Annotated in this window: 46 protein-coding genes (1 of these 46 cut by a window edge); 26 read left to right on the plus strand and 20 right to left on the minus strand. The window is 68.8% G+C overall.

Annotated features, from left to right (window positions below; translation table 11 throughout):
- Together VLF18_RS11930 and VLF18_RS11935 are read right to left on the minus strand one after the other, a co-directional pair.
- The coding region (locus tag VLF18_RS11930) for a LacI family DNA-binding transcriptional regulator (protein ID WP_325279846.1) at window positions 1-731 on the minus strand (731 nt) is incomplete at its 3' end.
- Between the two features lie 193 nt (window positions 732-924).
- Window positions 925-2235 (minus strand): sugar MFS transporter, encoded by a 1311-nt coding sequence (locus VLF18_RS11935; RefSeq protein WP_325279847.1) that lies wholly within the window; start codon window positions 2233-2235, stop codon window positions 925-927.
- Between the two features lie 436 nt (window positions 2236-2671).
- Between VLF18_RS11935 and glk the strand changes: the two genes are divergently transcribed.
- The 5 genes from glk (at window position 2672) to VLF18_RS11960 (ending at window position 10907) form a co-directional block, all read left to right on the plus strand.
- Window positions 2672-3700, plus strand: coding sequence for a glucokinase (gene glk / locus VLF18_RS11940; RefSeq protein ID WP_325279848.1), 1029 nt, complete (start codon window positions 2672-2674; stop codon window positions 3698-3700).
- A gap of 164 nt (window positions 3701-3864) precedes the next feature.
- Window positions 3865-6510, plus strand: coding sequence for a TonB-dependent receptor (locus tag VLF18_RS11945; protein WP_325279849.1), 2646 nt, complete (start codon window positions 3865-3867; stop codon window positions 6508-6510).
- Between the two features lie 226 nt (window positions 6511-6736).
- Entirely contained in the window at window positions 6737-9109 is a 2373-nt protein-coding gene (locus tag VLF18_RS11950) for a beta-N-acetylhexosaminidase (RefSeq protein ID WP_325279850.1), read from the plus strand.
- A 290-nt stretch (window positions 9110-9399) separates the two neighbouring features.
- Window positions 9400-9915, plus strand: a complete 516-nt coding sequence (locus VLF18_RS11955) for a hypothetical protein (RefSeq protein ID WP_325279851.1) — start codon at window positions 9400-9402, stop codon at window positions 9913-9915.
- The gene (locus tag VLF18_RS11960; RefSeq protein ID WP_325279852.1) at window positions 9915-10907 is read left to right on the plus strand and encodes a GlxA family transcriptional regulator; all 993 of its coding nucleotides are present in this window, start codon (window positions 9915-9917) and stop codon (window positions 10905-10907) included. Before VLF18_RS11955 ends, VLF18_RS11960 begins: the two co-directional genes overlap by 1 nt.
- Window positions 10908-10910: 3 nt before the next feature.
- On the opposite strand, the gene VLF18_RS11965 is transcribed toward VLF18_RS11960, so the two are convergent.
- The 4 genes from VLF18_RS11965 to VLF18_RS11980 all read right to left on the minus strand — a co-directional run bounded on the left by VLF18_RS11965 (window position 10911) and on the right by VLF18_RS11980 (window position 16996).
- Window positions 10911-11780: a nitrilase-related carbon-nitrogen hydrolase gene (locus tag VLF18_RS11965; RefSeq protein WP_325279853.1), complete on the minus strand. Its 870-nt coding sequence runs from the start codon at window positions 11778-11780 to the stop codon at window positions 10911-10913.
- Between the two features lie 181 nt (window positions 11781-11961).
- Complete coding sequence (locus tag VLF18_RS11970) at window positions 11962-12813, minus strand: aldo/keto reductase (RefSeq protein WP_325279854.1); 852 nt, start codon at window positions 12811-12813, stop codon at window positions 11962-11964.
- Between the two features lie 4 nt (window positions 12814-12817).
- Window positions 12818-13894 (minus strand): hypothetical protein, encoded by a 1077-nt coding sequence (locus tag VLF18_RS11975; protein ID WP_325279855.1) that lies wholly within the window; start codon window positions 13892-13894, stop codon window positions 12818-12820.
- 99 nt (window positions 13895-13993) lie between these two features.
- Window positions 13994-16996: a choice-of-anchor D domain-containing protein gene (locus tag VLF18_RS11980; RefSeq protein WP_325279856.1), complete on the minus strand. Its 3003-nt coding sequence runs from the start codon at window positions 16994-16996 to the stop codon at window positions 13994-13996.
- Between the two features lie 212 nt (window positions 16997-17208).
- Here VLF18_RS11980 and VLF18_RS11985 point away from each other — a divergent pair, with 212 nt between their 5' ends.
- The gene (locus VLF18_RS11985) at window positions 17209-17754 is read left to right on the plus strand and encodes an ECF-type sigma factor (RefSeq protein WP_325279857.1); all 546 of its coding nucleotides are present in this window, start codon (window positions 17209-17211) and stop codon (window positions 17752-17754) included.
- 37 nt (window positions 17755-17791) lie between these two features.
- On the plus strand, window positions 17792-19975 hold the full coding sequence (locus VLF18_RS11990) for a serine/threonine-protein kinase (protein ID WP_325279858.1): 2184 nt from the start codon (window positions 17792-17794) through the stop codon (window positions 19973-19975).
- Window position 19976: 1 nt separating this feature from the next.
- Here the strand turns inward: VLF18_RS11990 and VLF18_RS11995 are convergent, their stop codons facing one another.
- The 4 genes from VLF18_RS11995 to VLF18_RS12010 all read right to left on the minus strand — a co-directional run bounded on the left by VLF18_RS11995 (window position 19977) and on the right by VLF18_RS12010 (window position 24427).
- Complete coding sequence (locus tag VLF18_RS11995) at window positions 19977-21005, minus strand: aldo/keto reductase (protein ID WP_325279859.1); 1029 nt, start codon at window positions 21003-21005, stop codon at window positions 19977-19979.
- Between the two features lie 106 nt (window positions 21006-21111).
- Window positions 21112-22407 carry a hypothetical protein gene (locus tag VLF18_RS12000; protein WP_325279860.1) on the minus strand — a complete coding sequence of 432 codons (1296 nt, stop codon included), beginning with the start codon at window positions 22405-22407 and terminating at the stop codon, window positions 21112-21114.
- Window positions 22404-22922, minus strand: a complete 519-nt coding sequence (locus tag VLF18_RS12005; RefSeq protein ID WP_325279861.1) for an RNA polymerase sigma factor — start codon at window positions 22920-22922, stop codon at window positions 22404-22406. The genes VLF18_RS12000 and VLF18_RS12005 overlap by 4 nt, the downstream gene beginning before the upstream one ends.
- A gap of 251 nt (window positions 22923-23173) precedes the next feature.
- Complete coding sequence (locus tag VLF18_RS12010; RefSeq protein ID WP_325279862.1) at window positions 23174-24427, minus strand: M23 family metallopeptidase; 1254 nt, start codon at window positions 24425-24427, stop codon at window positions 23174-23176.
- 175 nt (window positions 24428-24602) lie between these two features.
- Between VLF18_RS12010 and VLF18_RS12015 the strand changes: the two genes are divergently transcribed.
- Complete coding sequence (locus VLF18_RS12015; RefSeq protein WP_325279863.1) at window positions 24603-26117, plus strand: PQQ-binding-like beta-propeller repeat protein; 1515 nt, start codon at window positions 24603-24605, stop codon at window positions 26115-26117.
- A gap of 254 nt (window positions 26118-26371) precedes the next feature.
- Window positions 26372-27250, plus strand: coding sequence for a DMT family transporter (locus VLF18_RS12020; protein ID WP_325279864.1), 879 nt, complete (start codon window positions 26372-26374; stop codon window positions 27248-27250).
- Between the two features lie 187 nt (window positions 27251-27437).
- On the opposite strand, the gene VLF18_RS12025 is transcribed toward VLF18_RS12020, so the two are convergent.
- Both VLF18_RS12025 and VLF18_RS12030 read right to left on the minus strand, forming a co-directional pair.
- Window positions 27438-28961: a hypothetical protein gene (locus VLF18_RS12025; RefSeq protein WP_325279865.1), complete on the minus strand. Its 1524-nt coding sequence runs from the start codon at window positions 28959-28961 to the stop codon at window positions 27438-27440.
- A 470-nt stretch (window positions 28962-29431) separates the two neighbouring features.
- A complete protein-coding gene (locus VLF18_RS12030; protein WP_325279866.1) occupies window positions 29432-31051 on the minus strand; it encodes a hypothetical protein in 1620 nt (539 codons plus the stop codon).
- A 238-nt stretch (window positions 31052-31289) separates the two neighbouring features.
- On the opposite strand from VLF18_RS12030, the gene VLF18_RS12035 reads away from it, so the two are divergent.
- Window positions 31290-34013, plus strand: a complete 2724-nt coding sequence (locus VLF18_RS12035; RefSeq protein ID WP_325279867.1) for a protein kinase domain-containing protein — start codon at window positions 31290-31292, stop codon at window positions 34011-34013.
- Between the two features lie 11 nt (window positions 34014-34024).
- On the opposite strand, the gene VLF18_RS12040 is transcribed toward VLF18_RS12035, so the two are convergent.
- Both VLF18_RS12040 and VLF18_RS12045 read right to left on the minus strand, forming a co-directional pair.
- Window positions 34025-34798: an MmcQ/YjbR family DNA-binding protein gene (locus VLF18_RS12040; protein WP_325279868.1), complete on the minus strand. Its 774-nt coding sequence runs from the start codon at window positions 34796-34798 to the stop codon at window positions 34025-34027.
- A gap of 80 nt (window positions 34799-34878) precedes the next feature.
- Window positions 34879-35202 carry a DUF6249 domain-containing protein gene (locus tag VLF18_RS12045; protein ID WP_325279869.1) on the minus strand — a complete coding sequence of 108 codons (324 nt, stop codon included), beginning with the start codon at window positions 35200-35202 and terminating at the stop codon, window positions 34879-34881.
- 231 nt (window positions 35203-35433) lie between these two features.
- Here VLF18_RS12045 and VLF18_RS12050 point away from each other — a divergent pair, with 231 nt between their 5' ends.
- From VLF18_RS12050 to VLF18_RS12065, 4 genes are all read left to right on the plus strand, one after another.
- On the plus strand, window positions 35434-36000 hold the full coding sequence (locus VLF18_RS12050) for a sigma-70 family RNA polymerase sigma factor (protein WP_325279870.1): 567 nt from the start codon (window positions 35434-35436) through the stop codon (window positions 35998-36000).
- Window positions 35997-36416 carry a hypothetical protein gene (locus VLF18_RS12055; RefSeq protein ID WP_325279871.1) on the plus strand — a complete coding sequence of 140 codons (420 nt, stop codon included), beginning with the start codon at window positions 35997-35999 and terminating at the stop codon, window positions 36414-36416. The genes VLF18_RS12050 and VLF18_RS12055 overlap by 4 nt, the downstream gene beginning before the upstream one ends.
- Window positions 36417-36567: 151 nt before the next feature.
- Entirely contained in the window at window positions 36568-39444 is a 2877-nt protein-coding gene (locus VLF18_RS12060) for a PKD domain-containing protein (protein ID WP_325279872.1), read from the plus strand.
- A 128-nt stretch (window positions 39445-39572) separates the two neighbouring features.
- Entirely contained in the window at window positions 39573-39956 is a 384-nt protein-coding gene (locus VLF18_RS12065; protein ID WP_325279873.1) for a VOC family protein, read from the plus strand.
- Between the two features lie 81 nt (window positions 39957-40037).
- Here the strand turns inward: VLF18_RS12065 and VLF18_RS12070 are convergent, their stop codons facing one another.
- Window positions 40038-41642, minus strand: coding sequence for an electron transfer flavoprotein-ubiquinone oxidoreductase (locus tag VLF18_RS12070; RefSeq protein WP_325279874.1), 1605 nt, complete (start codon window positions 41640-41642; stop codon window positions 40038-40040).
- Between the two features lie 280 nt (window positions 41643-41922).
- On the opposite strand from VLF18_RS12070, the gene VLF18_RS12075 reads away from it, so the two are divergent.
- Window positions 41923-42423, plus strand: a complete 501-nt coding sequence (locus VLF18_RS12075) for a hypothetical protein (protein WP_325279875.1) — start codon at window positions 41923-41925, stop codon at window positions 42421-42423.
- Between the two features lie 26 nt (window positions 42424-42449).
- Here VLF18_RS12075 and VLF18_RS12080 read toward each other — a convergent pair whose 3' ends face one another.
- On the minus strand, window positions 42450-43247 hold the full coding sequence (locus VLF18_RS12080) for a GntR family transcriptional regulator (protein ID WP_325279876.1): 798 nt from the start codon (window positions 43245-43247) through the stop codon (window positions 42450-42452).
- A gap of 135 nt (window positions 43248-43382) precedes the next feature.
- Here VLF18_RS12080 and VLF18_RS12085 point away from each other — a divergent pair, with 135 nt between their 5' ends.
- The 3 genes from VLF18_RS12085 (at window position 43383) to VLF18_RS12095 (ending at window position 46693) form a co-directional block, all read left to right on the plus strand.
- On the plus strand, window positions 43383-44792 hold the full coding sequence (locus tag VLF18_RS12085; protein WP_325279877.1) for an amidase: 1410 nt from the start codon (window positions 43383-43385) through the stop codon (window positions 44790-44792).
- 87 nt (window positions 44793-44879) lie between these two features.
- Entirely contained in the window at window positions 44880-46079 is a 1200-nt protein-coding gene (locus tag VLF18_RS12090) for a CaiB/BaiF CoA-transferase family protein (protein WP_325279878.1), read from the plus strand.
- Window positions 46076-46693, plus strand: coding sequence for an alpha-ketoglutarate-dependent dioxygenase AlkB family protein (locus VLF18_RS12095; protein WP_414717216.1), 618 nt, complete (start codon window positions 46076-46078; stop codon window positions 46691-46693). Before VLF18_RS12090 ends, VLF18_RS12095 begins: the two co-directional genes overlap by 4 nt.
- A 5-nt stretch (window positions 46694-46698) precedes the next feature.
- On the opposite strand, the gene VLF18_RS12100 is transcribed toward VLF18_RS12095, so the two are convergent.
- On the minus strand, window positions 46699-47577 hold the full coding sequence (locus VLF18_RS12100; protein ID WP_325279879.1) for a DMT family transporter: 879 nt from the start codon (window positions 47575-47577) through the stop codon (window positions 46699-46701).
- A gap of 57 nt (window positions 47578-47634) precedes the next feature.
- On the opposite strand from VLF18_RS12100, the gene VLF18_RS12105 reads away from it, so the two are divergent.
- Window positions 47635-48873, plus strand: coding sequence for a threonine/serine ThrE exporter family protein (locus tag VLF18_RS12105; RefSeq protein WP_325279880.1), 1239 nt, complete (start codon window positions 47635-47637; stop codon window positions 48871-48873).
- Between the two features lie 6 nt (window positions 48874-48879).
- On the opposite strand, the gene VLF18_RS12110 is transcribed toward VLF18_RS12105, so the two are convergent.
- Window positions 48880-49194 (minus strand): H-NS histone family protein, encoded by a 315-nt coding sequence (locus tag VLF18_RS12110; RefSeq protein ID WP_325279881.1) that lies wholly within the window; start codon window positions 49192-49194, stop codon window positions 48880-48882.
- A 262-nt stretch (window positions 49195-49456) separates the two neighbouring features.
- On the opposite strand from VLF18_RS12110, the gene VLF18_RS12115 reads away from it, so the two are divergent.
- Both VLF18_RS12115 and VLF18_RS12120 read left to right on the plus strand, forming a co-directional pair.
- On the plus strand, window positions 49457-50320 hold the full coding sequence (locus tag VLF18_RS12115) for a hypothetical protein (protein ID WP_325279882.1): 864 nt from the start codon (window positions 49457-49459) through the stop codon (window positions 50318-50320).
- 109 nt (window positions 50321-50429) lie between these two features.
- Complete coding sequence (locus VLF18_RS12120; protein ID WP_325279883.1) at window positions 50430-52130, plus strand: proline--tRNA ligase; 1701 nt, start codon at window positions 50430-50432, stop codon at window positions 52128-52130.
- Window positions 52131-52172: 42 nt separating this feature from the next.
- On the opposite strand, the gene VLF18_RS12125 is transcribed toward VLF18_RS12120, so the two are convergent.
- Together VLF18_RS12125 and VLF18_RS12130 are read right to left on the minus strand one after the other, a co-directional pair.
- Window positions 52173-52499: a DUF4124 domain-containing protein gene (locus VLF18_RS12125; RefSeq protein WP_325279884.1), complete on the minus strand. Its 327-nt coding sequence runs from the start codon at window positions 52497-52499 to the stop codon at window positions 52173-52175.
- Between the two features lie 7 nt (window positions 52500-52506).
- Window positions 52507-52938, minus strand: a complete 432-nt coding sequence (locus VLF18_RS12130; protein ID WP_325279885.1) for a DUF4124 domain-containing protein — start codon at window positions 52936-52938, stop codon at window positions 52507-52509.
- 244 nt (window positions 52939-53182) lie between these two features.
- On the opposite strand from VLF18_RS12130, the gene pssA reads away from it, so the two are divergent.
- The 5 genes in view from pssA to VLF18_RS12155 are tightly spaced (each overlapping or abutting the next) and all read left to right on the plus strand, a layout consistent with a single transcriptional unit that may run on beyond the window.
- Window positions 53183-53986 (plus strand): CDP-diacylglycerol--serine O-phosphatidyltransferase, encoded by an 804-nt coding sequence (gene pssA, locus VLF18_RS12135; protein WP_325279886.1) that lies wholly within the window; start codon window positions 53183-53185, stop codon window positions 53984-53986.
- The gene (locus VLF18_RS12140) at window positions 53983-55674 is read left to right on the plus strand and encodes an ATP-binding SpoIIE family protein phosphatase (protein ID WP_325279887.1); all 1692 of its coding nucleotides are present in this window, start codon (window positions 53983-53985) and stop codon (window positions 55672-55674) included. Before pssA ends, VLF18_RS12140 begins: the two co-directional genes overlap by 4 nt.
- Window positions 55671-56000, plus strand: coding sequence for an STAS domain-containing protein (locus VLF18_RS12145; protein ID WP_325279888.1), 330 nt, complete (start codon window positions 55671-55673; stop codon window positions 55998-56000). The genes VLF18_RS12140 and VLF18_RS12145 overlap by 4 nt, the downstream gene beginning before the upstream one ends.
- Window positions 55997-56797, plus strand: a complete 801-nt coding sequence (locus tag VLF18_RS12150) for an ABC transporter permease (RefSeq protein ID WP_325279889.1) — start codon at window positions 55997-55999, stop codon at window positions 56795-56797. Before VLF18_RS12145 ends, VLF18_RS12150 begins: the two co-directional genes overlap by 4 nt.
- Window positions 56794-57196 carry the 5' end (the start) of an ABC transporter ATP-binding protein gene (locus VLF18_RS12155; protein WP_325279890.1) on the plus strand. Its footprint extends 404 nt past the window's final position, so the window shows 403 of its 807 coding nt (coding positions 1-403); its start codon is at window positions 56794-56796; its stop codon lies beyond the right edge, outside the window. Before VLF18_RS12150 ends, VLF18_RS12155 begins: the two co-directional genes overlap by 4 nt.

A 57196-nucleotide genomic window follows, 5' to 3' on the forward strand; every position in this document is an offset into this window, starting at 1 on the left:
GGGCGGTCCTTCAGCGCGAGCAGCTTGCGCGCGCCGCGGAAACCGTCGTCGAAGCTGTAGTCGCCGTGCAGAATCAGTTTCTTGTCGAGCGCGATACCGTAGTCCTTCAGCGCGCTTTCGTAGCCGCGGTAGCGCTCGGGACTCGAGCGGTGCGCCTCGCCGCCCCAGAGAAAGCCGATGCGCTGGTGGCCGAGCTGGATCAGGTGCTTGGTGATGTCGTAGGCCGCGTCGCGGTCGTCGACGTAGACGCAGGGGTAGCCGTCTTCCGGATCGGCCGCGGCCGAGATGATGCGCACGACGTGGATCTTGTGCGCCTTCAGATGCCGGATCAGTTCGAGCCGCTCGGACATCGGCGGTGCGAGCACGAGGCCGGCCAGGCGCGCGTGGCGCGCGAGATGGACGAGTTCGTCGGCGAGGTTCGGCGAACTCGAATCGCAGGGATGGATCTGCAGCCCGTAGCCCGATTCGCGGCAGACCGACAGCACGCCGCTCTGCACGGCGATGACGTAGTACGGGTTCGGGTTGTCGTAGACGAGGCCGAGCGCGTAGGAGCGCGCACTGCGCAGGCTGCGTGCCGACAGGTCGGGCTGGTAGCCGAGCTCGGCGATGACGCGCAGCACCTTGTTGCGCGTGCCTTCGCGCACGGTGGCTTCGTTGTTGATGACGCGGGATACGGTTTTGAGCGAAACCTGGGAACGTTCGGCGACGTCTTTGATCGTCGGACTGCGCATCGGCGGGCCTTGCAGGGTACGGCGTGGGTCTCATCCAGGCGGCCGTTTCAGGCGCGCACCGGCCCGATTGTGACGAGAAACGGCCTCGGATGCGAGACGGTTTCGGCGACGCGTTCGCCGCGCGCGTCGAATGCGCGCCCGGCGCAACCGGCCCGCCCCGCGGCGGGCCGTGCATCGCCGATGCGGCCCTCGCTCAACCGCGCGCCGCCGCGAGCGCGGGCGCGCCGCTGCGCCCGACCGAGTAACCCTTGAGCGAATAGAAAAGAATATACAAATAGCACGGCGCCGCGATCGCGAGGAACACGAGCTGGAAGTCGTAGACGTCCTTGTAGACCGCGAAGAAGCGCGGAATCAGCGCGCCGCCGGCGATGCCCATGATGAGCAGCGCCGAGCCCTTCTCGGTGAAGCGGCCGAGGCCGGCGATCGCGAGCGGAAAGATCGCCGGCCACATCAGCGCGTTCGCGAGGCCGAGTGCCGCGACGAAGCCGACCGAGACATAGCCCTTGGTCAGGTAGGCCGCGACGCTGAAGATCACGCCGAGCACGGCCGAGATCGCGAGGCTGCGCTGCTGCGACACGTATTTCGGAATCGTCGCGAGACCGATCAGATAGCCCAGCAGCATCGCGGCGAGCGTGAATGCCGTGAAATACGTGGTTTCCTCGCTCGGGATGCCGAAGCTCTTGCCGTAGGTGCCGATCGCGTCGGCGGCGAGCACTTCCACGCCGACGTAGACGAAGATGCAGAGCACGCCGAGCAGCAGGTGCGGGAACTGCAGCACGCTGCGGCGCGATTCGCGGGCGCCGGCATCGGACGCATTCGCCTTGGCCGCTTCGAGCTCGGGCAGCGGCGAGCGCACGATCCAGACCGCGAGCAGCGCGAGCACGGCGGCCATGACCATGTACGGCCAGTAGATCTTCGCCGCGAACTCGTTGAGCAGCGCGGCCTTGATCTCGGGCGTCGCCGCGGCGGCGACCTGCGCCTCAAAGTGGCCGACGTCCTTCATGACGAGCATGCCCATGACGATCGGGCTGAGGATGCCGGCGACCTTGTTGCAGATGCCCATGATGCTGATGCGCGCCGCGGCGCTCTCGATCGGGCCGAGAATGCTGATGTACGGATTCGACGCGGTCTGCAGTATCGACAGGCCCGAGCCGATCACGAACAGGCCCGCGAGGCAGGCGGGATAATTGCGCATTGTGGCAAATTGACCAAATATCACCGTGCCGACGGCCATCACGCCGAGGCCCAGCGCCATGCCCTTCTTCATGCCGGTGCGCTCGAGAATCATCGAGGACGGCAGGGCCAGGAAGAAGTAGGCCATGTAGAACGCGAACGTGACGAGGAAGGCCTTCGCGTCGGTGTCGAGGTCGAACGCGAGCTTCACGAAGCCGATCAGCGGACCGTTGATCCAGGTGACGAAGCCGAAAATGAAGAACAGCGTGCCGATGATCGCGATGGAGCTGCGGTACTGCGCCGCGCTCCCCGTATAGGTCGTGCTGGACATGCCTGAATTCCCCGTCTGCCTGGATGGCGAGGACGCGACCCCGGTCGCGCCGGTTGCGATGCCGCGCCTGCAGTTGGCGCAGGACGCGGGACTAGTAACGTTGTCATATCTTGCCCCGTGTCGGCGGCAATTGCACCTCCTCCGGATGTTGCGGTGCAGCGCCCGGCGCGGTACAGGCATTGTTTGCGCCGCTGCTCGGAAGGTTGAGCGAAAAAATCGAAATATCAGCTAGATATTCGAGTATCCGCAGACCACTTCGCGACCGCGCTCATGGGCCGGGCCGCGCGTGGATGCAGTCCGGACAAGTCCCGGCGCCAGGCCTATTGACAACGTTGTCAGACAGGTTTCAGACTCGGCCCCCGTTACGCCGGTGTGACGGTTTTTTCGAAAGCACCGTGCCGGCGAAAACCACCGGGGCATCTGTCGGGAGCGCAGCGTGGCAGCAGCGAGTCAGCGAATCGCCGAAGTCGGAAGCACGCAGGCCGCGCCGTTCGTCGCGGCCGACGTCGGCGGTACGCATGCGCGCGTCGGCCTCGTGCGGCAGATCGCGGCGGGCTCGGCCGCCGTCACGGTCGAGCGCTATGACAAATATGTCTGCGCCGACTTTCCGAACCTCGGCGTGCTGCTGCGCCAGTTCCTCGAATCGATCGGCGACGTACCCGTGCGCCGCGTCGCGATCGCCTGCGCCGGCGTCGCGGTCGGCGATGCGCTGGTCAACGCGAATCTGCCCTGGGCCGTGTCGCTGGCCGAGATCCGCCATGAGATCGGCGTCGACGACGTCGCGCTCGTCAATGATTTCGAAGCGGTCGCCTGCGCGACGCACTACCTGCGCGCGAGCGAATCGGTGCTGCTGCCCGGCGACGCCGACGCGGCGGCCGGCGGGCCGACCCTGATCGTCGGACCCGGCACCGGCCTCGGTGCCGCCGTGCGCATTCCGGGCCGGCATCATCCGATCGTGCTTGCGACCGAGGCCGGGCAGGCCGCGCTCGCGCCGGGCAACGAACTCGAAGTCGAGATCCTGCGCCTGCTGATGCGCCAGTCCGGCCACGTCAGCAACGAAAGCGCGCTGTCGGGTCCCGGGCTCGTGCAGCTCTACACCGCGCTGTGCACGATACGTCGCGTGCAGCCGACGCTGCGCGTGCCCGCGGCGATCACCGAGGCGGCGCTGAGCGCGCACGACGCGCTCGCGACCGAGGCGCTGAACCTGTTCTGCGCGTGGCTCGGCAGCGTCGTCGGCGATCTCGCGCTGAGCTGCGGCGCGCGCGGCGGCGTGCATCTTGCCGGCGGCATCCTGCCGCACATCCGCCAGTTCCTGCTGCATTCGAATTTCAGTGCGCGCTTTCTCGCCAAGGGCGTCATGCGCCCGGTGCTCGAGCGCATTCCGGTCAGCCTCATCGACCACGGCCAGCTCGGCGTGATCGGCGCGGCCTGCTGGCTGCTCGATGCGCGCGAAGAAAGCGGTTGAAGATGAAAAGCAAGTTCGGCGCTCCGCGCGGGGCGTCACCTTATGGACGTTGGCGAGACAGGACGCGTAGGCACAAACGTACTCACCGAGGCCCGTAAGGCGAGGTTGCGCGCGCAGCCGGCACCAGGCGGCAAACAACACACGGTAGGGAAGGGGAACACCTCATGATCATTCGCAGAAATCTGCTCGCCCTGAGCATCGTCACCGCACTGAGCTTCTACGGCGTCGCGCACGCGGAAACCGCGGCCGATCCGAAGGACACGCAGGAACTCGAGGAAGTCGTCGTCAAGGGCATCCGCCAGAGTCTCAAGGCGTCGCTCGACACCAAGCGCGAATCCGAAGCCGTCGTCGAGTCGATCACGGCCGAAGACATCGGCAAGTTCCCCAACACCAACGTCGCCGAAGCGATGGCGCAGATTCCCGGCGTCACGATCGACCGCCGCTTCGGCCAGGGCGAGCGCGTCAGCATCGACGGCACCGATCCGTCGCTGAACCTGTCCTTCATCGACGGTCATCCGGTCGCCCAGTCGATCTGGCTCTACGGCGAGCAGCCCAACCGCGGCTTCGACTTCACGCTGATCGCGCCGGAAATCCTCGGCCGCCTCGAAGTGTACAAGTCGCCCGAAGCGCGCCTGCCCGAAGGCTCGATCGGCGGCACCATCCTCATGCACACGCGCAAGCCGCTCGATCTCGAAACGAACACGCTCAGCGGTTCGGTCGGCTACAGCTACAGCGACCAGGCGTCCAAGGGCAAGCCGAACGCGTCGATCCTCTACAGCGTCAAGAACGACGCCGAGACCTTCGGTCTCGCGGTCGCCGCGCAGCACTACGAGGAACAGGTCGACCGCCAGGGCATCGAGATCTTCGGCTACGTGCCGGCCTCGACGTTCGCGAACGCGACCGGCGTTTCCGCCGACACGATGGTGCCCAACTCGGTCAATGCCGCGTGGTTCCAGCAGACGCGCAAGCGCAACAGCGCCGTCGTCAACCTCGAAATGAAGCCGAACGACAACTTCGAGGCGACGCTCAGTGGCATGTATATCCGTGAAAACTTCAACAACTACAACCAGTCGATGTACAGCTTCACGACGTGGCTGCCGTCGACGGTCGCCGCGGTGGACCGTCTCGGCGACGTGCGCGGCGGCGTCGCGCAGTCGGGTCATTCCTCGGCCAACGGCGGCGCGGTGATCTACGACAACCAGGCGCGCGAATCGGAGGTCACGACCAAGGGTCTCGACCTCAACATGAAGTACCGCGGCGAGGGCTGGGACCTCGGCGGCCAGATCGGCCGCTCGAAGTCGGAGAACCCGAACATCACGCAGTGGTTCATCGAACCGGTCTATTTCGGCGGTTTCAGCTGGGATACGCGCCGCGGCATCACCTTCGACGACTCGGCCGCCGCGCGCAATCCGGCGAACTGGAAAGATGCCGGCTGGATGGGCAATCGCGGCATCTTCTCCTCGGAAGGCGAAGACACCTACGGCCAGATCGACTTCAGCAAGAACTTCGACAGCGTCTTCCACACGCTGCAGGTCGGCTACCGCCACAACAAGCACGAGGAAGCCTACGGGCTCGCCGTCTACGGCGGCGTGCGCCTGGGCTCGCTCGCCGACGTCGGCACGCGCGGCTATACCGACACGATGGGCGCGTTCAACGGCTTCTCCTACGACCACGGCCATCACGTCTACGTCGGCCGCGACAACGTGATCAACTGGGTGCGCGGCTCGCCGATCAACTACGGCGCGCCCGATCCGGGTTCGACGATCAACAACACCTGGGCGCTCGAACAGAACACCGACGCGTTCTACGCGCAGCTCAACTTCCAGACCGAAGGCAAGTTCCACGGCAACTTCGGCGTGCGCTACATCGACACCGAAACCAATGCCTCGGGCTACAACCCCGGCGGCAATGCCCCGGTGCTGCCGGCGCCGGCCGCGTGGTGGCAGACCAAGACCAGCCAGTACGACAAGCCGCTGCCGTCGTTCAACCTGATCTACGACGCCACCGACGACGTCGTGCTGCGTTTCTCCGGCGCGAAGGTCATCGCCTGGGCGCCGTACAACCAGATGGTGAACAACACCTTCCTCAACGACGCGACCCTGACCGGCGCCGGCGGCAACGCCGACCTCGCGCCGTACGAGTCGACGAACTTCAACATCTCGGCCGAGTGGTACTTCGCCGAATCCTCGGTGCTCGCCGCGTCGATCTTCTACAAGGACGTCTCGAACTACATCGACCGCGTCGCGCGCATCGAACGCCAGTACAACTCGATCCGCGACAACAACCCGGACCAGTGGGGCACGCTCGTCGGCTTCAACGGCTGCACCGCCGACGGCTTCTGCGACTACAGCATCAGCCGTCCGTACAACGCCGGCAGCGCGAAGGTGAAGGGCTTCAACCTGAACTACCAGCAGCCGTTCGGCGAGACCGGCTTCGGCATCGCGGCGAACTACACGCACGCGCTCGGCCGCACCGACGCGGGCAACCCGATGCCGTACCAGTCGAAGAACTCGCTGACGATCAGCCCGTACTACGAGAAGGGACCGTTCAGCGCCCGCCTGAACTACAACTTCCGCAGCAAGTACCTCGCGGGCGGCTACGTCGCCGGCGCGGCGCCGGCCTCGGTCGACGACTACACCGAAGTCGGCGCGAGCATCGGCTACAACTTCACCGAGAACCTCGGTGTCACGTTCGACGCGTCCAACCTGACCGACGAGAAGTACTTCCAGTACCTTGGCAGCGAGGACTACCTGGCCGGCATGTACTCCACCGGCCGCCGCTACATGCTCACGCTGCGCGCCGGATTCTGACGAACGCCGCGGGGCGGCCGCCATGGCCGCCTCGCAGCCGCGCGAATCCGTTCATCTCCAACGTGGTGACTTGGGCCGGGTGTGGATCTCGGCCCTTTTTTTTTGAAATCGGAAATCGGAAATCGGAATTCGGAGTTCGGGGAATCGGCACGGGCGCGCAGCGTTTAGGATGGCGCTGACTGGCCGTGCTGTCTGCGTGACGTCTATTACGTGAGCCGAGGTGGACATGACTCTTGAGAGATTTGCGCGTTTCGCCGGGCTGGCTGCGTTCACGGCGCTGATGGCCGCCTGCGCGCATGCGCCGACCGGCGACAAGGCCGGCGCCGTGGCCAAGGCGCCGGCGGTGCCGCTCGATGCGATCGTGCCGATGCCGGCGCAGATCGAGCCGGCGCGCAGCGCACCAGTGCGCATCGACGCGACGACTGCCGTGGACGCGTGCGGCGACGAGGCCCAGGCGGCTGCGCGCTATTTCGTCGATCTCGTGCAGCGCACGCGTGGCTTTGCGCTGGCGGTCGACTGCGCCGCGAAGAAGCCGGCGCGCGGCATCCGGTTCGTATTCCACGAGGGTCGCGATGCGCTCGCCGGCTGGTATCGGCTCAAGGCCGAAGCAGGTGTCATCGAAATCAGCTCCGGCGGCGACAACGGTCTGTTCTACGGCGCCGTGTCGCTGTGGCAATTGCTCACCGCGCAGCCCGGCGATGCGAACGCGCCGGTTGCGATCGGCGCGGGCGCGATCACCGATTTCCCGCGCTATCCCTGGCGCGGCCTCATGCTCGATTCGGCGCGCCACTACCAGCCGCCGGACTTCATCAAGAAGCTCATCGATGCGATGGCGCTGCACAAGCTCAATACCTTGCACTGGCACCTGACCGACGACCAGGGCTGGCGCATCGAGATCAAGAAATATCCGCGTCTCACCGACGTCGGCGCGTGGCGCGTGCCGCCCGGTCCGGCTGCGGCGAAGGACATCGATCCGGCCACCGGCAAGCCGCGCCGCTACGGCGGCTACTACACGCAGGACGAGATCCGCGACATCGTCGCGTATGCGGCGCAGCGGCACATCACGATCGTTCCCGAGATCGACATGCCCGGTCACGCGCAGGCCGCGATCGCGGCGTATCCGGAACTCGGCACCGGCGAAAAACCCGCCGTCTCGACCGACTGGGGCGTCCACACCTATCTGCTCAATGTGGACGAATCGACCTTTGAATTCATCGACGGCGTGCTCGACGAGGTCGTCGAGCTGTTTCCGTCGCGCTACATCCATATCGGCGGCGACGAGGCGGCGAAGGACCGCTGGAAGGCGTCCAGGCGCGTGCAGGCGCGGCGCAGGCAGCTCGGCCTCGCCGACGACGCCGCGCTGCAGAGCTGGTTCGTCGGCCGGCTGGAGAAGATGCTGGAAGAGCACGATCGCAAGCTGATCGGCTGGGACGAGATCCTCGAAGGCGGCACGCTGCCGGCGAGCGCAAGCGTGATGTCCTGGCGCGGCACCGCCGGCGCGATCGAGGCGGCGCGCGAAGGGCATGACGTCGTGCTGTCGCCGTCGCCGGACCTGTATCTCGACAACCTGCAGAGCGACCGTGCCGACGAGCCGTCGGGCCGGCCCTATCTCGTCACGCTCGAAAAGCTCTACGGCTTCGAACCAACGCCGGCCGAGCTCGACGCGGAGCAGGCAAAGCACGTGCGCGGCGCGCAGGTGAACGTCTGGGTCGAGCACATGCGCACGACTGCGCGCGTCGAGCACGCCGTATTTCCGCGCCTGGCCGCAATCGCCGAGGTCACCTGGTCGCCGCGCGAGCGTCGCGACTGGCAGGGCTTTCTTGCGCGGCTGCCGGCGCAGTTCGCGCGCTATCGCGCGCTCGACATCGGCTATGCCGAATCGGCGTTCCTGCCGCGCGCGACGCTCGCTGCCGATGCGGCGCAACCCGATGCCGTCAGCGTGACGCTCGCGAACCAGACCGGCTTCGGCACGCTGCGCTACACGCGCGACGGCAGCGAGCCGACCGCGGCGTCGCCGGCCTACGAGGCGGCGATCAGCGTGCCGGCCGGTACGCCGCTGCGCGCCGCGACGTTCGCGGGCGACGCGCCGCTGACGCGCAGCGTCGCGATCGCGACCGACGCCGCGGCGCTGCGCCGCCGCACGAGCGGCGAGCTGAAGCCCTGCCGCGAAAACGGCCTCGTGATCCGCCTCGAAGACGACGCGCCGCTCGCCGGCGAGCGGCCGTTCTACAGCGTCGACATCTTCGACGCGTGCTGGATCTGGCCGCAGGCCGATCTCGCCGCGAGCAGCGCGATCGAAGTCGACGTCGGCAGCCTGCCGTACAACTTCCAGTTGTGGCACGACACGAAAAATATCGTCCGTCGCAAACCGGCGACCGCGCACGGCGAACTCGAGATCCGCCGCGGCGGCTGCACCGGCAAGCCCTGGCTCAAGCTGCCGCTGAAGCCCGCCGCCGGCAACGTCGAACGCACGACGCTGCAGGCGAAGCTGCCCAGGCGCGGCACGAAGTCCGCCGCAACCGAAGACCTCTGCTTCGTCTTCACGCGCCCGGACACGAAGACGCTCTGGGCGGTTGACCAGGTGCGGCTCGTGCCCTGATGCCGGTTGCGGTAGGCCGGGTCTCCGGCGTCACCCCGTGACGAGCGGGAGGAGTGAGAAACGAGTCGGCGCGCGACGGCTTGACTCGTTTTCTCGCTCCGCCCGGCTCAGTCCTCTCTTCGCTGCTCCGCTGCGGCCTTGAATTCACCGTCGCCGGCCCCAGTCCGGAAGAGCCCGCATCGATGCTGAATCCGCCTGGCGGATTTCCCCACCAGGATTGCGATTCCGCCACCGGTCTGTCAGGCTCGCGCGGCCTAGCATGGTCCCACCCCTCCCCAAGGACCTGTGCCATGACCTCGCAGAACCGCACTTCCACGTCGTCTGCCGTCTCTTCGGTCGCCGCGCTGTCGCGCCGTGTCGCGCGCACGCTGGCGGCCGTTTCCTTCAGTCTGATCGCCGGTGCCGCCGCAGCTGCGGATATCGTCGTCGACGACGCCGCGACCGAGCCGCTGCCGGGCCGCGACTACAGCATGCGTCTCGACTTCGCCGCGGCGCGCTTCGACCAGATCGACGCGCAGACCGGCGAAACCCGCACGCGCGTCTTCAGCGCCGAATGCGCCGCGACGCTCGCGCCGGGCCTGTGGCTCGCGGTGCCGGCGCAGGCCGGTCTCGAACTGCTGCCGCTCGGCGCGACGCGCGACAGCGCGACCAAGGTCGCCGCCGGCTGCCGCACCGCGCCCGATCAGGCCGCGACATTGCCGCCGGCGCTGCTGCAGCAGATCGCCGCGAGCGGCGGCGGCGTCGTCTACGTCGACGCGGCAGGCCTGAGCGACGGCGCGCGCGTCGCGGCGAACGGAGCACGCTGATGCCGGCGCTGCGCGTGGGCATCCTCGTACACGAGTCGGCCATGGCCTCGGCCGTGACGACGCCGCTCGACACGCTGCGCACCGCGAACAAGCTGGCCCACGTACTGAATCCGGGCGCACCGGCACCGCTGTCGGTGCGCATCGTCGCGGCGCGGCCCGGGCAGGTGCGTACCGGCGGCGGCATCAGCTTCGACGCCGAACTCGCGCGGCCCGACGAACTCGACGTGCTGCTCGTCGCGGCGATCGACTATTCGAATACCGGCGATCTGTGCCGCCGTCTCGATGCGCTCGTCGCCGAACGCGTGCTGCTGCGCCGCTGCGCGGAGGCCGGCCTGCGCATCGCCTCGACCTGCAATGCGACGCTGCTGCTCGCCGAGGCCGGCCTGCTCGACGGACGCCGCGCGACGACGAGCTGGTGGCTCGCCAATCTCGCGCGCGAACGCTATCCGGCAGTGGAGTTCGCGGTCGAGGAACTCGTCATCGACGACGGCAGCATCGTCACCGCCGGCGCGGCGACGGCGAGTTACGAGCTCGTGCTGCAGATGGTCGAATGGGCCGGCGGCAAGGGGCTCGCGCAGAACACCTCGCGGCTCATGCTGGTCGACCGCGAGCGTCAGAGCCAGGCGCCGTACATCAGCCTCGCGCTGTCGCAGCGGCCGCGCCAGGGGCTCGGCGAACGCGCGGAGAAATGGCTGCAGAAGCGCCTGCACGAATCGATCACCGTGCGCGATCTCGCCGATCACTGCCGCGTCAGCGAACGCACGCTGCTGCGGCGCTTCCACGAGGACTTCGGCGCGACGCCGCTCGAATACGTGCAGAAGCTGCGCGTCGAACGCGCCAAGGCGCTGCTGGAAACCACGCACCTGTCGTTCGAGGAAATCGTCGGCCGCTGCGGCTATCAGGACGTGTCGAGCTTCCGGCGCCTGTTCAAGCACGTCGTCAGCATGACGCCGAACGACTATCGCGAGCGCTACCGGATCCGCAGCCGCTGAGGCTCAGGGCGCGACGAGCGGCCCGTAGCTGTCGGGCCGCCGGTCGCGATAGAACGCCCAGACGTTGCGGACTTCGCGGATCTGGTCGAGATCCAGTTCGGCCGTGACGAGTTCGGAACGGTCGCGCGAACCGGTCGCGAGAAAGCGCCCGCGCGGATCGCAGAAATAGCTCTGGCCGTAGAACTCGCCGATGTTCCAGGGCGCCTCGGTGCCGACGCGGTTGATCGCGCCGACGAAATACGCGTTCGCGACGGCGTGCGCCGGTTGTTCCAGTTTCCACAAGTATTCTGATAGTCCGGCGACCGTCGCCGACGGGTTGAACACGATCTCCGCGCCGTTGAGCCCGAGCGCGCGTGCGCCTTCGGGGAAATGGCGGTCGTAGCAGATGTAGACGCCGACGCGTGCATATGCCGTGTCGAACACGGGATAGCCGAGATTGCCCGGGCGGAAATAGAACTTTTCCCAGAATCCCGGCGCGCAGTGCGGAATGTGGTTCTTGCGGTATTTGCCGAGATAGCGGCCGTCGGCGTCGATGACCGCGGCGGTGTTGTAGTAGACGCCGGTCGCGTCTTCTTCGTAGAGCGGCACGACGATGACCATGCGGTATTGCTTCGCGAGCGACTGCATGAGCTGCGTGGTCGGGCCGTCGGGAATGCGTTCGACCGAGTCGAACCAGCGCGCGCTCTGTTCGGCGCAGAAATACGGCCCGGTGAAGATTTCCTGCATGCAGAGGATCTGCACGCCCTCGGCCGCCGCCTGCTCGATGTAGCCCACGGTCTTCGCGACGTTCGATTCGCGGATCACCGCGAGCGGCTCGCTGCTCGCGCAGGCCATCGAGGTCTGGATGAGTCCGCACTTCACGAGCTTCGGCATGACGCGCTCCTGCGTGACGAGGTCGGGGTAGGGTGCCGCCGGGCGCTGTGGACGGCAACAGCTGCGCCGTCCATCCGCCGATTCTCACGGTGTATGAAGCCCTCTCCGCCGGCGTTGTCGGCGGAGAGGAGTTCGGTCGTAACCGGCATGCTGTCATCGGCGCCGCGGCGCCGGCACGGTTTCAGAGCAGCGCGTCGATCGCGCGCGCGTCACGTTCCTCGAGCGCGAATCCGAGCACGTCTAGGCCGTCGCGCAGATGCCGCAGCGAGGTCGTGCCGGTCAGCGGAACCACGTCCCGCTGCACCAGATAGCGGAACAGGATCTGCGGCGGCGTGCGCTCGTAGGCGGCGGCCAGCGCCAGCACGGTCGCACTGCTTAGCAGCTGCGGATTCGCGCTGAGCGTCCAGAAGCTCTGGTAGACGAGATCGTTGGCGCGGCAGAACGCGCGGATGTCCCGGTCGTAGCCGGTGTCGGCATAGAAGCGGTTCTGCACGATCGCCGGCTTGATGCGCGCGTCGCGCCAGAGTGCGTCGAGCTGCGCCGGGTCGTAGCAGTTGCTGATGCCGATGAGCGATACCGAACCGGCGTCGGCCAGCGCTTCCATGGCCTGCCAGACCGTGCGCAGACCGGTGCGGTCGCGCAGCGGCGAATGCAGCAGCAGCGCGTCGATGCGCGGCGTCGCGAGATGGCGCTGCGACACCGCGAACGACTGCGCGACCTGCGCCGCGAGCGGCGCCTGCGGATCGTAGGGCAGGCGTGCCGGATCCTGGCCCGACAGCGGCGTGAACTTGGTCTGCAGATACAGCGTCTCGCGCGGCCGCTGCGACGCGACGACGCCGGCTCCGGCGCCGGCCTCGTCGTAGTGCCTGGGCTGGCAGGCGGTATCGATGCCGTCGAAGCCGGCGCGCAGCGCGGCTTCGACCCAGTGCGCCGTGCGCTCCTTCTTCCAGGCCGTGCCGTAGAGCAGCCGCGGCATGCGCACGCCGTCGCGCGTGAGGCGGTGACGCGGGTCCGGCGCTGCCGCGGTCGTCACGGTCTCACTCGTAGCCGTCGGTGAAGATCGTGTCGGTCACGACCGTCGTGCGGTTGCAGTCGTAGGTCTCGCCGATGCGCGCGCCGGTGTCGAGCACCTGGAAGTCGGTGACCATCACGTCCTGAGCACCGGCGGTCTGGTCGAACTCGCGCGAGTCGATCCCGAGCTCGGCCCAGGTATGCGTGGTGTAGCGGTCGCTTTCCGCGGTCAGCGCGATGTTGCCGCCGTCGGCGAGCACGATGCCGTAGCGCTGCATCGTGCGCAGGATCACCTGCGCGGCCGGCGAATAGTTCGTCATCGGAAAATCCGCGCGCAGCCGCAGGCGCGAGCCGTAGGCCACGCTGCCGGTCGGACCGGTGGGACTGCCCGCATGCGTGGCCGGGCGCACGTAGAGATAGCCGTTGCTGCCGCCGAGCGACGCGTCGTTGGCCATGCGCGCATTCGGCAGGATGAAGCGGATCGCATGGCCGAGATCGCCGCCGGTCTGCATCGCCGCGAACACCTCGTCCGCATTGAACAGCAGCGGCGCGATCGGGAAGCCTGCCGCATCCGCGCTCGTGCAGTGATCGCCGCGGCCCTGCGCCGGATAGATCGCCTTCAGGTGCCATTTGACGAGGCACTGCGATTCGATGCCGTTCACGCCGCTCGCGGTCACGTGATAGGCCTCGTACAAAGTGTCGCCCTGCACGACGAGCAGATGGCAGTCCTCGCTCGCGTTCGTGCAGGTCATGCCCGCGGTGCTCTCGATCGCGGCATTCGCCGGTACCGGCATGATCGATCCGATCGGCTCGCAGTCGGGACTGTAGTAGTCGTCATAGGGATAGCCGACGATCGTGCGCGTCGGACTGCCGGCCGCGGCCGGCACGATGTGCATGCCGAAGTCGATCTGCATGCGGCCGAAGCCGAAACCGCCGAGGCCGTTCAAGGTCGAGATCATCGTGGCCGACTGCGGGTGCACGGGCGCGGCCGAGATCTCGCGATGCCAGACCGAGCCCGGCGGAAAGCGCGGCGGCGGCGCGGCCATGGCTGCGGCCGAAGCGATCGTGGCGGCGAGCAGGCCACCGGTGAGCTGAGGTTTCATGGGATGTTCCTTGCGGACCCGGAGAGGAGATTACTGCGCGCGCCGCGGGCCATCAGAGACGATGCGCCCGGAATGCCGATACAGAACGTGTGCGGGCGTTCACGGTGACACCGCCTGGAAGCCGTTGCCGAAGATGCGGTCGCCGGGCAGCCCCACGCCGTGCAGCGGCAGCGGAGCGGGCGGGTCGGACGAATCCGATGCGACGCCGAGCCGGCCGCTGCGATAGCCGTGGCCGGTCGGCGCGAAGCGGACCGGTTGCGTACAGCTTGCGCCGACCGCGAGCGTCGTGCCGCAGGTGCCTGCGGCCAGGGTGAATTCCGGCGCGCCGTCGAGGCCGAACGCGATGCCGGACAGCGTCGCGGTGCCGCGATTGGTCAGCGTGACGTCCAGTGCCGGCGCCGTGCCGATCGCCTGGTTGCCGAAATCCAGTTGTGAACTGTCGAGCACGGCAAGCCCACGCAGCGGCGGCGTGATGCCGGCCTCGATGCGCAGCACGCCGCCGGCGTCGGCCTGCCACGGCCCGCCGGGCTGCAGCGTCAGCAGCTGGAAGTCGGCGCCCGTGCTGCGCACGAGCTGGAAGGCCGCGAACGGCTGCAGCCCGGTGACGAGGTGCTGCGTGACCGCGAGCGGCAGGCGCAGCGCGAAGCACGCGCGGAACGGCGCGACGTCGCGTGCGAACCACAGGCTGGTCGTGCCGGCGATCGCGCCGTCGAATGCGCCGGCCGGCGTCGCGCAGCCGCCTGTGGCTTCGGAGGCGACGGCAGCGGCGGCATCCGGCGCGGTCGTCCCCGTGGTCCCCTGCAGCACGTGCAGGAAGCGCGTCTGCAGCGGCGCGCCGTCGGCTTCCACGCGCAGACGCGTCGCGAATTTCTGCGTGCCGCCCGCGATGGTGCGTTCCTGGACGAAGCTGTCTTCGTCGCCGAGCGCCCAGCCGTTGACGTCGGGCGACATGATCGGATCGTCGGTCACGATGGACAGCGTGCGTGCGGCAGGCAGCAGGCTCGCCACATGCAGGCGCTGGCCGCCCGGCGTCGCCGAGACGACGCGGTTGCCGGCGAGCTGCGGCACGGCGGGCAGCTGGTCCGGCAGATTGAGCCAGAAGCGCTTCGCGCGCTGCGCCGTGGCCGACTGCACGCGGTCGTAGACGGCGATGTGATCGGGCTTGAGCCAGAGCACGGCGCGGCTGACGTGCTGCACGTCGAGCGCGCGCTGCGCGGCCGGCGTCGAGTCGCCGGGCTCGTAGTACGCGTTGTACAGGTTTGTAGAATCGCCGGCGACGAAGCTGTAGCGCGGCGTCTCGCTGCGCGCGAGCACCTGCGGATCGGCCGCGCTTCGCGCCTGCGGCATCTGCGCGCCGCGGCGCAGGCGATTGCCGAGATAGCCGTTCGGATCGACCGACACGCCGAGCACGTTCTGCACGGTCACGCCGTTCTTGTAGTCGGTTGCGCCGCCGTCGTTGCCGTAGCCGATCGTGGCCTTGGTCAGCCACTCGCCGTTGCGGTAGAACTCGAACAGATTGCCGTCGCCGTGCTGATGGTCGACCGCGTTGTAGCTCAGCCGATAGGTAAGCCAGCGCGCATCGGCGCCCCAGTCCGTGCGCGAGAGCAGGCGGCCCATGCCGTCGGACCAGAACGACAGCGCGAGCGACGGCCGCGGGTCGGGCGCCGTCGCCGCGCTGCCCGGCGCGGCCGGATCGAACAGCAGGAAATACAGGAGGCTCGACAGCACGTCGCCGCTGCTGCCGCTGGCGCGCGTGCGCGAGACGAAGCCCGCGGCGCCGTTCGGCGGCAGGTGACGCTGCACCCAGCGGATCAGATCGGCCGTCGCCGTGTCGCCGACGCGCATCGCGTGCAGGCCGACCGGGCCGAGGATGTCGATCGGATCGTTCTGGTAGTACTGCTCGCCGTCGCCGTACCAGGCGGGCTTGTAGACCGTGCCGAACGCGCTGGGCGCCGTGCGCGGGCTCTGCGAATGCACGAGGCCATGGGCGATCGCGCGGTAGAACGGATTCGTCGCGAGACCGGCGACCTGCGCGCCCCATTCGCCCTGGCCGGCGAGATCGGCATAGCCCGCGGTTTCCAGGCCGTAGAGAAGCTGCGCCGGAATGCCGATCGAGGTCGGCGCGTATTCCATGCCTTCCTGCGGCAGCCCGCCGCGGCTGTCGTGGCGCAGCAGATAGTCCTGCACGAACAGCCATCCCTGCAGCACGTCGCGACGCAGGCCGCGCAGCGCGCCGGGCGCGGCGTCGAGCGGAACCACGACGGCCTGGCCGTTCGCGTTGAGGCGCAGATAGCTCGTCGGCGTCTGCGCATCGGGCACGTCGTCGGCGGCGTCGATCGCGATCGCGCGCAGACCGATGTTGCGCATGTGCCCCGCAAAATAGTTGTTGCCCGCAAAGCGCAGGCGATGCCGGCGCAGGTCGGTGGTCAGGCGCAGCAGCGGCTCGCCGATCGTGCCGACCGGAAGGCTGAATTCCGGCGGGTTGTTGTAGGGATTCGGATAGGCCTCGAGACTCAGCCGCGACCAGATCAGGAACACGCGGCGCAGCGTCGCCTTGTCCTGCGCACCGAGCACCGCCTGGCCGCCCGCGGTCGTCGCGCCCTGCAGCCAGTCGGCCGCGAGCGGAAACGCCGCGCCGGTCCAGCGCGAACGATCCGACACGCTGAAGGACAGCGCGCAGAAACTGCCCTGCTGCGTCGGCGGCGAGGCGCGCATGCACGCGTCGACGCGATCGATCACGTGCATGAGCAAGGTGCGTCCGCGCTGCGCCCACTGCGCGCGCGCGGCGGCATCGGGATCGACGAGGCTCATGAACGCGAACAGCGCGGCGTATTCCTCGGTGTTGACCGGGCTCCAGGTGGAACCGCCGTTGTCGTCGCCCGGAATGTCGCCGCGATCCATCGCCTGCGCCGAGGAGAGCGCGAGCTGCCGCAGGCCGTTCGCATAGACCGGATTTCCGCCGGCCGCCCACTGTCGCAACTGCGGCAGGTCCGCCGCGGCTATCCAGAGGCGCGGATGCGTCGCCAGTGGTTCGGTTCGACCCTGGCCGGCCGCCAGCACGCCGAAGGCCAGCACCAGCAGATAACCCAGCACGCGTTTCATGAAACCTCCCTTCAGCACGGAATCGACGCTCGCAGTTGCGCCGCGGCGTCGCGGCTTCCGCCATCGGACCGACCGGCGGTCGTATCCGCGGCGCGAACGGCACGTCGCCGTTGGTCTGCCGCATCGAGCCGACGGACGGCAGCGCGTCGCGGCGGCGAGGGCACATCGCTTGCAACGCGAGTGCGATGACTGTCGACAGGGGGAAGGCGGAAATGGACGAGGATTTCCTGGCGCTGCTCGAGCGCTGCCGCAACGGCGAGGCGCACGCGCAGCACGCGCTGGCCGCGCTGGTCTATGCGGATCTCAAGCACATCGCGCGGCGCCATCTGAAGCGCGGCCGCTGGATCAACACGCTCGACACGACCTCGCTGCTGCACGAGTCCTACCTGCGCCTGGGGAATGCCGCGGAGCTGCCGCTCGCCTCGCGCGCGCATCTGCTGAACGTGGCGTCCCGCGCGATGCGCCGCGTGGTCTGCGATCACGCGCGGCGCCGCCTGCGCCGGCAGGATCCGTTGCCGGTTCTGCTCGACGACGATGCCGCGCTGTTCGACGAGGCGCGCCGCATCACGGCGCTCGACGACGCGCTGCGCGATCTCGCGCGCGTCGAGCCGCGGCAGGCGAGCGTCGTGGAATGCCGCTTCTTCACCGGGCTGTCGCTCAGCGAGACCGCGCTCGCGCTCGATGTTTCCGAGCGCACCGTCGAACGCGACTGGGCCGATGCGCGGCGCTGGCTCGCGATGCAGCTCGCGGCAGCCTGAGATTCGCTATGAAAGGCCGCTGCAGGGACGCCGCCGCTTGAACACTGCGTTCCTCGTCACGGGCGGCGCGCTGGCCGGCGCGCTCGCCGCCGATCTCCTCGCCGCGCACGAATTGCCGCCGCTCGCCGCCGGCGAGCGGCTCGGCCGGTTCGTGCTCGTTGCGGAAATCGGCCGCGGCGGCCACGGCGTGGTCTGGCGTGGCGAGCGTGACGACCGGACCTTCGCCCAGACCGTCGCGATCAAGGTCGTCAAGGCCGGCGCCGGCCTGCGCGCGCGCTTCCTGCGCGAGCGCGCGGTGCTCGGACAATTGCACCATGTGCACATTGCGCGCATCGTCGACGCCGGCGAGCGCAGCGACGGGCTGCTGTGGTTCGCGATGGAGCACGTCGTCGGCGAACCCGCCGACCGCCATGTCGCCGGACTGCGCGACTGGCGCCGCGGCATCGATGTACTGATCGCCGTCGCGCAGGCGGTCGAGCATGCGCATCGCCATCTCGTGGTCCACGGCGACCTGACGCCGGGCAACATCCTGATCGCCGCCGACGGCATGCCGCGCCTGCTCGATTTCGGCATCGCACGCCGGCTCGACGACGCGGAATCCGGCGGCGACGTGCTGTTCACGCCGGGCTACGCGAGTCCGGAACAGCGCGCCGGTCGGGCGCTGACGACCGCGTCGGACGTCTATCAGCTCGGCCGGCTCGTGCAGCGCTGGCTGCTGGAAGGCCGCGGACCACAACCGCCGCGCTGGGCGCAGCGTCTGCTCGCGCCGGTCGTCGCGCGCGCGACGGCGGCGGAACCGGCGCGGCGCCATGCGGAAGTCAGCGCGCTGCGCGAAGACCTCGCGCTGATCCGCGCGGCGCGCGCACCGCGTCATGTGCCGTCGCCGCCGTCGCTGCGGCTGTCGCTGTTCCTGTGCCGGCACCGGCGCGCGGCGCTGCTCGGCGCCGTGCTCGTCGCGCTGTCGGGCGTGATCGCGGCGCAGCAGTGGGCGCACCATCGTTATGCGCGCGAGCGCCTGCTGCGCGACGCGCGCAGTTCGCGCGAAGTCAGCGCGTTCATGAGCAGTCTGTTCCGCGCCGCGAATCCGAACGACAACGGCGGCCGGCGCGTCGACGCCGAGGAAATCCTGCGCCGCGGCGCGGAACGCATCGCGCAGGATCTGTCCGGCCAGCCGCGCCTGAAGGCAGATCTGTCACTCGCGATGGCCGAAGCCTACCTGCAGCTCGGCCGGACCGAGGCCGCCGAACCTCTGCTGCTGCAGGCGCTGTCGCTGCGCATCGACGGCGATGCGGTCGCACTCGCGCGCACGCTCGAGGTCCAGGCGCTGCTGCGGCACCGCCAGGGCCGCTTCGGCGAAGCGCTGCAGGCGGCGGATGCGGGCATCGCCGCGGTCGCGCAGAGCGACGACGTGCTGCTGCGCGCCGATCTCGGCAGCCGCCGCGGCAACGCGCTCAAGGCGCTGGGCCGGCTCGACGAAGCCGTCGCCGAATTCGATGCGTCGATCGCGCGGATCCGCACCGCCGGCAGCGACAGCGACGCGCTCGCGCGTCTGCACAACAACCGCGGGCTCGCGATGATGCAGGTCAGGCGCCTGCCGGCCGCGCGTGCGGATTTCGAACAGGCGCTCGCGATCTACGCGCAGCGCTACGGCGAGGACCATCCGCTGTGGAGCGGCGCGGCCTCGAACCTGAGCTGGGCGCTCGGCGAACTCCGGCAGTTCGACGCGGCGACGACGCTGATCCGCCGCCGGCTGCGGATTTCGGAACGGCTCTACGGCGCGCAGAGCGCGGAATTCGCGAACGACCTGAACGTGCTCGGCGGCATCCTCGGCGATCAGGCGCTGCGCCGCGAAGCGATTGCCGAATTCGAGCGTTCGGCGCGGATCTGGCGTGCCGCGCTCGGCCCCGATCATCCGGCGCCGCTGCATCCGCTGCACAACCTCGGGCGCCAGCGCCTGCTGCTCGGCGAGGCGCAGCGTGCCGCCGACCTGCTGGCCGAGGTCGAAGCGCAGCGCCTGCGCCTGATCGGCGCCGCGCATGCGGACACGGCCGACGTGCAGCTCGATCTCGGCGATGCGCTGCGCGCGCTCGGGCGCGAGCGCGATGCGCGCTCGGCTTATGCGCGGTCGCTCGCGGCATTCTCGGCGATCGCGCAGACGCCGCCGCAGCGCCTCGCGGAACTGCGTGCGCGGCTGGCGCCGTCCGCGCCGGCCGCGCACTGACTCACACCGGCGACGGATTGCGCTCGGCGAAGCCCGACTGATGCCAGTAGGGATAGGGCTTGGTCGTCGCACTCGCGGCATCGAGGCGCGCGACCTGCTCCGGCGTGAGATTCCAGCCGACCGCGCCGAGGTTCTGCCTGAGCTGTTCCTCGTTGCGCGCGCCGATCACGACGGTGCTGACGGTCGGCCGCTGCAGCAGCCAGTTCAGCGCGATCTGCGGCACGCTCTTGCCGGTTTCCGCGGCGATCGCGTCGAGCGCGTCGACGACGTTATACAAATACTCGTCGTCCACGGGCGGGCCGAAATCGGCCGTCGCGTGCAGGCGGCTGGTTTCCGGCAGCGGTGCGCCGCGGCGCAGCTTGCCGGTCAGGCGGCCCCAGCCCAGCGGACTCCAGACCACCGCGCCGACGCCCTGGTCGAGGCCGAGCGGCATGAGTTCCCATTCGTAGTCGCGGCCGATCAGCGAGTAGTAGGTCTGGTTCGCGACATAGCGCGACCAGCCGTAGCGCTCGGCGATCGCGAGCGACTTCATGAGGTGCCAGCCGCTGAAGTTCGACACGCCGAGATAGCGCAGCTTGCCGGCGCGCACGAGATCGTCGAGCGTGCCCAGGGTTTCCTCGATCGGCGTGCGCGCGTCGAAGCCGTGCAGCTGGAACAGATCGATGTAGTCGGTGCCCAGACGCGCGAGCGACGCGTCGACCGCGCGCGTGAGGTGATGACGCGACGAGCCGAGCTGGTTTTCGCCCTCGCCGAAGCGGAACGTGGCCTTCGTCGACAGGATGAGCTGGTCGCGCGGACGGCCCTTGATCGCCTCGCCGAGGATCGATTCGGCCGCGCCCTTGGAATAGATGTCGGCGGTGTCGAACATCGTGAGTCCCGCGTCGACGCAGATGTCGACGAGGCGGCGCGCCTGCGCCACGTCGGTCGAGCCCCAGGCGCTGAACAGCGCGCCCTGGCCGCCGAACGTGCCGGTGCCGAAGCTCAGCACGGGAACGCGGAAGCCGGAGCGGCCGAGGTAACGGTATTCCATGACTAACCTCCAGAGTGACGAAGGCCGGACCGCATCGGGTTGCGGCGGCGGGGCAGCCGAACTGGGGCCGACCCGCGCCGATTCACTGCGACTTTGGTCGTGTCGCTCACGCGGCGTCGCGATGTGCGTCGTCGCCCGCGTCGCCGATCGCCTCCGCCGCGCGCCGGGCGCGCGACAGGCAGCCGAGACTCAGCGCGTCGACGAGCGGCGCCGCGAAGCCTTCGCGCCGGCGCCGCCAGCGGCGGTAGAGCAGCGACATCGCGATCGTCGCCACGACGCCGAGACCGAGCCACACCGCGACACCGAGCGTCCGCCACAAGTCCACACCGGCGAGACCGAGGCCCAGCGTCTGCAGCAGCGCGAGCGAAACCAGCGGCGCAGCGACGACGTAGGACTGCAGCAGCACGCCGCGGCGACGCGTCGCCTGCTGCAGCCGCGCGCGCCACGGACCCGGCGCGCCGTCGTCGGGCCGCGCGAGCGCATCGAACTGCAGGATCGCGCCGATCAGCCAGCCGATCGCGAGCAGGTGCTGGAATATGCCGGGAACCAGCGCCGCGGCATCGCTGCCGTGCTGCGCGTTGAACGTGCCGCTGATCAGGATCAGCACCGTGATCAGGCCGATGCCGAGACCGGCGCGGCGGCGCGCATCGGCGCGTGCCGATTCGAATGCCGGCGCGAATGCGACCGGCAGACGCCGGTGCAGCGCGCGCCGGCCGCCGTCGTCGGCGAGGTCGCGTTCGAACTCGAGCTGACGGTCGAGCGCGTCGCGCGTGCGCAGCCAGTCGCCGCCCGCGCTTTCGTCGGCGAACCGGCGCAGCGCGGCCGAGTCGGGATAGCGCCGCGACAGCATGCGCACGACGCCCGCGAACAGCGGTATCAGCAGCAGGCCGAGCCCGACATTCACTGCCGTCACGCTGAGCGGCAGGCGGCTCAGCAGATCGACGCCGGACAGCACCTTCACGACGACGGCGACCAGCGGCAGCCAGAGCAGCACCGACAGCTGCGCGATCGCACGCGCCATCGCGAGCCGGCGCGTGCGCAGCACGTCGTATTCCGCGCGCAACTGCGTCAGCGCCATGCCGAAGTCGAGCCGCTGCAGCGTCAGCCACTCGCGCAGATCGACCGATCCCTGTGCGAGCGTCAGCAGCGCGAACGGCAACGCGAGCAGCAGATAGGTCGGATCGCTGCGCTGATTCAGCATGAACGCGGCGATCGCCGCGAATGCCGCGCCGCCGATGACGAGCGCGCGGCCGCGCCGGCTGCGCTGGCGTGCGAGCGAGGTGGCGGTCCGCGCGGTCAGGCGGCGGCGCACGGCTTCCACATCGAGCTGCAGCTGCGCGTCGATGTCACGGGTCTGCGCCGACCAGCGCTGCTTCAGGCTGTCGAGATCGAGCGTGTTCATGCGTCGTCCTTCTGCGCGGCGTAGTCGCGCTGCAGTTTCTGTTTGATGCGGTTGATGCGGGTCGCGACATTGGTCGCGCTGAGGCCCAGCATCGCGGCGGTTTCATCCTGCGAATAGCCTTCGAGGTAGAGCAGGATCAGCGCGCGATTGACCTCGTCGAGCCGGCCGATGAGCTGGTGCAGCGCGCGCAGGTCGTCGCCTTCGGCGTCGAGCACGCGATCGGCGGCGGCCAGATCCATGCCGAAGTCGTCGATCGGCAGCGCGTCGCGGATGCGCCGGCTCTCGCCGCGGAAGAACGAGATCGCGACGTTGATCGCGATGCGCTGCATCCACGCCGCGAACGGCTGCGCGCGGTCGTAGCGCGGCCATGCGCGCCACAGCTCGATCGTGATGTCCTGGATCAGGTCGCCGCGGTCCTCGCGCCGGCTGCAATAGGCATTTGCGACTTTGTACAGAATGGCCTTGTGCCGCCGGAGTTCGGCGAGAAAGACATCGTCGCTACGGATTGCGCTCATTCGGGACGGTGATGGCGGCGGGGCCGGGCCGGCCTCGCGGAGCTTATTCGCCGGGACGAGGAGAATCATCACGGCACGGCCCCGGCCGTTGCGGCGCGTGCCTGGACGTCGGCGCCGGCAAGGCCTGCCGGCAGGAGCATGGGTTTCATCGGAGTGTCCGCTGTGGGTGGTCGAGCCCGTTCGCGGGCTCGACCACTCAATTCGCGCGGACGCGCCGATTTGTCACAGGCACGCCCGGTTCGCCGGCGCGATCAGTCGGACGTCCGCGGCAGCCGCAGCGCACCGACCGCCGCGCGCTCGCGGCGCACGGCATCGGTTCGGGCTTCCTCGGCCGTGCCGACGAAGAACGTGCGCGTGTAGCTCTGGCCCTGGAACTCGGCGCGGAACCGCCAGTTGCCGCGCGGCGCATCCGCGAGCACGGTGTGGCGCCAGGTGAAGGCCGTCGCGGTATAGAAACTGCGCGGCAGGTTCGCGTCGGCGAGGTCGTACTGCCAGCGCGCGAACTCGCTGCCGTCGGCGCGCAGCAGCGTGAACGTCGCGGGATTGCCGCTCTGATGGTCGCGGAAGGTCGCGAGCACGTAGAACGGCGTGCCCGGCACGACGCTGTCGACCGCATTCGGCTGTTCGCGGACGTCGAGCATGCCGTCCGTGCCGCAGCCGACGAACTGCGGTTCCTGAGCGTGCAGCGAGACGGTGTTGATGGCCGGATCGCGATAGGGCTGCGGCGGCGACCAGCGTTCGGGCTCGGCGTTGCAGTTGCCGTGGCGCGGGTCGACGACGCGGCCGGTGGCGTCGTGCAGCTCGAAGTGCAGATGCGGTCCGGTCGACGAACCGGAGCTGCCGACGAGGCCCAGGTATTCGCCGGCGTCGACCGCGTCGCCGGGCCGCTTCGTCGTCGCGCTGCCGCGCTTCAGATGCCCGTACCAGGTGACGCTGCCGTCGTCGTGGCGCAGATAGACCGCGTTCCAGGGCCGGTCGCCCATGGTGCAGGAGCGATCCGGATGACCGTCGACGACGCCGACGATCACCCCTGGCGCGGCGGCCACCGCGGCGACCGAGCCTTCGTCCATCGTCAGCCACGGAAACGGCCAGAGGAAATAGTCGGTGCCCGCGTGGTTGTAGCCGTTCTCGGTGTCGTAGGTGCGTGTGCCGCAGGCGTAGTCGCGCAGCCGGCCCGGAAACGCCGGGTCGTGATCGACGTAGTTTGAGATGCCGTGATAGCCCGCGCCGTCGTCGCGCAGCGAACGCAGCGGCCAGTGCAGCAGCACGGCGCCGGCTGCCTTGCGGCGCGCCGTCGCGTCACGCAAGGCCGGCGATGCCAGCGCGGCCTCGATCTCGTGGCGGATGCGCAGGCGCGCCGGTTCCGAGAGTTCGTCGCGCGCCGCGTCGTCGGGCATCACCCAGTGCGCGACCGGCGGCTGCGCAGCGGCGATACCGCTGCCAAGCAGCATCGCCGCTGCGCCGATGAAACCGTGCCGCCGGAATGTCGAGTCGGATTGCCGCATGCCGTGCATCGTCCCGCCCCCTGCGTGAGCCTGCCGTGTCGACCGCCCCGGACGGGCGATTTTCGCAAACTGCGCGTGCCCTTGAGCACGCGGTCGTGAAACCGTTCCGGATCTAGCCTGTGCACCGGGGGAAACCCGGCGCCGCGACAGCATCGACGATCAGAGGAGAACGATCATGCCTGGCATGTCATCGGCGGCAGCGGTGCGCCTGTACGGCGCGGGGATACAGGGCTTCGTCACGGCGCTGGTCGCGGCCGTGCTGTGGTGCGGCGCGGCCGCATCGGTCGCGACTGCGGCCGAATCGCCGCGCGATCCGGTCGAAGGCCGCTGGTGGGGCACGGCCGGATCGGCGCGCGAGAAGATCGAGGTCGGCCTGCACTTCGTGCGCGGCGCCGACGGAAAACTCACGATGCGCATCACGCAGCCGATCTCGAACTACTTCGACGCCGACCCCGGCGGCGAGGTGAAACGCGACGGCGACCGCGTCGTGCACGAGGACATGGCACTGTCGCTGCAGCTGGCCGGCGACACCTTGAGCGGCACCTATCCCGGTCCGAACAGCCCGGCCGTCTTCGAGCGCGCGAAGCAGCTGCCGGCCGAAGCGCCGCCGCCGAAACTGCCGGCCGGCCCGGAGCCGCGCTGGGAAACGCGGATCGGCGGACAGGTCTATGCCTCGCCCGCCGTCGCCGACGGCGTCGCCTACATCGGCACGACCGGCGGCATCGTCAACGCCGTCGACACGCGCGACGGCAACCTGCGCTGGACCTTCACGACCGGCGCACCGGTCTTCGCGAGCGCCGCGGTCAGCGGTGACGCGGTCTACGTCACTGCCGACAACGGCTTGCTGTATCGACTGAACCGCAACGACGGCAAGGAACGCTGGCGCTACGCCCTCGGCGACGCCGGTACGCCGCGCGTGCTGCCGCATCCGCAGGTTTTCGACTGGGACTGGCAGGGCGCGCAGCCCGTCGTTGCCGACGACACCGTCTACGTCGGCGCCGGCGACGGCAGCTTCCACGCCGTGGCGATCGAGGACGGCAAGCGACGCTGGCGCTTCGCCACGCGCGCGGCCATCCGCAATGCCGCGGCCGTCGACGGCGAAACCGTCTACGTCGGCAGCATGGACAACAGTGTCTACGCCCTTGCCCGCGCCGACGGCCGCGAGCGCTGGCGCAACGACACCGGCGCCGCCGTCGACGCCGCACCGATCGTCCACGAAGGCCGCGTCCTCGTCGGCAACCGCGGCGCGGGCCTGCTGTCCATCGACGCCGCGAGCGGCGAGACGAAATGGCGCCTGTATTTCTGGGGCTCGTGGGTCGAGTCGACACCCGTCGTGCGCGACGGCGTGATCTATGTCGGCTCGTCCGACCTGCGCCGCGTCAGCGCGATCGACCCCGCCGACGGCCGCGCGATCTGGCGCACCGACGTCTACGGCTGGACCTGGGGCACGCCGCTCGTCACGAAAAAGTATATTTATGCCGGTGTCGCCGGCGGCACGCCGTACTTCGTCCGTCACGTCGCCAGTTTCAGCGTGCTCGATCGCCGCAGCGGCAAGCTCGTTGCGCGGAGGCCGCTGCCCGATACGGGCGGGCACCAGTGGGGTATTGCGGGATCGCCGGTGCTGGCTGGCGATACCGTCGTCGTCGCGACGATTGCGGGGTCGTTGATCGGGATTCCCGTGATGCCGTGAGGCTGGGTGCGCGAGGCGATCCCATCTTTCCGATGTCGCGTCGAGGACTCGAAATAGCCCGGAAAAAGCGAGAAAAACCCTCCGCTTCAAGGAGGGAGAGACGATCGCTCAGAACCACAGGTTCCGGTTGTCCTGAACGCCCAACGGGCCGGACGGGCACGGGCGGGATGGGTTTCCGCTGCAACCCACATACGCCTGCACTGAAACCACGGAACTGTCATGCTTTCCGTCCGCCCCACGGCCGCCGGTGCCCCTTGCCCCTGTCCGCATCAGCAAAGGCACTTCTCCAGATCCACTTCTGCGTCGTTCTCTGGGGACTCACCGCCATCCTCGGAAAACTCATCAGCCTGCCCGCCACCGCGCTCGTCTGGTGGCGCATGCTGCTCGTCAGCGCGACCGCGCTGCTGCTGCCGCGCGTCTGGCGCACGCTGCGCGCCATGCCGCGACGCCAGATCGCCATCTACGCCGGCATCGGCGCCGTCGTCGCGCTGCACTGGCTCGCGTTCTACGGTGCGATCAAACTCGCCAACGCCTCCGTCGCCGTCATCTCGATGGCGCTGTGCCCGATCTTCCTCGCCGTCATCGAACCGTGGATCGCGCGGCGCCCGTTCGACCTGCGCGAACTCGGCCTCGGACTCGCCGTCGTACCCGGCGTACTCCTCGTCGTCGGCGGCACGCCATCGGGCATGCATCTCGGCCTCGTCGTCGGCGTGATCTCCGCGTTCTTCGCGTCCGCGTTCTCGGCGCTGAACAAACGTCACGCCGGCAACGCCGACGCACTCACCGTCACCGCGATCGAACTCGGCGCGGGCACGCTGCTGTTGACGCTCGTCGCGCCGCTGCTCGCCGGCGACGCACCCGCGTTCGTCCTGCCCGACCTGCATGATTCCGTGCTGCTCGTCGTCCTCGCCTACGGCTGCACGCTGCTGCCGTTCGCACTCTCGCTCGTCGCGCTGCGCCAGATCAGCGCCTTCACCGCGCAACTCGCGATCAACCTCGAACCCGTCTATGCGATTGCGATCGCCGCACTGCTGTTCGGCGAACAGCGGCAGCTCGACGCGGCGTTCTATCTCGGCGTCGTGATCATCGTCGCCGCGGTGATCGTGCATCCGCTGACGGCGCGGCGGCGGTAAGGCAACGTAGGGCGAACCGAAGGGCATTGCGCCAAGGTCTCTCCGAAGCCGAGTCGCCCGCCAATGCGGGCGCTGCATCCGAAGTCATTTGCTTCAGCGTGCATGGACCGGCTTTGGCTTCTTCGACGTATTCGGCGCAATGCCCTTCGGTTATTGCGCCCTGTGTTGCGCGACACGTTCACGGCCGCTACGGCGACACATCCGCGCAACGTCCGCCGCCAGGCGACGAACAACGCATCTGCGCCTGCATCGGCGCCGCTTCGGCATACGTGGCCAGCACGCCCGGCGCAGCGTTCTGGTTCGTGTAGTGCGTGAAGCGCGTGCCGATCACCGGCAGGCCGGCGAGGCGGTAGCCTTCGAGTGATGCGGGCAGCACGGGGGACGTATCGCGTGCCTGATCGAATTCGACGATGAGCTGTCCGTCGCCGAAGTAGGGCACGGGTCTGCCGTTCTGGCCGGCGGTGCCCATGTGTCCATGCAGCCGCGAGTCGAATGCGGAATCGCGGACACCGGCCAGCGAAACCAGCTCGACGGCCGTGCCGGTCGTGCGCAGCGCGAGCGCGCCCTGGCCGAGCGGGCCGCGAAACAGTTCGGCGCCTTCGCGATCGAGCAGGCGGAATGCGTGGCCCGGCGATTGCGCGAGAGGAACCACGCCGCGGAACGTGGTTTGAAACGGCGGGCGCGGCGCTGTGGCGCCGAGCTGCGGATCGGTGTAGTGCGCGCGTGTCGGGTAGGTCAGCGCGAACGACGTCGTCGCGCCGAGTCGGGCCGTCGTGTCGGACGGCGCACTGAGCCGCGCGGCCATCAGCACGGCGCTGACGGCATCGAGAGCGCGATCGCTCGGATAATGCGCCTGGATCACGCGGCCGCCGTCGATCAGCAGTGCGGTCGCCTGACCGGTGGCGGGATCGCTCAGTGCGCTGCCGAGCAGCGACAGCACGCCCGGCGGCGGCGCGAAATGCTGGGCGACGCTGGCGCGCGTGCCGCGCGGACGGTCCTCGGGATCGACGCGGAATTCGTCGAGCGCCGTCGCCTGCGCACCGTAGAGCGTGCCGGCGGCGACGTTCACGATCGCGATCGAGCCGCTGAGCCCACCGCCGGGATTCGTCAGATCGCGCAGCGGGTTGCGTGTCCAATAGCCGGCAGGTGCCGTCCAGGCCTGTTCGATCAGCAGGCAGTCGCGTGCGCCGCCGGCCGCCGGCGTGATCGCCGATGCGGTGGCGCTGTCGGCGACGATCGCCGCCAGTTCCACCGCTTCGACATAGCCTTCGCGTACGCGCCGCGGTTCGCTGCTGCCAGCGTCGATCGGCACGCTCAGCGGCAGGTAGCGCCGGCCATCCGGCAGCTGCGGCAGATCGTTTGATCTGCTCAGTTGTGGATAGGTGCACGAAGGGTCGTCGGTCAGCAGCCCCGGCGATTCGTTCTCGCCGCGGTCGAACAGCGCCGCAGTCCAGCTGTCGTGCGGCGCGAGGTAGACGTTCAGCGCTGCGACGCTACGGCCGTTCTCGCCTTCCGCGACACGCAGCTGCACGATTTTCGCGCGGTCGAGATGGTTGGTCAGCGTGATCAGGCTCGCGTTGCCGGCTGCCGTCGTGTAGTACGGCCAGATCAGCACCTGACCCTGGCCGTGCGCGTTCAGCATCACCGCATGAGCGCCGTGCGCCGCGAAAGTTCCCAGAAAGAATCCGACAAATGCCCTTCGTATACTCATCGCACTGTTCCCTCGGCTGGAGTCGCGCATCAGAACGACGGGAGCGTGCGGAGTTCCAGAAGAAAACCGTAGCGCGCAATGACCGTAGGGCATTGCGCCAGGTCTTCCCGAAGCGACCCGCGTGAAACCGCGTGCGATGCGTCCGGAGCCCGATGGGTTCGGCGGACGCGAAGGAGCTTTGCTCCTCCGCTTTTGTCGTTGTTGTTGCCGGCACGATGCGCTGCGCTTATTGCGGCCTGCGTCGCTTCGGCGGCGGCAGTTCCGGCGTGAAGCAAAGAGCTCGAAAACCGCGGCATTCCTGCTGCCGCCCGCGCTGGGAATGCGTCCGTGCCGCCGCGGTCTTCGAGTTGAGGAAAAAACACCGCATCACCGGCGGCAGCGATGGCCGGGTCTGCGCGCGCCTGGCTACGGGCGATCGATGTCCGGCTGTCCCGCCGCCGTCGCTGCCGCGCGGTGATGCGGTCGGCGAATCAGTCGAGCGTGCCGCGGAAGATGCGGTCCGACGCCTGCGCGAGCAGCAGCACCTGGCCGTAGGTCGCTACCGTTGCCGACACGAGCACGTTGCCGTCGGCGCCGATCCAGCGGTCGCGGCCGCGGCTGCTGTCGGAGCCGTAGCCGGGCAGGTCGAAGGTCGACACGGTGGCCTGCAGGTTGCCGGTCGTCGTTGCGACGGTGACGGCCTGGCCGGGTTCGAGCAGTTTGCGCGGCGCGCGGCCGGCTTCGAGTGCCCACAGCGCGTTGACGTCACCGGGGTTGGTGCGTGCTTCCACGACGATCGTGCCGTTCGCGAGCACGGCGCTGGCACCGAAGCTGACCCAGGTGCGGGTCGGCTCGGGCCCGTACTGGCCCGGAATGCCGATCAGCGCGACGAGTTCGGGGCGCTGTCCGGTGCGCACGCGCCAGAAACCGGTCGGATTGCCGCCGTCGGTAGTCTCCACGCGTGCGGTGAACGCGGCATAGGCACCGTTCGCGCTCAGCGTTTCCGGATTGAACGTGAGCCAGGTTGCGTCGATCCAGTTCGGGCCGTAGTAGCCCGTGGTATCGCGATAGGCCATCGGGCGGTTGCGCGAGCCGTCATGCCAGAACAGGCCGTATTCGCTCGAAGAGCCGCTGGTGCGGCGGAAATAATTGAAAAAGTACAATTGGTTCGGAAGTCCGGGCTGGGCCGCTTCGAAGTCGTTGCTGAACGTCGCCGTGGCGATGCCGATGTCGGGGCCGCGCGCGCCGGTCTCGTCGTCGACGGCGACCGCGCGCGGATTGCCGGCGCAGATTTCCCAGATGCCGCCGCGCGAGCCGGTCGCGTCGAACACGCCGTAGACGCGGCCCTCGCGCGTGACGCTGACGCTGTCGGTCAGGGTCCAGCCGGTGTGGAACGAGTCGCCGGCGGCGAGGCCCGGTGCGAGCGCGGCTTCGGTCGCGCCGGCGCGCAGGCAGGGGCGGTTGCCGGTGCCGGGCATGTGCCTGACGATCGCGCGGCCGCTCGCGTTGGTCGGACTCAGCAGGTCGGCGTCGAGCACGACGTTGCCGCCGTTCATCGCCCGGCCGACCGCAAAGCCCGAGGCGTCGGCGAAACGCCAGCCCGCGCCGAGGCCCGGGCCGAGTACGGCGTCGGTCTGTGCGCGTGCGATCTCGACATTGCGCGTGCCGTCCCAGCGCCAGATACCGTAGCTGTTGTTCGTGCTCGAACCGGGTTCGCCGGCACGGCCGGCAAACACGCGCTGGCCGTCGGGTGCCGAGGCGCCGTCGCCCGAGACGATGTTCTGGAATACGTGGCCGGCCTCGGCGCCTTGGCGGCCCGGGCCGCGCACGCCGGTGACGCCGAGTTCGGTGTAGCGCACGAATGTGCCGGGCGTGCGCGCCCAATAGCCGGCGAGGCTGTCGGGGCTGGTCACGCGCAGGCCGACGAGCTCGCCGCCGGCGTCGCCGAGGATGGCGTCGGTCAGGCTGCGGCCGGTGCCGTTGGGCATGCCGGTCGTGACGACGCGGCTGTCTTCGCCGGCGACGACGCGCCAGGCGGCGGTCTGCGCGGGGACGAGCGGCGCGTAGACCAGGGCCGCGGCGAGCGCGGCTCCAATTTTCAGGTTCGACATGGGTTCTCTCCGGATCTCAGGCGGGCCTGCGCCGCGGTCCGTGTTGTTCGGCTGACGTTTCCGTGCGTTCGCGTTCATGCGATAGGCCGGCGCAGGCGACCCATGCTAGGGTTCACGACGGATTTCGTAGGCACGGATGGATAACGGCGCGGTAACGGATGGGTAACGCCGCGCTGCGCGGCGATTTTTTCGCCGCCGGAAGCGATTCCCGGCCGCCGGCGCCGCGCCTTCAGCACGCATGAAGATCGACAACGACACGCCGGAACGGCCCTCCTATTCCTATCGCTTCGGCACGGCCGAGTTCGACGAGGCGCGCTTCGAGCTGCGCGTGGCCGGCCTGCCGGTCGACGTCGAGCGGCGCGCGCTCGAAGTGCTGCTTTATCTGCTCCGCCACGCGGGCGAGGTCGTCACGAAGGACGAATTGCTGCGCGAGGTCTGGGCCGGGCGCATTACGGTCGACAAGGTGTTGCCGAACGCGATCAACAAGCTGCGCCGTGCGCTCGGCGAGGCGAACGCGGAGCGCGTGCAGACCCAGGCACGCATCGGCTATCGGCTCGACGGCGCGATCGAGCGCATCGCGGTCGGCCGCCGGCTCACGAGCCGCATCGATCTGTCGGCGGGCCAGCCCGTGCCCGGCCGCGACAATTTCCTGTTGCGCCGCCAGCTCGGCAGCAACCGCGGCAGCGAGGTCTGGCTGGCCGAGCACGCGAAGACGCGCGAGAAGCGCGTCTACAAGTTCGGCACCGACGGCGAGCGGCTGCGCTCGCTCAAGCGCGAAGCGACGCTCGCGCGCGTGCTGCAGGAAAGCCTCGACGACCGCACCCATTTCGTCGACATCATCGACTGGAACTTCGAAAGCCCGCCGTTCTTCCTGGAATGCCAGTTCGGCGGCGACAGTCTGCTCGACTGGTCCGAGCGGCATCTGGCGGCGCTGTCGGTCGAAGAACGCGTCGCACTGTTCCTGCAGATCGCCGATGCGGTAGCCGCGGCGCACGCGGTCGGCGTGCTGCACAAGGATCTCAAGCCCGCGAACGTGCTGATCGCGCCGGCGGAGCCGGGCTGGCTGATCCGCCTGACCGACTTCGGCAGCGGCCGGCTGCTCGACCCGGAGCGGCTGGAGTCGCTCGGCATCACGCAGCTCGGCCTCACGGTGACGCAGAGCATCGCGACCGATTCGTCGGCGGGCACGCCGCTCTACGTCGCGCCGGAAGTGTTCGCCGGCCACGCGCCGACCGTGCAGAGCGACGTGTTCGCGCTCGGCATCCTGCTGTATCAGCTGCTGGCGGGCCGCCTGAACAAGCCGATGGTGTCGGGCTGGGAGCAGGACGTCGCCGACGAACTGCTGCGCGAGGATGTGCGGCTGGCGACCGACGGCAATCCCGAGCGGCGTCTGGCGAGCGTCGCGGAACTCGCCGCGCGGCTGCGCGACCGCGAGCCGCGTCGCCTGCGCAACGAACGCGTCCGCCGCGACGAAGCGCAGGCGCGCAGCGCGAATGAATCGCTCGCACGCAGCCGTGCGCGGCGGCCTTACCTGGTTGCGCTGATCGTCGCGCTCGCGGCGAGCGTCGTCGTCGTGCTCGGCCTCTACGGTGCCGCGCTGCGCGCGCGCAACGACGCGCAGCGGGAACTCGACCGCGCCACGGCGATCAACCGGTTTCTCAACGAAGACCTGATCGGCCGGTCCAATCCGCTCGTCGTCGCGAAAGGGCAGAGCGCGTCGCTGAAGGATGTGCTGCTCGCGGCGCGCGAACGCGTCTCGCGGCGCTTCGGCGCGCAGCCGCAGACCGAAGCGTCGATCCGCATGAGCCTCGTGACGCTGTTCAACATGCTCGAGCTGCTGCCCGAAGCCGAGGACGAGGCGCGCCGCGCGCTCGCGCTGTATGAAAGCAGCGAAGGTGCGGCGAGCCGCAACGCGCTCAAGGCGCGCACCTTCGTCGCGCGCATGCTTGCGCGCACCGGCAAGTTCGACGCCGCGCTGAAGGAACTCCAGACGATGGACGCGCTGATCGCGAACGACGGCGACGACTATGCGAAATACCTGCGCGGTTCGGCCTGGAGCGTCTATCTGATGAACCAGGGCGAGTACGCCAAGGGCGTCGCGGAGTTGCGCATCGCGATCCCGATCGCGCGCAGGTTCGAGCCCGACAACGTCACGCAGCGCGATTCGATGCGCATGGACCTGATCAATGGCCTGACGCAGACCGGCGATCTGGCCGGTGCGCGTGCCGAAGGCGCGGCGCTGATCGCGGAAGTCGGCGCGCGCGACGACGATAACGGACTCGTCATCGCGTTCGCGAAGGCCGCCGTCGCGCGCACCTATACGATGGAAGGCGATCTCGCGACCGCCGAAGCGCAGCTCGTCGAGGCGCAGGAGACCATCGTCACGCGGCTCGGCGCGGGACATATGCGCAACATCATGGTGCTCAGCGATCTGTTCGATATCGCGATGCGCCGCGCCGAGTGGCCCAGGGCGCTCGACTACGCGCAGCGCGTGCACGAAGGCGCGCTCGCGAAGTTCGGGCCGGAGCACAACATCACGGCCGTCACGGCCATCAACTGGGGCCAGGCGCTGTTCGAGAGCGGAGACGCCGCGGCCGCCGACGGCAAACTGCGGCCGTTCCAGCAGCGTCTCGTCGCCCAGCTCGGCGAGAAGAACCCGCAAAGCCAGATGTCGATCTACTGGCTGGCCGCGATCGCGCTGGAGCGGCGGCGAACCGACGAAGCCGCGCGTCTCGTGGCGGTGCTGGATCCGGCCGCGCTGGAAGCCGCCGGCGCCGACGGGTTCTGGAAACTGCGCGTCGATGCGCTGCGAGGGCTCGTCGCCGTACAGCGCGGCGACCGTGCGACCGCCGCGCCGCTGCTCGCCGCGGCGGTGGACGGCCTGGCCAAGGCCGACGGCGGCGGCCGCAGCCGCGTGTATGCGAATGCGGAGCGGGAGCGGGGCCAGGTCGGCGTCAAGTGAACCGGACCCCGTCAGGTCGCGTCGTCGAGCTTCGCGAGCATCCGCTTCAGCGCGAAGTGCCGATAGCTCTGCAGCGCGAGGCTGCGGATCTCTTTCCAGTTCGGCTTCGCGCCGACGGCGAGGGCAATCCAGCCGTTGTGGCCCATGTAGGGCGGGATCGAATAGCGTCTGTCGGCGGTGTACAGCCCCTGCTGCTCGACGCCGACCCAGAACGCGAAGGTCAGCGTGCCGTCGTAGCGGTAGGCGGTCGCGAACGTGCGCTTGCCGGCCTGCCAGGACGGCGACCCGAAGCGCGGATCCTCGACGACTTCGGGTAGCGACAGGCAGTACCCGCGCAAGGGCTCCACGAGTTTCTGCACGGCCGGCGCGAGCATCGGGTCGCGTTCCTCGGCGCTCATCATTGCCTTCGGCGGCACGATGACGATGGTCTTGCCGATCTGCTTGCTCAGCGCCGCGGGCGCGGCCTTTTCGTAGGCCTCGCGCGCGAGGCCGGCGACGCGTTTCCAGTCGAGCCCCTTGTCGAGTTCGACGCCGAGCCAGCCGCGCGGGCCGACGTAGGGCGGCACGAAGAAATATTCCGGTTCGTCGCGCACGTGCTGTTCCTGCGCGCCGGGCGGCGACGCCAGCCACATGGCGACGCGGCCGTCGCCGTGATGGTTCACGAGGAAGCTCGCGAAAGTCTTGCCGCGCACGCGGAAATTCGGCGAGCCGTGCGAGACGTATTCCTCGGCTTCCGGAAACGACAGCAGGATTTCGCGAACCGCAGCGGGGATGTCCTCGGCCATGGCGATGTCCGTCGGAGGCGTCGCCGGAGTCTGTGGCAGCGTCGCGCCGGCGGCAACCGGCACGGGCCGCCCGCCGCTGTTCAGCGCCGGTTCGTCAGTGCGTAGTAGGCGAGATTGCCGACGCCGACGGCCGCGGCGATCACCGCGATCGCGCCGGGCGTGATGTCGTTCCAGCCGAACAGCTGGATCAGCGCGAAGCCCGCGGCCAGCGCGAGCAGCGTGATGCCGGAACGCAGCGAGGCATATCGGCGCTGCAGCGCCTCGCCGTCGAGAATCGACCGGATCAGCTCGTCCGAACTGCCGGCGCGCATCATCAGAATCCGCAGGCGCGCGTCGATGAGCAGCTTGACGACGTACGTGATGCAGCCGAACAGGGCGATCGGTATCAGGAACTGCGTGGACATGGGGTTCTCCGCTAGCCGTCGGCGCAACGGCCGGTCGCGGGCTATGGATACGTGTGCGGGCGGGGCGGTTGCAAGAGCATCGGCAAGAACCCGACGTGAGCAGGTAGCAACCAGAGAGGCACGTCAACGCCTTCTCCGGTTGCCACCCCCTTCCCTCCATTTCCTCGTTTCGCGACGGCGCTGCAACCGCCGTCGCGGTTTCCGTATCTTGCGGCGCATGGAGCGATCTTCGTGACGAACCCGGACCGCGTGCTGGTCGATGCCGTGCTCGCGCGGCGCGCGGGCGCGTTCGAGCGTCTGGTCGCCGATCACCAGGGACTGTGCTGGCACATCATCCAGCGGCTCGTGCGGCATCCGGAAGATACGCGCGAGCTGTGCCAGGAAGCGTTCCTGCGCGTGCACCAGTACCTGCATCAGTTCCGCTACGAAAGCACCTTGAAATCGTGGATCGGCCGCGTCGCATACGCCGTCGCGCTGCGGCACCTGGAAAAGAAGCAGGTGCCGCTCGTCGATGCGGCCGACGACGGCGAGTACGACCCGTATCTGCAGGAGGGCGACGGCTTCGATCTGGAGTCGGCCTGGGCCGATGCGGAACTGCGCGATCATCTGCGCGCGGCGATCGATGCGCTGCCGCCGTTGCCGCGCATGCTGCTGACGCTGTATCACCTCGACGAACTGACGATTCCGGAGATCGTGCAGGTCAGCGGATTGCCGGCCGGCACGATCAAGAGCCACCTGTTTCGCAGCCGTCTGCGCCTGCGCGAGCGGCTGCAGGCCCGCCTCGGAGAGACCGCATGAAGACCGATCCGATCGTGTCGCCGGCACAGCAGACGGAATGGCTGCGGCAGGAGCAGGCATTCGACGCCGAGCGCGGTGCGGCCGGTACGGAAGCACCTGCCTCGTACCGCCTGATCGCCCGGGCGCTGCGCGAACCCCTGCCGGTCGACCTGCCGGCGGATTTCGCCACGCGTGTCGCGCGCCGCGCCGAGACCGCCGCGCTGCTCGATCCGCGCTGGGAGCGGCGCGGCATCGCCGTCCTGCTGGGCACGCTCGCCGTGCTCGCCGGCGCCGGGCTGCTGCTCGAAGGCGCCAGCTGGCTCGCGGATCTGCAGGCCGCACTGCCGTCGTTGCCGCGGATCCTCAATGGCTGGACCCTGCTGCTGCTCGCCGGGCTCGCCGCGGCACAGCTGCCGGTGCGGCGACCCCTGCGCTGAGTCGCTTCCAGACATAATCGTCCGCGGAACTATGCAAATCGGTCATTAGGGCCGTGAGTTTCGGCCTATGAGTCCGTCCGCACTACGCCTTAGGATCGAGATCTCTGCGGCCTGCGTCCGGCGGGCGGCATGACGTATCGGGGAGATTCGTATGCATAAGTCGTTCAGCGACTGGCGCGCGTGGGGAGCGTTCGCCGGTCTGGTGCTGCTTCCGCTCGCACCGGCCTCGGCCTGGCACCGCCAGGCCAAACACATCGACAAGCTGGCCGAAAGCGAGATCGGCCACGCGCCCGGTCAGCCGCGCGAGGAGTCCTGGCAGATCGAACAGCGCCAGTTGTGGTTCGAGCGCACGCGCGCCCTGCGCGACAACCCGGACGCGGGGCGCGAGCGCGCTGCGGCCGTGGAGACGCTGAAGCAACTGCGCCGCAGCAAGGACCCGCAACAGGAGGCGCTCGGCGAATCCTGGGCGCCGGTCGGCCCGTCGTCGATGACGATGACCGACTGGATCATGGGCCGCGTCGCCGGGCGTCTGAACGCCGTGACGCCGGTGCCGGGCAACGAGGATACGGTCTACATCGGCAGCGCCGCCGGCGGCGTCTGGAAGACCACGAACGCGGGCGCGAGCTGGACACCGATCTTCGACCAGGTCGGCACGCTGCCGATCGGCGCGGTGACGCTCGATCCGAACAACACGAACGTGGTCTGGGTCGGCACCGGCGACAAGAACGGCGGCGGCTGCGCCGGCTATTTCGGCCAGGGCGTGTTCCTCAGCGAAGACGCCGGCGCGACCTGGAATGCGCGCAACGGCAGCGGCCCGACCGCCATGCCGCTGTCCATCGTCAACGCGGTCGCCGTGCAGCCGACCGACAGCAACGTGATCCTCGCCGGCGGCGCGGGCACCTGCGCGGGCGGTTCGCTGTCGGGCGCCGGCGTGTTCCGCTCGGCCGACCGCGGTCTGACCTGGACGCGCGTGCTCAGCACGAACGTCGAGGACATCGTGTTCGTGCCGGGCACGAACATCGCCTATACGGGCCTCATCAACACCGGCGTGTCGAAGTCGGTCGACGGCGGCGCGACCTGGACGCCGATGAACACCGGCCTCAACCCGGCCGGCTCGCGCATGCGCCTGACGATGTCGCCGAGCGACAGCAATACGCTGTACGCGCTGGTCGGCGACCGTCTCTACCGCACGATCGACGGCGGCCTGAACTGGTCGCAGACCAACGCCGACGCCTGCGAAGGGCAGTGCGGCTACAACCTGACGGTCGCCGTGCATCCGACCGACGCCTCGACGGTACTCGTCGGCACGATCCGCCACGCGCGTTCCACCAACGGCGGCGCGACGCTGACCGCGATGACGAGCACCTGGGGCACGTCGCAGAAAGTGCATCAGGACACGCACGTCGTGCGCTATTCGACGACGAATCCGAACCGCTTCTGGGTCGGCACGGACGGCGGCCTCTGGCGCACCGACGACGGCGGTCTGTCGTACGTCAACATGAATTCGAATCTGAACATCATGCAGTTCTACGACATCGCCGTGCACCCGAACGACGTCAACATCGTGTTCGGCGGCGCGCAGGACAACGGGTCGTCGGGACGCCGCACGAGCCTGCAGTGGGGCCTGACCTTCGCGAGCGGCGACGGCTTCATGAACGTGGTCGATCCGACCACGCCGTCGCGCGTGTTCCAGACCAGCTATCCGCAGAGCAACATGCCGACGATCGTGCGCTCGAATGCGAGCGGCAGCCTCGGCAGCTTCGAGCTCGTGCCGCGCACGGGCCTCGTCGCGTCGTCGCAGTTCCCGTGGGTCACGCCGCTCGCGGCCGCCGGCAATCAGCTGTTCGTCGCGTCGAACACGCTGTACCGCACGACGACCGACGGCAATTCGTGGACCGCGGTGTCGCCGAACATGGGCAGCGCGTCGTCGGTGATCACGCCGCAGATGATCGGCGTGCTGATGCCGACCTACGTCGGCACCTCGGGCGGCCGCATCTACTTCAGCGCCGACGCATCGGTGCCCTCGCCGACGTTCGCGAACGTGACCGGCGACTATCCGGGCGGCATCGTCTCTGACGTCGCGATGGACCCGACCAACGCACAGCGCGTCTTCATCACGCGCGCGGGCTTCGGCAATTCGCGCCTCTACCGCTCGACCACCGGGGGCACGGCGTGGACCGCGGTCGGCACCGGCCTGCCGAACGTGCCGGCGAACAGCGTCGCGGTCGATCCGCTGAACACGAACCGGATCTTCGTCGGCACCGACATCGGCGTGTATGAAAGTACCGACGGCGGCGACAACTTCACGGCGTTCTCGGCCGGCCTGCCGCTGGGCCTCGTCGTGCAGGATCTGGAAATCGACGACACGCCGCACGTGCTGACGGCCGGCAGCTACAGCCGCGGCGCCTGGCGCGTCGTACTGAGCACGAGTGCGACGAACGCGCCGCCGACGCCGGACTTCTCGGCGACGGTCAACGATCTGACGGCTGCGTTCACGAGCAGCGCGATCGACTTCGACGGCACGATCGCAACGACGAGCTGGAACTTCGGCGACGGCAGCCCGGCGTCGACGCAGCCGAATCCGACGCACACCTACGCGACCTACGGCGCGAAGACGGTCGTCCTGACCGTGACCGACGACGACGGCGCGAGCGCGAGCTTCTCGCGCGTCGTGCGCCTGTTCGCGCCGCCGGTTCCGCTGAGCAACGGCGTGACCGTGTCGGGCCAGAGCGCGCCGCAGAACGACGAGTTGCGCTATTCGCTGCAGGTGCCGGTCGGTGCGACGAATCTGAGTTTCGTGACGACCGGCGCGGCCGGCGAAGACGCCGATCTCAGCGTGATTCTCAACGGCGAAACGCTCTGCGAATCCGCCGGCGCCACGGCGGACGAGACCTGCAACATTCCGAATCCGCCGCCGGCCGGCAATTATCTGGTGATCGTGCTGGCCTATTCGGCGCTGAGCAATCAGTCGATCACGGGCAGCTATTCGATGGCCGATCTGATCTTCCGCAACGGGTTCGAGCCGTAAGCGGGATGTTGACGGGCTGAGGCGGAACCCATCCCCCACCCATGCTCCCGCCTTGAAGGGGAGGGGATGGGTGGGGATGGGTTCACGCCCGCCTTGCCCGGAATCGTCGAACACCCGCACCATGCGGCATGCTCAAACGCCTGCACCACGTCGCGGTCATCTGCTCCGACTACATCGTGTCGAAGCGCTTCTACTCCGAAGTGCTCGGCCTTCGCGTGATTGCCGAGAACTACCGCGCCGCACGCGATTCCTGGAAGCTCGACCTCGCCTTGCCGGATGGTGGACAGGTGGAATTGTTCTCTTTTCCCGACCCGCCGCCGCGGCCTTCCTGTCCGGAGGCGCGCGGACTGCGGCACCTCGCATTCGCCGTCGACGATGTCGATGCCTGCAAGCGTCGCCTTGAAGCGCATGGCGTCGCCGTCGAGCCGGTGCGCATCGACGAATACACCGGAAAACGCTTCGTGTTCTTCAGCGATCCGGATGGGCTGCCGCTGGAGTTGTATGAGGTCTGAGCGATCGATCGTGTCGGCCAGCAAGGCCGCTGCCATCGTGAGCACCGGCCCCGACGCACAGCGTGATGACGCCCGTGCGGATCAGAGGTTCTGATAATTCGGCCCCGCGCCGCCCTCCGGCGTGACCCAGTTGATGATCTGGTACGGGTCCTTGATGTCGCAGGTCTTGCAGTGCACGCAGTTCGCCGCGTTGATCTGCAGGCGCTTGCCGGCTTCGTCACTGACGATTTCGTAGACGCCGGCCGGGCAGAAGCGCTGGCACGGGTTCTGGTATTCCTCGGCGCAGCGCGTCACGCAGATGTTGGTGTCGAGCACCTGCAGATGCACGGGCTGGTCTTCGTCGTGCTCGGTCGCGGCGAAATAGACCGAGGCGAGTCGGTCGCGCGGCGGCAGCGTGCGTTCGACGAAGTCGCGCCGGGGCACTTCGTACTGGCCGATCTTGTGGAACTGCTTCCAGTCGGCGTGATTCTTCAGCGTCCACGGCGACAGGCCGGCGGTCAGCGTCTCCCAGCCGGCGTTCGCGAGACCGAGCCAGAGGCCCTTGTGGAAGCCGGGCTTGATGTTGCGGACCTTGTGCAGTTCCTTGACGACGACCGAGCTGCGCAGCTTCGCGTCCCAGCCTTCCGGTGCACCGGTCGCGGCGATGTGTTCGGCCGCGAGCATGCCCGAGCGCAGCGCCTGGTGCGTGCCCTTGATCTTCGGCACGTTGAGCAGGCCCGCGCCGTCACCGATCAGCAGCGCGCCCGGCATTTCGCATTTCGGCAGCGACTGGAAGCCGCCGGCCGTGATCGCGCGCGCGCCGTAGGAGAGGATGCTGCCGCCTTCGAGCAGCGGCTTGATCGCCGGATGGTTCTTGACCTGCTGGAACAGCTCGAACGGCGACAGCAGCGGATCGGAATAGTCCAGACCCGTGACGTAGCCGATCGCGACGCGGTCCTTGTCGAGGTGATACAGGAAGCTGCCGCCGTAGGTCGCGTTGTCGGCGGGCCAGCCCAGCGTGTGCACGACCTTGCCGGGTTCGACCCGGCCCGGCGGGAGCTGCCAGAGTTCCTTGATGCCGATCGACCAGGTCTGCGGATCGCAGTCTTTGTCGAGCGCGTATTTCGCGATGAGCTGCTTGCTGAGGTGGCCGCGCGCACCTTCGCCGAGCACGGTGATCGGCGCGGTGATGTCGATGCCCTGCGTATAGCCGGGCTTGTGGGTTCCGTCCTTGGCCACGCCCATGTCGCCGATGCGCACGCCGCAGACGGCGCCCGCTTCGTTGTACAGCGGTTCGGCCGCGGCGAAGCCGGGATAGATCTCGACGCCGAGCGCCTCGGCCTGCGGCGCGAGCCAGGCGCAGAGCGCGCCGAGCGAGACGATGAAATTGCCGTTGTTGTGCATCTGCGGCGGCACGACCGGCAGTTTCAGCGCGCGTTCCTTGTCGCGCAGCCAGTAGAACTCGTCCTTCGTGACCGGTACGCAGATCGGCGGCGGGTTCTTGCCCCATTCCGGCAACAGCTCGTTCAACGGTTCGGGTTCGATGACCGCGCCGGACAGGATATGGGCGCCGACGGTCGATGATTTCTCGATGACGCAGACGCGGATGTCGGGCTTGAGCTGCTTCAAACGGATGGCGAAGGCGAGGCCGGCCGGGCCTGCGCCCACGGTCACCACGTCGTATTCCATGACATCGCGTTCGCTCATGGCGGACTCCGGCTAGAGGCGAGAAAAGAGGCCGATTGTCGGCGCTACGGGTTGAGCCGGCAATCCGCGCCGCCCGCCGGCCGCGCCATCGCCGTTCGTCCGGCGCGGCGGGCCGGACGCGGAGGTCCGCACGCGGGGAATCGGCTACGCTACGCCGGCGAATTGGCCCCGGGGGGCGATTCGCCAACCTTCCAGGCTTCGCACCACGTTCCGGGCTTCGCGTGCCCGGCGCGGGCGGCTGCGTGCCGGATCCGTTTCATCAATCAGGGGAAATCGTGTCATGTGGAGAATCATTCTCGTCGTGCTGGTGGTCGCGTTCGCGGCCTACCGGGTCATCGGCGGTCCCGGCGGCAAGCCGACGGCACCTTCCGCCGGCCCGGACGCCTACGACGGTTACATCGAAGTACGCATGCTGATGCAGGGCGGCCAGCGCGAGATCGAACTCGTCGCGATCGAGGAGCGGCCCAACGCCGCCGACTGCGAGGCGAAGGACGGCAATGCGCGCGTCGCACGACTGTGTCCGGCGAGCAAAGGGCTCAGCTGCACGCTCAAGAGCCTGGAATGCTCGCGCGAGATCGAGCCGCGCTTCCAGAAGATGCTCGACAAGAAGCCAGTCAGCGTCCACTACGCGCATCTGACGCTCGACGACACGCCGGACAACCCGCGCCGCAGCATCGTGCTGGGCTGGGGCATGACCGAGCAGGAATCGCAGCTGGTCTGCGCGTCCATCCAGGCATCGGCGAGCAAGCGGAAACTGCAGGGCACGGTGACCTGCATCTGAGGCAGGTCGCGGGGATGCGCGGCGGTTCAGACGCCGCGCATCACGTCCGAGCGTTCATAGCGCGTCATGTAGGAAAACACGTCGCCGGGATGCAAGGTCACGGCGACCAGCAGGATGCGGTTCTTCGGATCGAAGTAGCGCCGCAGCGTGCGCAGCGCCGGCGTGCCGGGCTCGACTTCGAGCTGGTCGGCCTGTTCGGCGTCGAGCGCGACCGCCGACAGGCTCTGCTCGACGAGGCCGACGCGCGCGAACAGTTCGCCCTCGATCAGCGCGCGCATCGCGTCCTCGACGCGCGAGAAGCCTGGCGGCAGTCCCTGCATGCTCGCACGGCGGTAGACGTCGGTGATGCAGAACGGCTTGAGCATGCGGCGCTGGTAGCGGATGCCGTGCAGCAGCACGCATTCGGTGCCGGCACGCACGTCGAGCCAGCCGGCCAGCGTCGCGTCGGCGTTGAGCCGGTCGCTGTGGCGCAGCTGGAAGCGCGTCGCCTGGGTGTACTGCAGCAGGTCGTCGATCGAGCGGACGTACTGGTTGTAGCGCACCTGCGGCTCGGCGCTGCGGACCTTGGTACCCGAGCCGCGCCGGCGTGCGATCAGTCCCATTTCCTCGAGCGTGCGCAGTGCTTCGCGTGCGGTGAAGCGGCTGATGCCGAAGCGTTCGCAGAGCTGCGCTTCGGTCGGCAGCATGCCGCCGACCGGATGGTCGCCGCGCTTGAGTTCGTCGCGCAGTTCGTCGGCGACCTGCAAGTAGCGCGGCTTGCGCGACGAACGCAGGCCGCGACGCGGCGGCGTCGCAGGCGGATCGGAGCGCTGGCTGTCGGTCATCGGTGGATGCGGCTTCGGTGGCGTGGCGGGCGTGCGCGGAATCCTAACGTTACGGCGGGAAAAATACTGCGCAGCGACTTGCGCAAAAGCTCGTCTGCGCTGACGCTAGCCGCTCCATCGGACAGGGAGGTGTGGATGAATATGTCGCCGTCGGCCGGACTGGACGCCATGCGCGTCCGTGCGGCGAGTACCTGCCAGACCCTGCATTGGCTCGCCGCCGGACGCATCGATGCGATCACGTTGACCGAGCATTACCTCGCCGCGATCGACGCGGTGAATCCGCAGCTCAACGCGTACATCGGCCTGCGGCCCGACGTCACGCGCGCGCAGGCCCAGGCCAGTGCGCAACGCCGCGCGGGCGGCGGCGTGCTCGGCCGGCTCGACGGGATTCCGGTCGCGATCAAGGACAACATCGACATCGCCGGCTGGGCGACGACCGCGGGCCTGCCGGCGCGGCGCGAGCGAATCGCTGCCGCCGATGCGGCCGTCGTCGCCCGGCTGATCGGCGCCGGCGCGGTGATTCTCGGCAAGACCAATCTCGACGAGGGCGTGCTGGGTGCGTCGACCAACAATCCGCACTACGGCGCGACGCGCAATCCGTGGCAGCCCGACTACGGCGCCGGCGGTTCGTCGGGCGGCGCGGCGGCTGCGGTCGCCGCGGGCCTCTGCGTGGCGGCGGTCGGTTCGGACAGCCTGGGTTCCGTCCGCATTCCGGCCAGCCATTGCGGCGTGTTCGCGCTGAAGCCGACGCACGGCGAAATCTCGGCGCGCGGCCTCGTGCCGGCGGCGCGGCGCCTCGACGCGATCGGTCTGATCGCGCGCAGCGTCGACGATCTCACGGTGCTGCTGCAGGTGCTGGCCGGCTACGACGCCGAAGACCCGCGCTCGCGCAAACGCCGCGTCGCGTTCGCGCTGCCGGACTGGGAGCCGGGCCGGCTGCGCTGCGGTATTCCGCGCGATCTCGCCGGTCTCGGCGCGACGCCGGTCGTGCTGGCCGCGTTCGAGCAGGCGATCGCAAGCCTGTGTCACGAACTCGGCGAGCGGCGCGAGATCGATTTTTCCGACTATCCGCTTGCCCGCGCGCGCCGCGCCGGGCTGCTGCTGATGGAAGCGGAAATGCGCCAGACCTTCGCCGAGGATCTGGCCGACACGCAGCATCCGCTGTCGCCGGCGTTCCGCGGCATGCTCGATTTCGCCGCGGCGAAATCCGCGAGCGATTACGTGGCCGCCGACCGCATGCTCGATGCGTCCGTGCTCAAGGCGCGCCGCATATTCGCCGAGGTCGATGTGCTCGTGCTGCCGACGACGCCCGGCGCCGCGGCGCGCCTGGACGAACCCGAACCGGCCGAGCAGGCGCAGTTCACGAGTTTCGCAAGTCTCGCGGGCTGCCCGGCGCTCAGCATTCCGATGGGCCGCACGCAGGAAGGCCTGCCGCTCGGCCTGCAGTTCGTCGGCCCGCCGGGCTCGGACCTGCGCCTGCTGGAACTCGCCGAGGTCTGCGCGGCGGCGCTGGATGCGGCGCCGGAATATCCGAGTCAGAAATGAGGAACGAGAAGTGAGCAACGAGTAACCGCCGGCGGGAGCCCGCCCAGCCTTCACTCATTTCTCACTCATCGAGACTCTTTCCTCGCCATGCTCTCCGGCCTCCGCGTCCTCGACCTCTCCCGCATCCTCGCCGGCCCGTGGTGTACGCAGCTGCTGGCCGACTACGGCGCCGACGTCGTCAAGATCGAGAAGCCCGCGGGCGGCGACGATACGCGCCGCTGGGGGCCGCCGTTCCTCGATGCGGCCGACGGTGACACGGTTGCGGCATATTTCCTTTGTTGCAATCGCGGCAAACGATCGCTTGCGCTCGATTTCACGACGGCGGAAGGCCAGGACGTCGTGCGGCGGCTCGCGGCGATCAGCGACGTGCTCGTCGAAAACTATCTGCCGGGCACGCTCGCGCGCTACGGGCTCGACTACGCGAGTCTGTCGGCGCTGAATCCTCGGCTCGTCTATTGCTCGATCACGGGGTTCGGCCAGGACGGGCCGAACGCGCATCGCGCGGGCTATGACGCGATGATCCAGGCCGAAGCCGGACTCATGTCGCTGACCGGCGCGGAAGACGGCGGGCCGATGAAGGTCGGCATCGCCGTCAGCGACATCATGTGCGGCATGTACGCGGCGACGGCGATTCTCGCAGCGCTGCACGAGCGTGCGCGTACCGACCGAGGCAGCCGGCTCGATCTCGCGCTGTTCGACTGCCAGGTCGGCTGGCTCGCGAACCAGGGCATGAACTACCTCGTCGGCGGCGAGGCGCCGGCGCGCCACGGCACGGCGCATCCGAACATCGCGCCGTATCAGGCATTCGCGACGGCCGACGGCCATCTGATGCTCGCGGTCGGCAACGACGATCAGTTCCGCCGCTTCTGCGCCGCAGTTGGGCTCGACGCGCTCGCCGCCGATCCGCGCTTCGCGACGAATGCGGGTCGCGTCGCCGCGCGCGATGCGCTGGTCGCGGCGATCGCCGCACGCCTTGCGCAGCACGCGACGCAGGACTGGCTGCGGCGCTTCGACGAAGCCGGTGTCCCGGCCGGGCCGGTCAACGATCTGGCCCAGGTGTTCGCGCACTCGCAGGTCGCCGCGCGCGGCCTGCGCGCCGAACAGATCCACGACCGCTGGGGCCCGCTGCCGCAGGTGGCGAACCCGCTGCGGCGCGACGCACACCCGCAGCTCGCGCCGCGGCCGCCGCCGGCGCTGGGCCAGCATTCCGACGAGGTGCTGGCTGAACTCGGCGTCGACGCCGACGCGCGCGCGGCCTTGCGTGCGCGCGGCGTCACCGGCGCGTGACCGCGGGCCCGGTCGGAACGCTCCTCGCGGCGCCGCAGTGGCAGCCGCTGCCGGCGTTGCCGGGCGCGACGCTGCACTTTGCGACCGGTCTGTTCGCCGATCCCGCCGCGCTGTTCGCGCGACTGCGTGCCGAGATCGCCTGGGAGCAGCACCACCTGCAGATCTTCGGCCGGCGCGTCGCGTCGCCGCGGCTGTCGTGCTGGGTCGGCGATGCGGGCGCGGTCTACACCTATTCGGGCACGCGCTTCGCGCCGCATCCGTGGACGCCGGTACTTTCCCGACTGCGCAGCGAACTCGAAACGCTCTGCGCGCAGCCGTTCAACAGCGTGCTCTGCAATCTCTACCGCGACGGCCGCGACAGCATGGGCTGGCACAGCGACGACGAACGCGAACTCGGACCCGAGCCGACGATCGCATCGCTGAGCTTCGGTGCGACGCGGCGTTTCCGGCTGCGGCACAAGCGCGATCCGGCGTCGATGCTCGATCTGCCGCTGCCGTCGGGCAGCCTGCTGCTCATGGCCGGCGCGACCCAGCGCAACTATCGGCACGACCTGCCGCGCGCGTTGCGCGTGGTCGAGCCGCGAATCAACCTGACGTTCCGGCAGATCGGCTGACGGACTCAGGCGAGCAGCATGCAGGCCACGCCCGATATCGTCAGCGCGACGCCGAGCAGCTTGCGACGGGTCAGCGCTTCGTGCAGGAAGATCGCGGCGAGGATCACGATGAAGATCGACGTGGTCTCGTTGAGGATCGCCGCGACCGAGGCGCTCGTATATTTGTATCCGCCGAGCCAGAACAGCATTGACAGGTACTGGCCGACGAACGCGCCGAGCAGTACCACCGGCCAGCGGATGCGCGCGCGTTCTTCGGCGCGCGGCCACGGCGCTTCGCGGCGCAGCGCGAACAGCAGCAACAGCCCGCCGACACCGCCGGCCATGCGCAGCGCGACCATCCAGATCAACGGCTGGGTCTCGAGCACGCGCTTGACCAGCACGATCGCGAGCGCCATCAGCGCGATCGATCCGATGCCGAGCAGCAGGCCGCGGCGCAGTTCGCGGCGCTGCGCCGGTTCGGTCGCGGTGCGCCCGCCGACGACGAGCACGCCGCTCGTGACGAGCACGAAGCCGGCCATCTGCAGCGGCTGCAGCCGCTCGCCGAGGAACACGAACGACAGCAGGATCACGAACGGGCTGTAGAAATTGCCGAGGATGCCCATGCGCGCGGCGCCGAGGCGGTTCAGCGCGGTCAGGTACAGGCTGTCGGCGAGGGCGATGCCGATCATGCCCGACAGCAGCGTGATCGCGAGGTCGGCGGCGCCCAGTTGCGGCGGCGGGCCGCCGATCAGCGCGAGGCTCGGCAGCAGGAAGCCGAGCACGATCAGATTTTTCATGAGGTTCAGGCGCGTCGGCGCGATCGTTTCGCCGAGCCGTTTGTAGATAATCACGCCGGCCGACCAGGCCAATGCACTCAAGATCGCCAGCGCTTCGCCCAGACCCATGTCCCTACGTCCCGCCTTCCTCTACGACCAAGCGGTCGATTATCGCCGAGCCGCCGCATGAACGACCGAACCGCGTCGCTGAAGGATCGCGTCGGCTTCGTCATCGCGCTCGCGCGGCGCCTGCACGAATACGGCACGGCGGCGCCGCGTCTGGAAGAGGCGATCGGCAAGGTCAGCGCGCGGCTGGGGCTCGTCTGCGACGTGCTGTCGACGCCGACGTCGATCGTGCTGTCCTTCGCCGAACAGAGCCGCGAACTCGACGCGGTCGCGGACATCACGCAGGTGATCCGGCTCGCGCCCGGCCAGGTCAATCTGCGCCGGCTCTGCACCGTCGACGAGATCGCCGACCGCGTCATCGACGGCAGCCTCGATCTGCAGGCCGGCTACCGCCAGTTGCTGGAACTCGGCCGCCCACCGAGCCGGCGCACGCGCTGGCTGACCGTGCTGAGTTTCGGCACGGCCTCGGCCAGCGTCGCGACGTTGCTGCGCGCGTCGTGGATGGACCTGCTCGTCGTCGCGCTGCTGGGCTGGCTGATCGGCCTGCTCGCGCTCGGCGCCGAGCGGCGGCCGCGGCTGTCGAACAGCTTCGAGGCCGTGTCGGCGCTGCTGGTGACGACGATCGCGACGCTGTTCAGCGCCTACGTCGCGCCGCTGACGCTCAACGCGGTCGTGCTCGCGAGCCTCATCGTGCTGCTGCCGGGCATGACGCTGACGACCGCGGTGCGCGAGCTGTCGAGCCAGCATCTCGTGTCGGGCGTCGCGCGCATGGCCGGCGCGACCGCCACGTTGCTGAAGCTGACGTTCGGTGCCGTCGCCGCGACCCAGCTCTGCCGCGTGATCGGCGTGGTGCCGCCGAGCGAAGTGCTGCCGGCCGTGCCGCTCTGGGTCGAATGGCTGGGGCTCGGCGCGGGGGCGCTGTCGTTCGCCGTGCTGTTTCGCAGCGCACCGCGCGACGGCTTCATCGTGGTCGGATCGGTCATGTTCGGCTATGCGCTGACGCGGCTCGGCGGTGCGCAGTTCGGTCCGGAATTCGGCGTGTTCATTGCCGGGCTCGGCGTCGGCGCGGTCAGCAATCTCTACGCGACCTGGTACCAGCGTCCGGGTGCCGTGATCCGCGAGCCCGGCATCATTCTGCTCGTGCCGGGCAGCGTCGGCTTCAAGAGCCTGTCGTTCGTGTTCGAGCGCGATGTGTTCCTCGGCGTGGACACGGCGTTCTCGCTGATCACGATCCTGGTGTCGCTGGTGGCGGGACTGCTGTTCGGCGATCTGCTCGTGCCGCCGCGGCGCAGTCTCTGAACCGGATCAGCGGATCAGCAGGTCTTCTTCGAGCAGGCCGGTCGACAGCGCCGCGCTGAACCAGCGCGGCTGCTTGCCGCGGCCGCTCCAGGTCTCGCCCGGCGCCAGAGGATTGCGGTATTTCGGCTTCACCGTGCGCTTGCGCGCCGGAAACTGGCCGAACAGTTCTTCGATGGTGAAGCCTTCCTTGCGCGCGATCGCGACGAGGCGCGCGCGGACTTCGGCGGCGTGCTCGCGCTGCATTTCCTGCTGGCGCTGGTTCGCCTGCGCGATCAGGTCCGCCAGCTGCTGGGAGGTCAGAGAATCCAGGTCGATGGCCATGGCGATCCTTGTGCCGGTCTCGTCGGGACGAACGCGCCCGCTCTCCGGACGGCAGGAGAGGACGCGTTCGTCGTATGTGGGTCCCTGAAACGCGATTTTGTGCCAAAACGGATTAGTAGCGCAAAATATGCGAGCCGCGCCCGACGCTTGGCGCGGACCCCATGGCACGGCATACCCGCTGCCCTAAATGGCCGGTCCGGGATACTATGGGCGTTGTCGCGGGAAGGGTGGGGCTGGATTCTTTACGTCTCAGGGGTGAGCAGTGGGTCTGCTGGACGATCTCGAACAGGAAGCGCAGCGGCGCAAGGCGGGCGCCGACGACCAGGATCGCGCGAAACAGGAGCGCGAGGCCGCCTATCGCACGCAGCTCGAACCGGGCATGACGGCGCTCTACGAATACCTCTCCAAGCTCACCCAGAACCTGAGCTTCATCAAGCCCAAAAAATCGTTTCGCTACGCGATCGCCGGCTACGGCGACCTCGTGCTGCAGGTCGAGCACGAATACGACCTGAAGATCCAGAGCCAGCCCGCTTCCAAGGAAATCCGCGTCTCGTTCCCGTGCCCGATCGTCACGGACGAATGCCCGGTCGTCGAAGTCCTCGGCACGACCAAGGTCAAGACCGTCGCCGGCACGTTCCAGCGTTTCCATATCGGCGGCGTGACGATCACGAAGAAGGACGCCAACGGCGAGGTGCTCGCCGCCTCGGTCCGGGCGCGGGGACGCATCGCGCTCGCCGCGCTCTTCGCCGCCGATGCGGATTCCGGCGTCGTGCGCATGCAGTTCAACAATTTCGACCAGATCGGCGGACAGCAGACCAAGACCGTCACGGCCGAGCAGTTCAACGAGGCGCTGTACGACGAGATCGGCCGCTACATCGCGCGCGAGCCGAACAACCTGTTCCGCGAAGCGCTGCCCGACGACTACCGCAAGCAGCTGCGGACCAAGGTCCAGCAGGAAGAGATGAAGCGCCGCTGGGAGTCGCAGATGGCGCAGCGCCAGCGCGACGAACTGGCCGAGATGGAGCGCCAGCAGGGGCTCGCCGGCAAGCTCACGAAGGTCGTCGACCAGGTCAAGTCGGGTTCGCTGTTCGACAAGCTGCGCGGGCTCGTCAAGAAAGACAAGTGATCCGCAGGCGCCCGCGGCCCGGCACCGCACGTGCCGGGCCGCTCGCCGAGTCACCACGCCAGGCCCGAAGCGCATAGAATCACGGACTTTTCCGCCTCCGTCCGTCGCCATGCGCCTGAGCAAGTTTCATCTCGCCACCGTCAAGGAAGTCCCCGCCGACGCCGAAATCGTCAGCCACAAGCTGATGCTGCGCGCCGGCATGATCCGCAAGCTCGCGGCCGGCCTCTATACCTGGTCCCCGCTCGGCCTGCGCGTGCTGCGCAAGGTCGAGGCCGTCGTCCGCGAGGAAATGAACCGCGCCGGCGCGATCGAAGTGCTGATGCCGGCCGTGCAGCCGCGCGAGCTCTGGGAAGAAACCGGCCGTTGGGAGCGCTTCGGCGGCCAGCTGCTGAAGCTCAAGGACCGCAAGGAAGCCGAGTACTGCTTCGGTCCGACGCACGAGGAAGTCGTCACCGACTTTGCGCGCGCGGAACTCCACAGCTACAAGCAGCTGCCGCTGAATTTCTATCAGATCCAGACCAAGTTCCGCGACGAGATCCGGCCGCGCTTCGGTGTGATGCGCGCGCGCGAATTCCTCATGAAGGACGCGTATTCGTTCCATCTGAGCAGCGAATGCCTGGAGCGCGAATACTGGAACATGTACGAGACTTACGGCCGCATCTTCACGCGGCTGGGCCTGCGGTTCCGCGCCGTGCAGGCCGATGCCGGCGCGATCGGCGGCAGCGTCACGCATGAATTCCACGTGCTCGCCGAATCCGGCGAGGACGCGATCGCGTTCAGCGATGCCTCCGACTACGCGGCGAACGTCGAGATGGCCGAGGCGCTCGCACCGGCGCAGGCACGTCCGGCGCCGGCCGCGACGCTGGAACGCGTCGACACGCCGACGCAGAAGACCATCGACGATGTTTCCGCATTCCTCGGCGTCACGCCGCAGAACTGCGTCAAGACGATACTCGTGCGCGGCACCGACGGACTCGTCGCGCTCTGCGTGCGCGGCGATCACGAGATCAACGAGGTCAAGGCGTCCAAGCTCGCCGAACTGCCCGGCGAATCGGTGCTCGCCGACGAAGCCGAGATCGTCAAGGCGCTGGGCTGCAAGCCCGGCTTCATCGGCCCGGCCGGACTGCCCGAGTCGATTCCCGTCATCGTCGATCGCAGCGCCGCGGTGCTGGCCGACTTCGTCTGCGGCGGCAACGCCGACGGCACGCACTACCGCGGCGCGAACTGGGAGCGCGACGCGCGCATCACGCGCGTGGAAGACCTGCGCAAGGTCGTCGACGGCGATCGGTCGCCCGACGGCAAGGGCCAGATTCGCATCGGCCGCGGCATCGAGGTCGGTCACGTGTTCCAGCTCGGCACGAAGTACGCCGAAGCGCTGAAGGCCACGGTCGTCGATCAGGACGGCAAGAGCCGGCCGATGACCATGGGCTGCTACGGCATCGGCGTCAGCCGCATCGTCGCGGCGGCGATCGAGCAGAACTTCGACGCCAACGGCATCGTCTGGCCCGAGCCGATGGCGCCGTGGCGCGCGGCCGTCTGCCTGCTCAATCCGAGAAATGACGCGACGGTGACTGCGACGGCCGACGCGCTGTATGCGGAGCTCCAGGCGCGCGGCGTCGAGGTCGTGCTCGACGATCGCGGGCTGCGTCCGGGCGGCATGTTCGCCGACATGGAACTCATCGGCATCCCGCATCGCGTCGTCGTCAGCGAGCGCGGCGTGGCCGCCGGCACGTTCGAATATCGCGCGCGCCGGGATACCGAAAACCGTCAGCTCAGCCGCGACGAAGTGCTGGCGCTGTTCGAAAACTGAGCCGCCCGCAACGCGGACGCCGAGGCGTCCGCGTTGCGGCAACTAAGGCTGTTTTTTCGCAGGATCGGGCGGTATCGGCCGGTTGGCCGCGTCATCGGGCGTGCCCGGACGACGATAGGCCGGAACGACGTTCGTGTTCGGGTCGTAGCGGACCGTTTCGTAGGCCCGGTCTTTCGGCGGCACGTCGGTCACGTTGAGACGGCCGCTCGCGTCGCGCCACTTGTAGAGCGTCGGCGCGGTCGTCTGCATGTTCGGCGAGACCGGGGCCGCATGACGCAGCGCGGTCGGCAAGGTTTCGGGTGCGAAATACCACCAGGCCGCCGCGGCGGCCGCGAGCAGGGCGAGCGACCATCCGATCACGCGCCCCATTGCCGGACTACTGCTGCGCCTTCGGGCAGAGCGAGTCGACCGTCGCCCGCGCGATGTTCAGTTCGGCCGAGCGTTCCTCAGGGGTCATGTCGACGGTCTTGCCGTCGCGCTGGACCTGCAGCTGCAGCGAGCTCGCCAGCAGTTCGACGCGCTTCTGCGCGTTCGCGCAGCGTGCGGCCGAGCTGTTGTCGGGCTGGGCGGGCTTGTTCGCCGCATTCGGATCGGCGGCGGCGGGTGCCGCGGCGGCTTCGGTCTGCGTGATCGCCGCGCTCTGGTTGACGATCCTGACGTTGTCGAATTCGGTTCCCTTCGGCGGCGGCGCATCCGAGAAATGGACGATGCCGTTGGCGTCCTTCCACTTATATACTTTGTCTGCGGAATGGCCGGCAGTCGCGGCAACTGCTGCGAGCAGGCCGAAGGCGACTTGGATGGCTTTCATAGGGTGCTCCGTGGTCGCGCGGCGAGGCCGCGCGGGTCGATCGTGCCGTATTGGATAGCACTGTTACCCACACGATACAAGCGCTTGCGCCGCGGTACTGTGCGGCGCTACAGAAAATTTCCGCAAATCGTTGGCGGCGCTGCCAATCGACGGCGTACGACGCGGCGCAGCATTCCGCGGCGCCAGGACTTGGCGGCAGCGCGGCGATCCCGCAAGCTTTCGCAATCCCGAATGAGACCTGGGCATGGAATCCAGCGAAAGTCCGCGCCGCAAGCCGCCGCACCGCGGCATCTATCTGCTTCCGAATCTGCTGACGACCGGCGCGATGTTCGCCGGGTTCTACGCCATCGTCGTCGCGCTGGCCGGCCGGCCCGAGGATGCGGCGATGGCCGTGTTCGTCGCGGGCCTCCTCGACGGTCTCGACGGCCGCGTCGCGCGCCTCACGAATACCCAGAGCGAGTTCGGCGTGCAGTACGACTCGCTGTCGGACATGGTCAGCTTCGGCGTGGCGCCGGCACTCGTGCTGTATGCGTGGAGCCTGTCGACGCTGCAGCAGCTCGGCCCGTTCTGGGGCAAGGTCGGCTTCGCCGCGGCGTTCATCTATGCCGCCTGCGCCGCGCTGCGCCTTGCGCGCTTCAACACGCAGGTCGGCGTCGTCGACAAACGCTATTTCCAGGGACTGGCCAGCCCTGCCGCCGCGGGACTCGTGATGTCCTTCGTCTGGATGATGAGCGCGAACGGTTTTGCGGGCTCCGACGAACTCGTGCAGCGCGTCGCGCCGGGCCTCGCAATCGCGGCCGGGCTGCTCATGGTCAGCCGCGTGCGCTATTTCAGCTTCAAGGCCTGGCCGCTGTCGGACCGCGTACCCTTCGTCGTGATTCCGACGGTCGTGCTGATTTTCGTCGCGCTCTACATCGATCCGCCGCTCGTGCTGTTCTCGATCGCGGCGCTCTATGTCGCGTCGGGCCCGTTGTTCACGCTGCTGGGCCTGCGCCGCCGGCGCGGTCAGCGCGAGCAGCCGCCGCGTCCGGAACCGCCGCCGCCGTGAGCGCGACGACGGCCGGCCTGCTCGTTCGCGCCGCTACCGGCGACGACGCCCGTGCGTTCGCGCTGCTGGCGGAACTGTCCGAGGCGCTGGCCGTGTCGCTCGATCTGCGGCGCACGCTGCCGTTCGCGCTGCAGCGCATCGCCGACTACATGGAAGCCGAAGCAGCGTCGCTGTTCCTGCTCGACGAAGAAACCGCCGAGCTCGAATGCAAGCTCTGCATCGGGCCGATCGACCTGCGCGGCCTGCGCCTGCGCCGCGACCAAGGCATCGTCGGGCACTCGCTGACCGACAAGGCCGTCATCATCGTCGCCGACGCGAGCAGCGATCCGCGCGTCTACAAGCGCGTCGACGAGCAGACCGGCTTCGTCACGCGCAGCCTCGTCTGCGTGCCGCTGACGACCGCGAAAGGCACGATCGGCGTGCTGGAACTCATCAACAAGCGCAGCGGCGAACCGTTCGACGCGACCGATGCGGGCATCCTGCGCCTGCTCGCGGCGCCGACCGCGATGGCGATCAGCAACGCGCGGCTCGCCAACGACCTCGTCGAACAGCAGCGGCTCAAGCGCGAATTCGATCTCGCGCGCCGGCTGCAGAAACTGCTGCTGCCCAAGCGCCGGCGCGCCGGCTTTCCGCTGCTCGCGGTGAACCTGCCGGCGCACGAGATTTCCGGCGACTTCTACGACTATTTCGACCTGCCGGACGGGCGCATCGGCTTCGTCGTCGGCGACGTCGCCGGCAAGGGGCTCGACGCGGCGCTGCTGATGACGCGCGCGGCGAGCCTGCTGCGCTGGGCCGGCAAGGACGGCCTCGCTCCGGGCGAATGGCTGCGCCGCGCGAACGAGGAGCTCTGCCAGACCACGCACGGCGGCCGGTTCGTCTGCGCCGTGGTCGGCTATTACACGCGCGCGACCGGCGATGTGGTGATGGCCGGCGCGGGGTTTCCGCCGGCGCTGTTCTATCAGGCCGGCACATTCGCCGAGTACCGCTCGGACGGACCGCCGCTCGGCATCGTCGTCGGCCAGGACTTCCACGAGACGCGGCTGCGGCTCGGCGACGGCGCGCTGTATTTCTTTTCCGACGGCGTGACCGACGTGCGCAAGGGCGAGGGCCGGCTCGGCCAGGACGGCGTGCGTGCGCTGATCGAGCATTACGCCGATGCGTCGCCCGAGGTGCGGCTGCGCGCGATGATTTCCGAACTGCGCCAGCTGCGGCTCGTCGACGACACGACGCTGCTGCTGCTCGAGGAAACGCGCGCACGCGCCGCCGTGCTGCTGCTGAGGCAGGCGTTTCCGGCCGAGGCCGAGCGCCTGCGCGCGATGCGCGCCGACCTGCGCCTGGCGCTCGACCGGGCCGGCGTGCCCGCCGATCTGCGCGACCGGCTCGTACTCGCCGTCGACGAGGCCTGCTGCAATATCATCCGTCACGCGTATGCGGGCGGCAGCGGCGACATCGTGCTATCCCTGCATCGTGACGGGGACGTGCTGGAATTCGAGTTGCGCGACGATGCGCCGGGTGTCGACCCGGAGCGCGTCACGCCGCGCGATCTCGCCGAATGCCGGGCCGGAGGGCTCGGCGTCAATTTCATCGACGCGCTGATGGATGGCTGGCGGCTGCAGCCGCGCGCTGGCGGCGTCGGCAACGTGTTGCGGATGTGGAAGCGCTGCCCGGCGGCGGAGGAAACGGCATGAACGACATCGTGACCGAGCGGCACGGCAGTCTGACGCTCATCAAGCTCGCGGGCGAGGTCGACCTGTCCTGGTCGGGCCGCGTGCGCGACGCGATTCTCGCGGCGCTCGACACCGATTCGGTCGGTGTCGATCTCGGCGAGGTCAGCTACATCGATTCCTCGGGCATCGCGGCGCTCGTCGAGGGCCTGCAGACCGCGCGCGACAGCGGCCGGCGCTTCGTGCTCGTCGCGACGAGCAAGCCGGTGTTCGCCGTGCTCGAACTCGCGCGGCTCGACCGCGTGTTCACGCTCGTGCCGGATCTCGCCGGCGTCGCGGAGGCGGGTTGAGCGCCACGCCGGGCCAGCCTCTGGCGGCGCTCGGACGCGCGACCGTGCAGTCGGTCGCGGGCTTCGGCTATGCGGGCATGCTGCTCGCGGAAAGTCTCTGGTTCACGTTCTGGGGCTGGCGCCGCGGGCAGCCCGTGCGGCTTTCCGCGATCGTCGCGGAGATGCGGCGCGTCGGCGCCGACGCGCTGCCGATCGTCTGCCTGCTGTCTTTCACGATCGGCATCATGCTCGGCATCCAGTTCATTGCCGCGCTGAAGGAATTCGGCGCGCAGTCGCAGGTCATCGTCGCCGTGGCCAAGTCCGTCACGCGCGAATTCGGCGCACTGATCACGGCGATCCTCGTCGCCGGGCGCTCGGGCTCGGCGCTCGCCGCGCGGATCGGTTCGATGACGGTGTCGCAGGAAGTCGACGCGCTCGCCGTCATCGGCATCGAGCCGGTGCGCTACCTCGTCGCGCCCGCGCTGATCGCGATGCTGATCATGCTGCCGGTGCTGACCATCTTCGCCGACGCCGTCGCGATCCTCGGCGCCGCGCTGTACAGCGCGCCGGCGCTCAACGTGACGCCGCAGGCCTACGTGATGCAGACGCTGTCGCTGCTCTCGCCGGGAGACCTGTGGCAGGGCATCGGCAAGAGCGCGGTGTTCGCCGTGCTCATCACTCTGATCGGCTGCAGCACGGGCTTCAGCGTGACCGGTGGCGCCGAAGGCGTCGGCCGCGCGACGACGCGCGCCGTCGTGCTGTCGATCTGCTACATCATCATCGCCGACATGATCTTTTCGTACTTCCTCAACCGATGAACGACGCCGGCTCGCCATTGATCGAGGTGCAGGGGCTCGAAGCGTGGTACGGCAAGCGCCGCATCCTGCACGACATCGATTTTCGCGTCGATGCCGGCGAGATCCGCGTGATCATGGGCGGTTCGGGCTCGGGCAAGAGCACGCTGCTGCGGCATCTGCTCGGCCTGCATCAGCCCACGCGCGGCTGCATTCGCGTATTCGGCGTCGACATCGCCAGGGCCGGGCCTCGCGAGCTGCAGAAGGTGCGCCGGCGCCTCGGCGTGTCGTTCCAGGGCGGTGCGCTGCTGACCTCGCTGACGGTCGGCGAAAACGTCGCGCTGCCGCTGCGCGAACATCATGCGGACCTCAGCGAAAACCAGATCCGCATCATGAGCCGCATGAAGCTCGAAGTCGTCAATC

It is taken from the genome of Tahibacter sp., from assembly GCF_035481375.1.
Taxonomy (GTDB): Bacteria; Pseudomonadota; Gammaproteobacteria; order Xanthomonadales; family Rhodanobacteraceae; genus Tahibacter.

What these genes read in the sequence shown, in the direction of transcription:
- VLF18_RS12015 (WP_325279863.1), top strand. Translation starts at nt 24,603, where the DNA reads ATGCCTGGCATGTCATCGGCGGCAGCGGTGCGCCTGTACGGCGCGGGG.
- VLF18_RS11965 (WP_325279853.1), bottom strand. Translation starts at nt 11,780, where the DNA reads ATGCCGAAGCTCGTGAAGTGCGGACTCATCCAGACCTCGATGGCCTGC.
- VLF18_RS11960 (WP_325279852.1), top strand. Translation starts at nt 9,915, where the DNA reads ATGCCGGCGCTGCGCGTGGGCATCCTCGTACACGAGTCGGCCATGGCC.
- VLF18_RS12110 (WP_325279881.1), bottom strand. Translation starts at nt 49,194, where the DNA reads ATGGCCATCGACCTGGATTCTCTGACCTCCCAGCAGCTGGCGGACCTG.
- VLF18_RS12085 (WP_325279877.1), top strand. Translation starts at nt 43,383, where the DNA reads ATGAATATGTCGCCGTCGGCCGGACTGGACGCCATGCGCGTCCGTGCG.
- VLF18_RS12040 (WP_325279868.1), bottom strand. Translation starts at nt 34,798, where the DNA reads ATGGCCGAGGACATCCCCGCTGCGGTTCGCGAAATCCTGCTGTCGTTT.
- VLF18_RS12045 (WP_325279869.1), bottom strand. Translation starts at nt 35,202, where the DNA reads ATGTCCACGCAGTTCCTGATACCGATCGCCCTGTTCGGCTGCATCACG.
- VLF18_RS12000 (WP_325279860.1), bottom strand. Translation starts at nt 22,407, where the DNA reads ATGAACACGCTCGATCTCGACAGCCTGAAGCAGCGCTGGTCGGCGCAG.
- VLF18_RS12130 (WP_325279885.1), bottom strand. Translation starts at nt 52,938, where the DNA reads ATGAAAGCCATCCAAGTCGCCTTCGGCCTGCTCGCAGCAGTTGCCGCG.
- VLF18_RS11945 (WP_325279849.1), top strand. Translation starts at nt 3,865, where the DNA reads ATGATCATTCGCAGAAATCTGCTCGCCCTGAGCATCGTCACCGCACTG.
- VLF18_RS12005 (WP_325279861.1), bottom strand. Translation starts at nt 22,922, where the DNA reads ATGAGCGCAATCCGTAGCGACGATGTCTTTCTCGCCGAACTCCGGCGG.
- VLF18_RS12010 (WP_325279862.1), bottom strand. Translation starts at nt 24,427, where the DNA reads ATGCGGCAATCCGACTCGACATTCCGGCGGCACGGTTTCATCGGCGCA.
- VLF18_RS11950 (WP_325279850.1), top strand. Translation starts at nt 6,737, where the DNA reads ATGACTCTTGAGAGATTTGCGCGTTTCGCCGGGCTGGCTGCGTTCACG.
- VLF18_RS11995 (WP_325279859.1), bottom strand. Translation starts at nt 21,005, where the DNA reads ATGGAATACCGTTACCTCGGCCGCTCCGGCTTCCGCGTTCCCGTGCTG.
- VLF18_RS12100 (WP_325279879.1), bottom strand. Translation starts at nt 47,577, where the DNA reads ATGGGTCTGGGCGAAGCGCTGGCGATCTTGAGTGCATTGGCCTGGTCG.
- VLF18_RS12145 (WP_325279888.1), top strand. Translation starts at nt 55,671, where the DNA reads ATGAACGACATCGTGACCGAGCGGCACGGCAGTCTGACGCTCATCAAG.
- VLF18_RS11985 (WP_325279857.1), top strand. Translation starts at nt 17,209, where the DNA reads ATGGACGAGGATTTCCTGGCGCTGCTCGAGCGCTGCCGCAACGGCGAG.
- VLF18_RS11975 (WP_325279855.1), bottom strand. Translation starts at nt 13,894, where the DNA reads ATGAAACCTCAGCTCACCGGTGGCCTGCTCGCCGCCACGATCGCTTCG.
- VLF18_RS11980 (WP_325279856.1), bottom strand. Translation starts at nt 16,996, where the DNA reads ATGAAACGCGTGCTGGGTTATCTGCTGGTGCTGGCCTTCGGCGTGCTG.
- VLF18_RS12060 (WP_325279872.1), top strand. Translation starts at nt 36,568, where the DNA reads ATGCATAAGTCGTTCAGCGACTGGCGCGCGTGGGGAGCGTTCGCCGGT.
- pssA (WP_325279886.1), top strand. Translation starts at nt 53,183, where the DNA reads ATGGAATCCAGCGAAAGTCCGCGCCGCAAGCCGCCGCACCGCGGCATC.
- VLF18_RS12030 (WP_325279866.1), bottom strand. Translation starts at nt 31,051, where the DNA reads ATGTCGAACCTGAAAATTGGAGCCGCGCTCGCCGCGGCCCTGGTCTAC.
- VLF18_RS11955 (WP_325279851.1), top strand. Translation starts at nt 9,400, where the DNA reads ATGACCTCGCAGAACCGCACTTCCACGTCGTCTGCCGTCTCTTCGGTC.
- VLF18_RS12025 (WP_325279865.1), bottom strand. Translation starts at nt 28,961, where the DNA reads ATGAGTATACGAAGGGCATTTGTCGGATTCTTTCTGGGAACTTTCGCG.
- VLF18_RS12080 (WP_325279876.1), bottom strand. Translation starts at nt 43,247, where the DNA reads ATGACCGACAGCCAGCGCTCCGATCCGCCTGCGACGCCGCCGCGTCGC.
- VLF18_RS11935 (WP_325279847.1), bottom strand. Translation starts at nt 2,235, where the DNA reads ATGTCCAGCACGACCTATACGGGGAGCGCGGCGCAGTACCGCAGCTCC.
- VLF18_RS12070 (WP_325279874.1), bottom strand. Translation starts at nt 41,642, where the DNA reads ATGAGCGAACGCGATGTCATGGAATACGACGTGGTGACCGTGGGCGCA.
- VLF18_RS12075 (WP_325279875.1), top strand. Translation starts at nt 41,923, where the DNA reads ATGTGGAGAATCATTCTCGTCGTGCTGGTGGTCGCGTTCGCGGCCTAC.
- VLF18_RS12065 (WP_325279873.1), top strand. Translation starts at nt 39,573, where the DNA reads ATGCTCAAACGCCTGCACCACGTCGCGGTCATCTGCTCCGACTACATC.
- VLF18_RS12090 (WP_325279878.1), top strand. Translation starts at nt 44,880, where the DNA reads ATGCTCTCCGGCCTCCGCGTCCTCGACCTCTCCCGCATCCTCGCCGGC.
- VLF18_RS12035 (WP_325279867.1), top strand. Translation starts at nt 31,290, where the DNA reads ATGAAGATCGACAACGACACGCCGGAACGGCCCTCCTATTCCTATCGC.
- VLF18_RS12120 (WP_325279883.1), top strand. Translation starts at nt 50,430, where the DNA reads ATGCGCCTGAGCAAGTTTCATCTCGCCACCGTCAAGGAAGTCCCCGCC.
- VLF18_RS12105 (WP_325279880.1), top strand. Translation starts at nt 47,635, where the DNA reads ATGAACGACCGAACCGCGTCGCTGAAGGATCGCGTCGGCTTCGTCATC.
- VLF18_RS12055 (WP_325279871.1), top strand. Translation starts at nt 35,997, where the DNA reads ATGAAGACCGATCCGATCGTGTCGCCGGCACAGCAGACGGAATGGCTG.
- VLF18_RS12125 (WP_325279884.1), bottom strand. Translation starts at nt 52,499, where the DNA reads ATGGGGCGCGTGATCGGATGGTCGCTCGCCCTGCTCGCGGCCGCCGCG.